The 57,671-nt window shown below is 56.5% G+C and carries 56 protein-coding genes (2 of these 56 running past the window's edge); 25 read left to right on the top strand and 31 right to left on the bottom strand.

The features are described 5' to 3' along the window. From KKW20_RS06940 to KKW20_RS06920, 5 genes are all read left to right on the top strand, one after another. A protein-coding gene (locus tag KKW20_RS06940; RefSeq protein ID WP_214567146.1) for a type II secretion system F family protein crosses the window boundary here: on the top strand, positions 1-688 show its 3' portion. Its footprint begins 281 nt before the window's first position; only the last 688 of its 969 coding nucleotides appear in the window; the start codon falls outside the window, past its left edge; it ends in the stop codon at positions 686-688. Between the two features lie 4 nt (positions 689-692). After that, positions 693-1,673, top strand: a complete 981-nt coding sequence (locus KKW20_RS06935) for a type II secretion system F family protein (RefSeq protein WP_214567145.1) — start codon at positions 693-695, stop codon at positions 1,671-1,673. A 68-nt stretch (positions 1,674-1,741) separates the two neighbouring features. Beyond that, positions 1,742-2,317 carry a tetratricopeptide repeat protein gene (locus KKW20_RS06930; protein WP_246534490.1) on the top strand — a complete coding sequence of 192 codons (576 nt, stop codon included), beginning with the start codon at positions 1,742-1,744 and terminating at the stop codon, positions 2,315-2,317. Positions 2,318-2,365: 48 nt separating this feature from the next. Next, positions 2,366-3,232 (top strand): tetratricopeptide repeat protein, encoded by an 867-nt coding sequence (locus tag KKW20_RS06925; protein WP_214567144.1) that lies wholly within the window; start codon positions 2,366-2,368, stop codon positions 3,230-3,232. Next, positions 3,225-3,740: a prepilin peptidase gene (locus KKW20_RS06920; protein WP_214567143.1), complete on the top strand. Its 516-nt coding sequence runs from the start codon at positions 3,225-3,227 to the stop codon at positions 3,738-3,740. The genes KKW20_RS06925 and KKW20_RS06920 overlap by 8 nt, the downstream gene beginning before the upstream one ends. Positions 3,741-3,860: 120 nt before the next feature. Here the strand turns inward: KKW20_RS06920 and KKW20_RS06915 are convergent, their stop codons facing one another. Then, positions 3,861-5,516 (bottom strand): hypothetical protein, encoded by a 1,656-nt coding sequence (locus KKW20_RS06915; protein WP_214567142.1) that lies wholly within the window; start codon positions 5,514-5,516, stop codon positions 3,861-3,863. A 127-nt stretch (positions 5,517-5,643) separates the two neighbouring features. Here KKW20_RS06915 and KKW20_RS06910 point away from each other — a divergent pair, with 127 nt between their 5' ends. The 5 genes from KKW20_RS06910 to KKW20_RS06890 all read left to right on the top strand — a co-directional run bounded on the left by KKW20_RS06910 (position 5,644) and on the right by KKW20_RS06890 (position 11,476). After that, positions 5,644-6,957, top strand: coding sequence for an ATPase (locus tag KKW20_RS06910; protein WP_214567141.1), 1,314 nt, complete (start codon positions 5,644-5,646; stop codon positions 6,955-6,957). Between the two features lie 77 nt (positions 6,958-7,034). Beyond that, entirely contained in the window at positions 7,035-9,446 is a 2,412-nt protein-coding gene (locus KKW20_RS06905) for a ligase-associated DNA damage response DEXH box helicase (RefSeq protein ID WP_214567140.1), read from the top strand. A 5-nt stretch (positions 9,447-9,451) separates the two neighbouring features. Then, entirely contained in the window at positions 9,452-10,117 is a 666-nt protein-coding gene (gene pdeM, locus KKW20_RS06900) for a ligase-associated DNA damage response endonuclease PdeM (protein WP_214567326.1), read from the top strand. Positions 10,118-10,182: 65 nt separating this feature from the next. After that, positions 10,183-10,617, top strand: coding sequence for a PaaI family thioesterase (locus KKW20_RS06895; RefSeq protein WP_214567139.1), 435 nt, complete (start codon positions 10,183-10,185; stop codon positions 10,615-10,617). Between the two features lie 64 nt (positions 10,618-10,681). Beyond that, a complete protein-coding gene (locus tag KKW20_RS06890; protein WP_214567138.1) occupies positions 10,682-11,476 on the top strand; it encodes a crotonase/enoyl-CoA hydratase family protein in 795 nt (264 codons plus the stop codon). Between the two features lie 16 nt (positions 11,477-11,492). On the opposite strand, the gene KKW20_RS06885 is transcribed toward KKW20_RS06890, so the two are convergent. The 20 genes from KKW20_RS06885 to ruvC all read right to left on the bottom strand — a co-directional run bounded on the left by KKW20_RS06885 (position 11,493) and on the right by ruvC (position 33,381). Further along, on the bottom strand, positions 11,493-13,892 hold the full coding sequence (locus KKW20_RS06885) for a methyl-accepting chemotaxis protein (RefSeq protein WP_214567137.1): 2,400 nt from the start codon (positions 13,890-13,892) through the stop codon (positions 11,493-11,495). 200 nt (positions 13,893-14,092) lie between these two features. Beyond that, the gene (gene folD / locus KKW20_RS06880) at positions 14,093-14,995 is read right to left on the bottom strand and encodes a bifunctional methylenetetrahydrofolate dehydrogenase/methenyltetrahydrofolate cyclohydrolase FolD (protein WP_214567136.1); all 903 of its coding nucleotides are present in this window, start codon (positions 14,993-14,995) and stop codon (positions 14,093-14,095) included. 11 nt (positions 14,996-15,006) lie between these two features. After that, positions 15,007-15,888 (bottom strand): bifunctional 5,10-methylenetetrahydrofolate dehydrogenase/5,10-methenyltetrahydrofolate cyclohydrolase, encoded by an 882-nt coding sequence (locus tag KKW20_RS06875; protein WP_214567135.1) that lies wholly within the window; start codon positions 15,886-15,888, stop codon positions 15,007-15,009. A gap of 92 nt (positions 15,889-15,980) precedes the next feature. Further along, positions 15,981-17,657 carry a formate--tetrahydrofolate ligase gene (locus KKW20_RS06870; RefSeq protein ID WP_214567134.1) on the bottom strand — a complete coding sequence of 559 codons (1,677 nt, stop codon included), beginning with the start codon at positions 17,655-17,657 and terminating at the stop codon, positions 15,981-15,983. Between the two features lie 325 nt (positions 17,658-17,982). Beyond that, positions 17,983-18,684: a glutamine amidotransferase-related protein gene (locus KKW20_RS06865; RefSeq protein WP_214567133.1), complete on the bottom strand. Its 702-nt coding sequence runs from the start codon at positions 18,682-18,684 to the stop codon at positions 17,983-17,985. Between the two features lie 242 nt (positions 18,685-18,926). Then, a complete protein-coding gene (locus tag KKW20_RS06860) occupies positions 18,927-19,658 on the bottom strand; it encodes a hypothetical protein (RefSeq protein ID WP_214567132.1) in 732 nt (243 codons plus the stop codon). Between the two features lie 199 nt (positions 19,659-19,857). Continuing rightward, entirely contained in the window at positions 19,858-21,774 is a 1,917-nt protein-coding gene (gene ftsH / locus KKW20_RS06855; protein ID WP_214567131.1) for an ATP-dependent zinc metalloprotease FtsH, read from the bottom strand. Between the two features lie 76 nt (positions 21,775-21,850). Beyond that, on the bottom strand, positions 21,851-23,119 hold the full coding sequence (tilS, locus tag KKW20_RS06850) for a tRNA lysidine(34) synthetase TilS (protein ID WP_343207559.1): 1,269 nt from the start codon (positions 23,117-23,119) through the stop codon (positions 21,851-21,853). Continuing rightward, the gene (gene ybgF, locus KKW20_RS06845; protein ID WP_214567130.1) at positions 23,110-23,943 is read right to left on the bottom strand and encodes a tol-pal system protein YbgF; all 834 of its coding nucleotides are present in this window, start codon (positions 23,941-23,943) and stop codon (positions 23,110-23,112) included. Before ybgF ends, tilS begins: the two co-directional genes overlap by 10 nt. A gap of 156 nt (positions 23,944-24,099) precedes the next feature. Further along, the gene (pal, locus tag KKW20_RS06840) at positions 24,100-24,612 is read right to left on the bottom strand and encodes a peptidoglycan-associated lipoprotein Pal (protein ID WP_214567129.1); all 513 of its coding nucleotides are present in this window, start codon (positions 24,610-24,612) and stop codon (positions 24,100-24,102) included. Between the two features lie 147 nt (positions 24,613-24,759). Next, positions 24,760-26,097 (bottom strand): Tol-Pal system beta propeller repeat protein TolB, encoded by a 1,338-nt coding sequence (tolB, locus tag KKW20_RS06835; protein ID WP_425514257.1) that lies wholly within the window; start codon positions 26,095-26,097, stop codon positions 24,760-24,762. After that, positions 26,094-27,131: an energy transducer TonB gene (locus KKW20_RS06830; RefSeq protein ID WP_214567128.1), complete on the bottom strand. Its 1,038-nt coding sequence runs from the start codon at positions 27,129-27,131 to the stop codon at positions 26,094-26,096. The genes tolB and KKW20_RS06830 overlap by 4 nt, the downstream gene beginning before the upstream one ends. 6 nt (positions 27,132-27,137) lie before the next feature. Then, on the bottom strand, positions 27,138-27,611 hold the full coding sequence (tolR, locus tag KKW20_RS06825) for a protein TolR (protein WP_214567127.1): 474 nt from the start codon (positions 27,609-27,611) through the stop codon (positions 27,138-27,140). Position 27,612: 1 nt separating this feature from the next. Beyond that, positions 27,613-28,308 carry a protein TolQ gene (tolQ, locus tag KKW20_RS06820; RefSeq protein WP_214567126.1) on the bottom strand — a complete coding sequence of 232 codons (696 nt, stop codon included), beginning with the start codon at positions 28,306-28,308 and terminating at the stop codon, positions 27,613-27,615. Between the two features lie 109 nt (positions 28,309-28,417). After that, complete coding sequence (ybgC, locus tag KKW20_RS06815) at positions 28,418-28,801, bottom strand: tol-pal system-associated acyl-CoA thioesterase (protein ID WP_214567125.1); 384 nt, start codon at positions 28,799-28,801, stop codon at positions 28,418-28,420. A 91-nt stretch (positions 28,802-28,892) separates the two neighbouring features. Next, complete coding sequence (locus KKW20_RS06810) at positions 28,893-29,504, bottom strand: hypothetical protein (protein WP_214567124.1); 612 nt, start codon at positions 29,502-29,504, stop codon at positions 28,893-28,895. A gap of 68 nt (positions 29,505-29,572) precedes the next feature. Beyond that, positions 29,573-30,256: a hypothetical protein gene (locus tag KKW20_RS06805; protein ID WP_214567123.1), complete on the bottom strand. Its 684-nt coding sequence runs from the start codon at positions 30,254-30,256 to the stop codon at positions 29,573-29,575. Positions 30,257-31,115: 859 nt separating this feature from the next. Then, entirely contained in the window at positions 31,116-32,162 is a 1,047-nt protein-coding gene (ruvB, locus tag KKW20_RS06800; RefSeq protein WP_214567122.1) for a Holliday junction branch migration DNA helicase RuvB, read from the bottom strand. Between the two features lie 17 nt (positions 32,163-32,179). Further along, positions 32,180-32,863 carry a Holliday junction branch migration protein RuvA gene (gene ruvA / locus KKW20_RS06795; protein ID WP_214567121.1) on the bottom strand — a complete coding sequence of 228 codons (684 nt, stop codon included), beginning with the start codon at positions 32,861-32,863 and terminating at the stop codon, positions 32,180-32,182. Further along, the gene (gene ruvC / locus KKW20_RS06790; protein ID WP_214567120.1) at positions 32,860-33,381 is read right to left on the bottom strand and encodes a crossover junction endodeoxyribonuclease RuvC; all 522 of its coding nucleotides are present in this window, start codon (positions 33,379-33,381) and stop codon (positions 32,860-32,862) included. Before ruvC ends, ruvA begins: the two co-directional genes overlap by 4 nt. Before the next feature lie 202 nt (positions 33,382-33,583). Between ruvC and KKW20_RS06785 the strand changes: the two genes are divergently transcribed. Both KKW20_RS06785 and KKW20_RS06780 read left to right on the top strand, forming a co-directional pair. Continuing rightward, positions 33,584-34,939, top strand: a complete 1,356-nt coding sequence (locus KKW20_RS06785; RefSeq protein ID WP_214567119.1) for an FAD-dependent oxidoreductase — start codon at positions 33,584-33,586, stop codon at positions 34,937-34,939. A gap of 257 nt (positions 34,940-35,196) precedes the next feature. Continuing rightward, complete coding sequence (locus tag KKW20_RS06780; RefSeq protein ID WP_214567118.1) at positions 35,197-35,385, top strand: DUF1127 domain-containing protein; 189 nt, start codon at positions 35,197-35,199, stop codon at positions 35,383-35,385. 125 nt (positions 35,386-35,510) lie between these two features. Here KKW20_RS06780 and KKW20_RS06775 read toward each other — a convergent pair whose 3' ends face one another. Together KKW20_RS06775 and KKW20_RS06770 are read right to left on the bottom strand one after the other, a co-directional pair. Further along, entirely contained in the window at positions 35,511-36,983 is a 1,473-nt protein-coding gene (locus tag KKW20_RS06775; protein ID WP_214567117.1) for a Do family serine endopeptidase, read from the bottom strand. Positions 36,984-37,014: 31 nt separating this feature from the next. Then, positions 37,015-37,443, bottom strand: coding sequence for a hypothetical protein (locus KKW20_RS06770; protein ID WP_214567116.1), 429 nt, complete (start codon positions 37,441-37,443; stop codon positions 37,015-37,017). Between KKW20_RS06770 and KKW20_RS06765 the strand changes: the two genes are divergently transcribed. Continuing rightward, the gene (locus KKW20_RS06765) at positions 37,435-38,256 is read left to right on the top strand and encodes a hypothetical protein (protein WP_214567115.1); all 822 of its coding nucleotides are present in this window, start codon (positions 37,435-37,437) and stop codon (positions 38,254-38,256) included. The genes KKW20_RS06770 and KKW20_RS06765 overlap by 9 nt on opposite strands. 27 nt (positions 38,257-38,283) lie before the next feature. Here KKW20_RS06765 and KKW20_RS06760 read toward each other — a convergent pair whose 3' ends face one another. From KKW20_RS06760 to rpiA, 5 genes are all read right to left on the bottom strand, one after another. After that, the gene (locus KKW20_RS06760) at positions 38,284-38,469 is read right to left on the bottom strand and encodes a DUF2065 family protein (RefSeq protein WP_214567114.1); all 186 of its coding nucleotides are present in this window, start codon (positions 38,467-38,469) and stop codon (positions 38,284-38,286) included. Next, positions 38,466-39,338 (bottom strand): protease modulator HflC, encoded by an 873-nt coding sequence (gene hflC / locus KKW20_RS06755; protein ID WP_214567113.1) that lies wholly within the window; start codon positions 39,336-39,338, stop codon positions 38,466-38,468. The genes KKW20_RS06760 and hflC overlap by 4 nt, the downstream gene beginning before the upstream one ends. After that, on the bottom strand, positions 39,338-40,471 hold the full coding sequence (gene hflK, locus KKW20_RS06750; protein ID WP_214567112.1) for an FtsH protease activity modulator HflK: 1,134 nt from the start codon (positions 40,469-40,471) through the stop codon (positions 39,338-39,340). The genes hflC and hflK overlap by 1 nt, the downstream gene beginning before the upstream one ends. 318 nt (positions 40,472-40,789) lie before the next feature. Further along, a complete protein-coding gene (gor, locus tag KKW20_RS06745) occupies positions 40,790-42,166 on the bottom strand; it encodes a glutathione-disulfide reductase (RefSeq protein WP_214567111.1) in 1,377 nt (458 codons plus the stop codon). Positions 42,167-42,486: 320 nt separating this feature from the next. Beyond that, on the bottom strand, positions 42,487-43,269 hold the full coding sequence (gene rpiA, locus KKW20_RS06740) for a ribose-5-phosphate isomerase RpiA (RefSeq protein ID WP_214567110.1): 783 nt from the start codon (positions 43,267-43,269) through the stop codon (positions 42,487-42,489). A 232-nt stretch (positions 43,270-43,501) separates the two neighbouring features. Here rpiA and KKW20_RS06735 point away from each other — a divergent pair, with 232 nt between their 5' ends. The 3 genes from KKW20_RS06735 to KKW20_RS06725 all read left to right on the top strand — a co-directional run bounded on the left by KKW20_RS06735 (position 43,502) and on the right by KKW20_RS06725 (position 46,327). After that, complete coding sequence (locus tag KKW20_RS06735) at positions 43,502-43,855, top strand: YbaN family protein (RefSeq protein ID WP_214567109.1); 354 nt, start codon at positions 43,502-43,504, stop codon at positions 43,853-43,855. A 78-nt stretch (positions 43,856-43,933) separates the two neighbouring features. Next, positions 43,934-45,313 (top strand): L-serine ammonia-lyase, encoded by a 1,380-nt coding sequence (locus KKW20_RS06730; protein ID WP_214567108.1) that lies wholly within the window; start codon positions 43,934-43,936, stop codon positions 45,311-45,313. Between the two features lie 84 nt (positions 45,314-45,397). Then, the gene (locus KKW20_RS06725) at positions 45,398-46,327 is read left to right on the top strand and encodes a DMT family transporter (RefSeq protein WP_214567107.1); all 930 of its coding nucleotides are present in this window, start codon (positions 45,398-45,400) and stop codon (positions 46,325-46,327) included. Here the strand turns inward: KKW20_RS06725 and KKW20_RS06720 are convergent. Continuing rightward, positions 46,324-46,986, bottom strand: a complete 663-nt coding sequence (locus KKW20_RS06720) for a thiamine diphosphokinase (RefSeq protein WP_214567106.1) — start codon at positions 46,984-46,986, stop codon at positions 46,324-46,326. The genes KKW20_RS06725 and KKW20_RS06720 overlap by 4 nt on opposite strands. A gap of 224 nt (positions 46,987-47,210) precedes the next feature. Here KKW20_RS06720 and KKW20_RS06715 point away from each other — a divergent pair, with 224 nt between their 5' ends. Further along, positions 47,211-49,616 (top strand): hypothetical protein, encoded by a 2,406-nt coding sequence (locus KKW20_RS06715; protein WP_214567105.1) that lies wholly within the window; start codon positions 47,211-47,213, stop codon positions 49,614-49,616. Positions 49,617-49,683: 67 nt separating this feature from the next. On the opposite strand, the gene KKW20_RS06710 is transcribed toward KKW20_RS06715, so the two are convergent. Together KKW20_RS06710 and KKW20_RS06705 are read right to left on the bottom strand one after the other, a co-directional pair. Further along, on the bottom strand, positions 49,684-49,962 hold the full coding sequence (locus KKW20_RS06710; protein WP_214567104.1) for a DUF2842 domain-containing protein: 279 nt from the start codon (positions 49,960-49,962) through the stop codon (positions 49,684-49,686). Between the two features lie 79 nt (positions 49,963-50,041). After that, a complete protein-coding gene (locus tag KKW20_RS06705; RefSeq protein WP_214567103.1) occupies positions 50,042-51,355 on the bottom strand; it encodes an adenylosuccinate synthase in 1,314 nt (437 codons plus the stop codon). A 385-nt stretch (positions 51,356-51,740) separates the two neighbouring features. On the opposite strand from KKW20_RS06705, the gene secG reads away from it, so the two are divergent. From secG to KKW20_RS06665, 8 genes are all read left to right on the top strand, one after another. Continuing rightward, a complete protein-coding gene (gene secG / locus KKW20_RS06700) occupies positions 51,741-52,106 on the top strand; it encodes a preprotein translocase subunit SecG (protein ID WP_214567102.1) in 366 nt (121 codons plus the stop codon). Between the two features lie 196 nt (positions 52,107-52,302). Beyond that, positions 52,303-53,946 carry a CTP synthase gene (pyrG, locus tag KKW20_RS06695; protein WP_214567101.1) on the top strand — a complete coding sequence of 548 codons (1,644 nt, stop codon included), beginning with the start codon at positions 52,303-52,305 and terminating at the stop codon, positions 53,944-53,946. A gap of 188 nt (positions 53,947-54,134) precedes the next feature. Next, on the top strand, positions 54,135-54,449 hold the full coding sequence (locus KKW20_RS06690; protein ID WP_214567100.1) for a hypothetical protein: 315 nt from the start codon (positions 54,135-54,137) through the stop codon (positions 54,447-54,449). Positions 54,450-54,532: 83 nt separating this feature from the next. After that, a complete protein-coding gene (locus KKW20_RS06685) occupies positions 54,533-54,967 on the top strand; it encodes a tellurite resistance TerB family protein (RefSeq protein ID WP_214567099.1) in 435 nt (144 codons plus the stop codon). A gap of 131 nt (positions 54,968-55,098) precedes the next feature. After that, complete coding sequence (locus KKW20_RS06680; RefSeq protein WP_214567098.1) at positions 55,099-55,404, top strand: DUF1330 domain-containing protein; 306 nt, start codon at positions 55,099-55,101, stop codon at positions 55,402-55,404. Positions 55,405-55,531: 127 nt separating this feature from the next. Further along, on the top strand, positions 55,532-55,969 hold the full coding sequence (locus KKW20_RS06675) for a tellurite resistance TerB family protein (RefSeq protein ID WP_214567097.1): 438 nt from the start codon (positions 55,532-55,534) through the stop codon (positions 55,967-55,969). A gap of 186 nt (positions 55,970-56,155) precedes the next feature. Continuing rightward, entirely contained in the window at positions 56,156-56,974 is an 819-nt protein-coding gene (locus tag KKW20_RS06670) for an ABC transporter ATP-binding protein (RefSeq protein WP_343207558.1), read from the top strand. Positions 56,975-57,014: 40 nt separating this feature from the next. After that, positions 57,015-57,671 carry the 5' portion of a transporter substrate-binding domain-containing protein gene (locus KKW20_RS06665; protein ID WP_214567096.1) on the top strand. 54 nt of this gene lie beyond the right edge of the window, so 657 of the gene's 711 nt are visible here — the first part of the coding sequence; its start codon is at positions 57,015-57,017; the stop codon falls past the right edge of the window.

Raw genomic sequence — 57,671 nt, 5'->3', positions numbered from 1 at the left:
TTTGATGGTGATGGCCGGGCTGTCAGCGATGGCTTATGTGGGCATCACAGTTGGCACCTCGGCTGCGGCACCGGTGCGCATTGCGGTCTCGTTGGCAATGGGGATCGGCGGCGTTTACATGTGGGTCGACAGCAAAGCCAAGAAACGCATGGCGATGATGGAAGAACAACTGCCCGATGCGGTGGAATTGATGGTGCGGTCCCTGCGCGTGGGCCACCCATTCACCTCGGCCATTCACATTGTTTCGAAAGAAGTGCCTGACCCCTTGGGCACAGAAATGGGCATGATCGCCGATGAGGCCGCCTATGGCCGTGACATTGGCGACAGCCTGAAAGCCATGGCCGAACGCCTTGAAATGCAGGATCTGCGCTTTTTGGCGGTCGCCGTGACCATTCAACAGCAATCCGGCGGTAACCTGGCGGAAATCCTTGATGGTTTGGCCAAAGTGATCCGCTCGCGGTTCAAACTTTTCCGCCGCGTAAAAGCGATCACCGCGGAAAGCAAATGGTCCGGCATGTTCCTATCCGGCTTCCCGCTTCTGGCGCTTGTCATGATCAACGTGATCCAACCGCATTATTATGACGACGTAAAAGAAACCGCATATTTCATCCCTGCTTGTCTGGTTGTCGCAGGATTTCTGGTCGCCAACGTCTTTGTCATGAAGATGCTTGTGAACATCAAGGTGTAAGAACATGATTGAAACGCTTAATCAGATGGTGATTGACAAGCTTGGCCCAATGGGGCCGCTGATGGCCGTGGGGGGGCTTGGCTTTTTGCTGATGCTGATCACCCTGCCGGTATTGTTCAAAAAAGAAACCGATCCGTTGGACAAATTGCGCGATGCGCGCAAAAACAACGCCACAAGCGACGAAAAACAAGCGCTGCGTGTGGGGGGTGGCAATGACAAGCTTGAGAAATACGCAGCCTTCCTCGAACCACAAGATGATGAGGAATATTCCGCCATTCAGCTCAAGTTGCTGCAGGCCGGGTATGTGGGCAAAAACGCCGTCCGGACCTTTCACTTTGCGCAATTTGCGCTGGGGATTGGCCTGCTGATCGTGGGCGCCATTCTGGTCTTTATCAAATCGCAAAACCCTGACGTTCCCATGACCGCAACGAACAAGATGATGTGGATCCTTGGGCCGGGCATCGCGGGCTATATGCTGCCAAAATACTGGGTCACACGGCGTGTGGAAGAGCGTAAAGAAGAGATCATCAATGGTTTTCCCGACGCGCTGGATATGATGCTGGTCTGTGTCGAAGCGGGTCAATCGCTTGACCAATCCATCATTCGCGTCGCCGCCGAAATCCGCGCAGGTTTCCCTGCTTTGGCCGATGAGTTCGATATTGTCAGCCAGGAAATGAAAGCCGGGAAAGACCGCGTGCAAGTGTTGCGTGATATGTCTGAACGGGCCGGCGTCATGGATGTGTCCAGTTTTGTCACCGTGCTCATTCAATCGGCGACCTTCGGGACGTCCATTGCCGAAGCCTTGCGTGTCTTCTCTGCCGAAATGCGGGATAAACGTGTGATGCGCGCCGAAGAAAAGGCAAACACCTTGCCCACCAAGATGACACTTGCCACAATGATGCTAACAGTTCCGCCGCTCTTGATCATTTTGCTGGGGCCATCGGTTTACAACATCGCACAAACCCTCTCGCAGGTCAGCTTCTGATCCCTGCACGGGATAAAAAGGAGTGACGGGTGCCGAGAATTTGCACTCTTGCCGTAAAGATCACCCTGATGTCCGCGCTGATGATTTCAGTGGCCGGGTGTCAGGGTCTTGGCAATTCAGGGGGCAGCCGCGGATTGGGCACAGCCCCGACCCAAAAACCAGACAGCCCCTATGCCCCTGCCGGATCAACCCGCGGGGCGGCGTCAGTGGACGGGCTAATTGTTGGCCATCGGTTGATGCAGGCGGGGGAATATGAACTGGCCCTCAAGGCTTATCTGCGATCTGCCGCCGATCATGGCATCACGGTCGATGTGCTTTCGGCGATTGGATCGGCAAACTTGCAACTTGGTCGTTTGGGTCAGGCGGAAAGACAGCTTCGTCAAGCTGTTGAAAAAGACGAGCGTTTTGTCCCAGCGTGGAACAATCTTGGCGTTGTGCTGATGGAAAGAGGCGACATTGGCGAAGCGGCCCGCGTGTTCCGTATTGCCTACGGGTTGGATAGTGGCCAATCTGCCGACATTCGCGAGAATTTGCGCTTGGCCCTCGCCAGACAAGAAAACGCCGATTATGATACCGTGGATGAAAATGAATTCGCGCTGATGCGACGGGGAAGTGGGGATTACCTGCTCCTCTCGACACTCTAGAGCCCACAAGGGCCAAGCGCGGCAAACGAGCAGTAGAGGACGCACCACATGCGCCAGTCAATCCTTGTCACCTTGTGTCTGGGCAGTGCCTTGGCCTTGTCCGCCTGTCAAAAGCCCAACAATGGGCCTGAAGATGTTGAACGCGCCCTGGCAGACCTGAATGTCGTTGATGAAAGCAATCTTAACGACATCATGTTGACCATCGGTGATCCCAATGAGGCGGTCACCTATTTCAATCGCGCCGTGAAAACCCAACCAGACCGCATTGATCTGCAACGTGGCTTGGCCAAATCCTTGGTGCGCGCCAAACAACCCACTCAGGCTGTGACCGTCTGGAAAAAAGTGGTCGCCCTGCCCGGTGCCACCGCCGAAGACCGCGTGGGCCTTGCCGATGCGATGATCCGCGCAGGTGACTGGGGACAAGCCGAGATTGAACTGAACAAAGTTCCCCCCACCCACGAGACCTATAAACGTTACCGTTTGGAAGCGATGGTGGCCGACAGCAAGAAAGAGTGGAAAAAGGCCGACAGTTTTTATGAAACCGCCGTCGGGCTTTCGACCAAACCATCTAGCGTGTTGAACAACTGGGGCTATTCCAAACTGACCCGCGCAGATTACAAAGGGGCTGAACGGCTGTTTTCCGATGCGCTGACCTATGACCCCAACATGTTCACCGCCAAAAACAACCTTGTGTTGGCCCGCGGCGCACAGCGCAAATATGACCTTCCCATCGTGAAAATGACCCAGGTTGAACGGGCGCAGCTTCTGCACACGCTTGCGCTTTCGGCGATCAAACAGGGGGACGTGACCATGGGCAAAGGCCTGTTGCAAGAAGCCATCGACACCCATCCGCAGCATTTCGAGGCCGCCGTGCGCGCCCTCGCCGCCTTAGAGAACAACGTTGCAAATGGCTGATATGTTGACGGTCCAAACCGCCGCTTCCGCCCTGTGGTTTCTTCCCTTTGCCGCCCCGATCGGCGTCTGGGTGGCCCTGAACGATATGGCGCGGATGAAGATCCCGAACAAAGCTGTGGTGGCGCTGTTTGTGGTGTTTGCCGTGATCGGTTTGGTCGCCCTGCCCTTGGCCGATTATCCATGGCGGTTTTTACACCTTGTCGTGGTTTTGGTCATTGGGTTTGTGTTGAACCTCGCCGGGGCGCTTGGGGCGGGGGACGCCAAATTTGCCGCCGTCATGGCCCCCTTTATTGCGCTTCAGGATGTGACAATGTTTTGCATGTTGTTTGCCGCAACGCTGATCGTGGGGTTCGCCCTGCACCGCACCGCACGGGCCATTCCCGCCGTGCAACGCGCCACCCCAAATTGGGAAAGCTGGAAGCGGAAAAAAGATTTTCCGATGGGATTATGCCTTGGGGCCGCATTGATCCTGTATCTGGTGATCGGCGCGCTTTACGGTCAAAGGTAACCCCTTGAAACAAAACGAAAGCCCCACAAAATGCGGGGCTTTTCTTTGTTTGAAACGTCCCGCCAAAGACGCGTGTTTCAAGTTTATGGCGGAACGCTTTAGCATGAATGCAGTCGCCCCTCAGGGTTTCTGATCAAACGTCTTTGGCAGCGCGTAAAGAATGTAGTATTCAGTGCGCCGCAGCTCTTTGATGCCGGATGACCACTCCTGCTCTGTGATCTCATCCAAGATCTGTTTGCGTACATCCACCGACAACGGAAAGAGCGGCACCAGCAACAGATCCGCGTTCTCAATCCCCGTCAGATCGCCGTAATACCACGGCGCCGCGCCCTTGACCGGCTCGCCCGCACCATACATCCAATAGCTTGGCAACAGATCCGCCACAAACATGGATTTTCCATCCACGACGCCAGAGGCCACCAAATCGTCAGCGATCACCCGAAACCACGCAATCATGCCCAGATCCAGGCTGCGCCACGGCAGATCCTCGCCCAGAAATTTCACCTGATCTTTGCGCATCTCTTCGTCATAAAACGCCGAAAAAATCGTGTCCGGCCCGTCGATGGCATATTTCGCATCCAAGCGATTGGCGCGCACATCAAAGGTCAAAAGATCCTCTTGCCCCGCGACACCGACCAGCACCGGCACATACTCCTCTGTGTCTGTCACCAAATGGCGAAACGGGCTTTGCGCGATGTTGATGAACGATGGCATCGCAAGCACAAATCCAACCGTCGCCGCCAACAGGATCCCACGCTGCAAGTCCCAACCAAAGCCGTTGTATACGGGCCGCGCTGGCACCAAAGAGATCAGCAAAATCGCCAAAATCCCGACCCATTGCGGATCATTTCCAAAGTTCTGAAAGGTGACATAAAAGAACCCCGGCAAAAGCAGCATCAGCACCAAACCTTCGCGCATCTGCCCGCTTTGGCGCAGAAACACCACTGCAATCAGCCCCAGCAAGGACCCGGACAAATACGCCGGCGCGCTGACCACATCGCCAAAGGGCAACCCCGGTTGCGGGCGCACACTGCTTCCTGCGACGTTCATCAGATCTGACATATAATAGAGCCAAAACAAGGGTGTGCCGACATAAAGCGTCATCAATCCAACCGCAATTAGGCCAGACAAAAGTGCCCAAAGCACTGTTTTCCCGGCCCCGCGCGTGAACAATGCCACGAGCACCGCAGGCAAAAACGCCGCAAAATAGGTCACTTTGATCATCGCCATGACCGAGAACGCCAAGCCAATAACAATGCCGTCCACCGGCTGTCCCTGACCCGAGCGGTTTTGGTTCGGCAACACCGCCGCCACAATCGCAAGGAAGGCTGCGGCCCAGGCCCACCGGTTGTAATGCATAGAAACAGAGACCGCGGTATTGCTTTCTCCGTGGATCAAGCCAAGGCACAACACCATTAATGCCCCGGAAAACACAAACCGCCACACCCCCTTTAAGCGCGTGTGCGACACCCACCAGATGGCCGGGAAAAACACCGTTGCAACAAGTACTTGCCCCCATAGAAACGCGGTTCCAACGCCCATGCCCAGCTTGGTGAAAATCACAATCGGGCTAAAGGCCAAAATACCGATTGGCGTTACAAAATCCAAATGCGGGATCTGCCCGTCGGTCATCCGCAACAGGATTTGCAACAGATGCAGCGTGTCGCCCTCGTGCTGTTTGATATACAGACCGCCCTTGGCCAACAGTGCGCCCGACAGGATCACCATCACCGCCAATTGCACACTTGCCAAAATGATGCCTTTTTCTTTGCTCATACCTGCCCTCTTCGTTGTGTACGAAACAGAGTAATCGCCCCAAATCGGGGCCGCTTCGTTGCTCTTTTGGTCATTGTTTTGACTGTTAAAGCCGCGATGCGCAAGTTTTGGGTGAGGAGCAGACACCATGAACATGCATACCGCTGATTTGATTGCGCCCCCAGCGCCACGGTCCTTGGCTGATATGAAACTGACCATGGTGATGATGCGGGACATCCTGCTGAAAACGATGTTCCGCACCAATCTGGAACAGGTCAGTGATCTGGAACGCACCCTCGCCCTTCCCGGCCGCGTCGTGCAGGAGTTGATCGATATATGCCGTGACCAAGGCCTGATCGAGGCGATGGGTACCTTGCACGCCGGATCGCAAAGCAATGAAATGGGATATCGCCTGTCGGACACCGGAAAAACCCGCGCGCTTGATGCGCTGGCGCAGTCCGAATATTACGGCGCAATGCCCGTCCCGATGGAGGTCTACGCCGTTCAGGTCAAGCGCCAGTCCATCCGCAACATTCAAATGTCACGCGACCAGCTGACCGGTGCAATGGGGCATCTTATTCTGCCCTCTGATCTGCTTGATCAGCTTGGCCCTGCGGTTGGATCTGGTCGTTCCATCCTGATGTACGGCCCGCCCGGAAACGGCAAAAGCTCGATCTCAAACGGGATCCGAGACGCCCTTGGTGACAAAATCTATGTTCCCCAAGCCATTGTTTATTCTGGACAAGTTATCACGGTTTACGATCCGATCGTACATACCGCTGTGGACGAGATGAAAGAGGATCCAAACTCGCTGCGCAAAGCCTCGGCCAAGTTTGACCGTCGGTATATCCTATGTGATCGCCCCACGGTGATCACCGGTGGTGAATTGACGCTGGACATGTTGGATCTTAAATACAACGCCACCGCGCGCACCTATACGGCGCCGCTTCAGCTGAAATCCTCCGGCGGCGTTTTCATCGTCGATGACCTTGGCCGCCAAGCTGAACCGCCGCAAAAACTGATCAACCGCTGGATTGTCCCGCTCGAAGAAAACAAAGATATCCTCGCGCTGCAATCAGGTGAAAAATTCGAAGTGCCGTTCGACACTCTCGTCATCTTTTCAACCAACTTCCACCCGAATGAGATTTTCGACAAAGCGGCCCTGCGCCGGATCTTTTACAAAATCAAAATCGACGGGCCGGACCAAGAGGGTTTTCTCAAAATCTTTGCCATGATGGCCCGGAAAAAGAAAATGCCCTTGAACGAAGAAGCGCTAATATATCTGTTGCAGAAAAAATACCCAACTATTGCAAACGTTTACGCAAACTATCAACCGATCTTCCTGATCGATCAGATGATCTCCATCTGCGAATTTGAGGGCATCCCCTATCAAATGACCCCTGATCTGATCGACCGTGCCTGGGCAAATATGTTCGTGCGCGACGAGGAAATCATCCACTAAATCACTATTTGCCAGAGGGGCGGCACGCCAGCCGTGCCCCTCTGGTACTTTCTGCGTACGCAGCCTATCGTGGTGGAATGACCCCATTGCCCCCGGCATTCATCACCTGGTTTGCATCGCGCGGATGGGCCCCCCACCCCCACCAAATCGCAATGCTCGACCGGTCAAATGAGGCGGCAACACTGCTAATTGCGCCCACTGGTGGCGGGAAGACGCTCGCAGGTTTCCTACCTTCCATGGTCGATTTGGCGCAAAATCCGCATAAAGGCTTGCACACACTCTACATTTCGCCGCTAAAAGCGCTTGCCGCCGATATGCGCCGGAACCTGCAGCGCCCGGTTGAGGATATGGGCCTGAACATCCGGATCGAGGACCGCTCGGGCGATACCACACAGACGCGGAAAAAGGCACAGCGTGCCGACCCTCCCCATATTTTGCTGACCACACCAGAAAGCCTCGCTTTGCTGTTGTCCTATCCCGACGCCCCGCACATATTTGCCGGTCTCAAACGGGTGGTGGTGGACGAACTTCACGCGCTTGCGGAAAGCAAACGTGGCGATCAGCTGATGCTTTGCCTGACACGCTTGCAGGCGATGCGGCCAAATCTTACCCGCGTCGGATTGTCCGCCACCGTGGATGACCCGGATGCGTTGGCGCGATATCTTGCCCCGCACCCGGCAATTTGTGACGTCCTGACCGCCGATCCCGGCCCCACGCCGGACATCCAAATGCTGCCCACAAATACCGCCCCGCCCTGGTCAGGTGGCGGCGCACGTTACGCCATTCCTGAGGTGTTAGAGGCCGTAAAAGCCCATAAAACCACCCTGATCTTTCACAACACCCGCGCCCAGGCCGAGATCTTTTTCCATGACCTTTGGTTGGCCAACACGGACAATTTGCCCATCGCCATCCACCATGGCTCGCTCGACCGCAACCAGCGCAGCAAGGTCGAGGCCGCGATGGTCGCGGGGCATTTGCGCGCGGTGGTCTGCACCGGATCGCTAGATCTTGGGCTTGATTGGGGCGATGTGGATCTGGTCATCCAGGTTGGGGCACCCAAAAACATCAAACGGCTGGTGCAACGGATCGGCCGCTCTGGACATCACTACAACACCCCCTCTAAAGCGTTGATTTTGCCTGCAAATAGATGGGAAATTCTCGAATGCCAAGCCGCGATTGAGGCGGTTGTCGCCGATGATTTAGACGGGGATCCGCGCGGGCCCGGCCCCCGCGATGTCTTGTGCCAACACCTGTTGATCACCGCTTGCGCCGCGCCGTTTGATGCAGACACAGTTTTTGCTGAGGTCACGCAGGCCGGCAGCTATGCCGCCCTCACGCGTGCCGACTTTGACGCGTGCCTCGATTTTGTCGCCACCGGCGGCTATGCCCTGCGCGCCTATGATCGCTGGCAACGTTTGAGGCAAACAGCGCAAGGGCTTTGGCAATTGCGCGACCCCCGCCAAGCCGCCCTTATCCGCATGAATATCGGCACAATCATTGACACCGACACGTTGAAAGTGCGGATGCGCGGGCGCGGTGGAAAGGCCTTGGGCGAGGTCGAAGAAAGCTTTGCCGCCTCATTGACACCGGGGGACACGTTTCTGATTGGTGGAAAAATTGTCCGCTTTGAGAGCCTGCGCGAAATGGTTGTTCAAGTGTCCAATGATCGGGGGCGCAGGCCGCGGTTGGCGGTGTTTTCCGGCACCAAATTTTCCACTTCGCTCCTGCTGTCAGACCGGATTTTGCACCTTTTACAAAGCGGCCGCTGGGACACGCTACCCGCGCATACGCAAGACTGGGTTTTACAGCAAAAAACCGTTAGCCAGCTGCCTGAGCCGGGGCGTATTCTGGTTGAAAGCTTCCTGCGGGACGATCGCGCGCATACATGCTTATACGGGTTTGCGGGCAAAAATGCGCAGCAGACCCTGGGGCTTTTGGCAACCCGCCAAATGGAGCAATTGGGCCTTGGCCCCTTGGGGTTTGTCGCCACCGATTACGCCACCCTGATCTGGTCCATCCACCCCGTGACGGACCCTGCCCCATTGTTCGATCTGACCCATCTGCACGCGGGGCTGGAAACATGGCTGGGCGAAAATGCCCTGATGAAACGCAGTTTCAAAACCGCAGCCACCATCGCGGGGCTGATCACGCGCAACCATCCCGGCCAACGCACCACCGGGCGGCAAGCGACCTTTAGCACCGATATCCTTTACGACACATTGCGCAAATATGACCCCGACCACCTGTTGCTGGCCCTGACCCGCGAAGAGGCGATGCGCGGCTTGATTGACTTTGGCCGGATCAAGGCCCTGTTGTCGCGCACACAAGGTAAAATTGATCACGTCTGCGCCCCCCATGTCACCCCGTTTAGCGCGCCATTGTTTCTTGAAATTGGCCGCGTCCCGGTGGAGGGTACAGGACAGGATATGTTGTTGGCGACGGAGGCCCAGAGATTGATGGCAGAGGCGGGGCTTGCGCAAAACGAATGAGCGACCTGAACGGATATAGCTTTTTATTTGCAGGCACAGCACTCACATTGTTGCCGTCCGGCGCATTGTGGTGGGCGCAGGAAAACCTGCTTTGCGTTTCGGACCTGCATTTGGGAAAGGCGGAACGGATTGCGCGGCGCGGCGGCCATCTGTTGCCCCCCTATGAAACCAAAGACACGCTGATCCGGTTGGAACGGGACATCGAACGCACGGGCGCGCGAATTATCGTGTGTCTCGGTGATAGTTTTGACGATCTGACCTCGGCCCAAAATCTAGCACAGGACGACGTCATATGGCTGACCCGGCTTATGGCCGGACGGCGCTGGGTTTGGATCGAAGGCAATCATGATCCCGGCCCGGTCGAGTTTGGTGGCACCCATTTGGCCGAACTTTTCCACCCCCCCCTGCACTTTCGCCACATCGCCAAAAAGGGTGCGGCCTGCGAGATTTCCGGGCATTACCACCCCAAAGCGCGACTGAACCTGCGCGGGCGGCGCCTGTCGCGCCCCTGTCTGTTGACGGACAGCGACCGCGTCATCCTGCCCGCCTATGGCACCTACACCGGCGGCTTGCGATCGGATGACGCAGCGCTAAGTCAGCTGATGCGCCCAGAGGCGATCGCCGTCATGCTGGGCACACCGCCGCACCCCATTCCAATGCCGCGAAGCTGATGGTGTAACAGTTTGGAAATATTGACATGATGCGTTGCTAACCGCGTCGCAACAAGGAGAGTGGAATGACCTGTCGCCCGGAAAATGTGGCCCGTATCACCGCAAGTTTTGGTGCCCAATCCATGATGCACAGTTTTGGCGCCTCATTGACAGAACTGACCGAGGGGTGTTGCACGATCTCAGCCCCAATTTTAGATGGGAACAAACAGCAACACGGATTTGGCCATGCGGCATTAACCTTTGGCCTTGGGGACACCGCCGCAGGGTATGCCGCTTTGAGTGTGATGGATCCGCAAGACGAAGTGTTGACCGCGGAAATCAAAATCAACCTGTTGGCCCCTGCCCATGGCGATCGCTTGGAGGCCCAGGGTCATGTGATCCGGGCGGGCAAAAGGCTGATCAGCGTTGAGGCCAAAGTTTGGGCCGTCACCGACGAAGCACGGGTGCAAATCGCCGCCATGCTGGGAACAATGGTGCCGGTACGTAAAGCCCGGCCCTGACGCAACGTGACACTTTCCTCAGTCTCCATTTTGCCCAAAATGACCGAAACTTCAGGAGCATCAAATGTCTGACCGCGTGACCATCACACAAGAAGATCAAGTCGCTATCGTAACATTGTCGCGGCCAGAAAAACGCAACGCGTTGGATTTGGAAATGATCGAAGCGATTGTTGCGGCAGGACAGGAGCTGGCCAAGCGCAAAGATATTCGGGCTGTGGTTCTTACCGGCGATGGAGAAGCATTTTGCGCAGGACTAGACCTTGCTGCGATGCCTTTAATTGCGCAAGCCGCCATGTCCGACGGTGGCTTCACGCAACGAACGCACGGAAATTCAAACCTATTTCAAGCCGTCGCCATGGTTTGGGCCGAGCTTCCGCAACCCGTTATCGCCGCGGTACATGGGTTTTCCTTTGGCGGAGGGTTCCAACTGATGTTGGGCGCCGACATTCGCATCGCCGATCCCAACACCAAGTTTTCGGTGATGGAGGGGCGCTGGGGTCTGGTGCCTGATATGGGGGGAATGGTTCTGATGCGGCGTCTGGCACGCGAAGATGTCATTCGAAAAATCACCTATACCGCACAGGTATTTTCCTCTGACGATGCGCTGGCATGGGGGTTTGTGACTGAGCTTAGCGCGGCGCCGTTAGAAGCGGCAAAAGCATTGGCACAGGAGATTGCTGGAAAATCCCCTGACGCGGTCAGGTCAGCGAAAAAGCTTATATCCGACACCGAACTTACGGGTTGGCACGAGACCTTGGTCGAAGAAAGCAAAGCGCAAGAAGCTTTGGTCGGGCAGAAGAACCAAATGGAAGCGGTCATGGCGGGGATGCAAAAGCGCCCTGCGAAGTATTCCGACTAAGGGTCGAACCGAACTATCATTCGGCAGCAAAGGCTCCTTCTTCGATAGATGGATCCCTCTGTCGCTGTTGATCTTGAACCGCCAACTTACCCAAAGCTGTTTCCAACGCGCGCGCTTGCTCGCGCAAATGCTCACTATCTTCACGCACTTGATCAAATAGCGTTGCGTTTTCTTGGGTCGCGGCATCAAGGTGTGTGATGCTTTCACTTACACTGACCAAGCCTTTGGCTTGTTGGTTCACAGCCTCGGCTGCTTCAGACGTCTGACGCGAAATTGTCCCGATCGCAGTGCTGATCTCGGTGACTTTTTCCATGGCCTGCGCCACCATGGAAACCGAGTTTTCCACAGCATGGGTGCTTTCATCAACAACGGAAGTGATTTCACCCACAGCATCTGATGATCGCTGTGCAAGCGCACGCACCTCTGATGCAACCACAGCAAAGCCCCGGCCACTATCCCCTGCGCGGGCGGCTTCCACACCCGCGTTTAGGGCCAACAGGTTGATCTGAAACGCAATATCTTCGATCACGCTGACTATTTTATTGATGTTGGTGGTTGTTGCCGCGGCGGCGTCCAACGAGTTCACCGCGCGTTCGGCCACCTCAGAGGTGGTTGTTGCGTTCTGCTCCGCCTCCGTTGCGCTTTCGCTTGCGCGTTCGATGTTTTCTGAAACCGATGTAACGGTTGAGCTTATTTCTTCAAGAGCCGCAGCGGCTTCCTCCAATGAGGAGGCCGAACTTTCCGTACGGTGAGCAAGCGCTGTTGCGGCCGAGCGGATATCATCTGATTTTCGCGCCACCGTTGTTCCGCTGCTTGCAATCGCATCCACCATGTCTTCCAGCGTATGCAGCGTGAGGTTCATGTTGTTCTGCAATTCGGCAAACACACCTTCGTAATCTCCATCCATCCGCGCGCGCAGATTGCCGATTGCAAGCTCCTTTAACACCCGCCCAGTTTCGCCCAGGCTGGTTTCTATACCAGTCATCAGGGTGTTAATGGCATCAATCATCGCCGATAAGGTCGCGCTACTAACTTTGGTATTTGCGCGGTGGCCAAAATCGCCCCGCACCGCATGGGCAATTACGTCATTGATCTCTTTTTGAACCAGTTCCATCTCGTGCAGGCGCTCTTTTTCAACCCGTGCAACCTCATCAGCAAATGCCCGCTCTTTCTGTTCTTTTACGATGTTCTCCTGCAGAAGTTCTCGTTCACGCTGGCTGGCATCTTTTTGCTGCTCCTCCAATTCAACGGCATGAAGCAAGTTTTCGCGAAAGGCTTGCGATGCACGAGCGATCGCGCCAATTTCGGTGTCTGACAGCATGTGATCCACATCAATCGAGGTGTCGCCCTTGCTCAGCTTATCAAGCTCTGTTGCAATATGGCGTGCTGGTCGGGCGATTTTCCGCAACAATACATGCGAGGTCACAAACGCCGTGGTGCCAAGGGCAGCCACCACAAACACAGAAACAATCAGCGCAAGGCTTTCCATTTTGCCAAGTGTAAGATCCAAGTGATCCGCGGCCTGATCCGTTTCGGACATCTGCGCATCCACCAAAGCCGCAATTCCGGCAAGCGCGGGCGCATCCGACACTTTGACTGCTTTGTCGATTTCAGCCACCGACTTACCCTGTTTGACCATGGCCACCGCTTGTTCCATCGCCGTTTCATAGGCGTTGATCACCGTGGTGATATCGTCAAGCGCAGTCTGTTCACTTGGGGTCACGTCAAAGGATCGATAGCCTGCAAGACTTGCGCGCACCCCTTCCAACGCCGATGCGACCAGTGCGATACGTTTTTCATCTTTTCGAAGAACATAGTTCTTAAACTGGTGGATCAAACCGCCATACCCAAGTTCCCGTTTTAACGTGACAATATAGAAATGCTTGCTGGGATGCCCCCCCAATTCATCGGCCTCGGTCAATTCAAACAAATACTGCAATGCATTCAGGGCTTCGGCATCTTGAACAACAAGATCCTCATCGACCGCTTCCGGTGTATTGCCAAAAATATACGCCGCTTGGGCCGCTTGCAGGGCAGCCGTATAGTCATTGACCGTTTTACGCAGGGCGTCGATCGCCGCTTGTTCCTGTTCGGACGGGTTCTGCGTCGCGAGGTCATGAAGCGCGTTCAACACATTTTGCGCAGATTGCCCCGCCTGGGCCACTTGCTTTTTGTCATTGCGGATCACGTAGTTCTTGAAATGATGAATAAGCCCACCATATCCAAACGAGGTGACGATATCCGTCAGCGCGCGTGAACGTGCCGCACTTGCGTGTTCATATGAATGCCACGCCTCGCGGCTTTCATTGATTTGCACAAACATGTAAATCGCAGCAGCCGACAGAAAAACGCCAATCGTGCTGATCAAAGCAACGAGATAGCGTGACATCGACATGATGGACCAAGCTCGGGCCATTTCAATCCCCTTCAATCGGTTTCCATTCGGAACCTAAGCAAAGGAGATGAACGGGGCGTTAGGGCGGCAAAAAAATTCATTCAAATTTTACGCATCTACCCGAGAGGGTGTTTATTTTGAGTTGTCTCCATCAAAAAAAGGGATGTTCCGGTCATCCGGCCCACCCCTTTTTAGATTTAGAAACAGTGTATTACCACTGATTAGGCGGTCAGACCCTCTGGTTCCACCAAGCCATTTGCCCGGCAACACGCGGTCAGCGTATTGGCCAGCAAACAGGCGATGGTCATGGGGCCAACGCCGCCCGGAACCGGGGTAATCGCACCGGCAACCTGTGACGCGGATGCGAAGTCAACGTCACCAACCAGCTTCATCTTGCCTTCGCCTTTTTCCGGCGCAGGGATGCGGTTGATACCCACATCAATCACGGTGGCCCCGTCTTTGATCCAGTCGCCCGGCACCATTTCGGGGCGGCCCACAGCGGCGACAACGATGTCGGCGCGGCGCACAACGTCTGGCAGGTCTTTGGTGCGGCTATGCGCGATGGTCACGGTGCAGCTGTCGCCCAGCAAAAGCTGTGCCATTGGCTTGCCTACGATGTTTGAGCGGCCCACCACAACGGCGTTCAGCCCGGACAGGCTACCGTGGTGATCGCGCAGCATCATCAGACAGCCCAAAGGTGTGCAGGGCACCATGGATTTCTGACCCGTTCCCAACAGGCCCACGTTCGAGATGTGAAACCCGTCCACGTCCTTGGCAGGATCAATGGAGTTGATCACCAGATCTTCGTTCAGATGTCCCGGCAACGGCAGCTGCACCAAGATACCATGCACAGCAGGATCCGCATTCAGCGTGTCAATCAGCGCCAGCAAATCTGCTTCAGAGGTCTTTGCATCCAGTTTGTGTTCATAGGAATTCATCCCACATTCCACGGTCTGCTTGCCCTTCGAACGCACATAGACCTGGCTTGCGGGATCTTCGCCCACCAACACCACGGCCAAACCAGGTGTGATGCCGTTTTCGTCCTTCAAACGGGTGACATGGGCAGCAACTTTTTCGCGCACCGTGGCGGCAAACGCCTTTCCGTCAATGATCTCGGCTGTCATCAGACCTCTCCTTAATAATCCGTGTGGGCGTAACTGTCCCGATAGTGGTTCATTTGCATTTCAGTCGCATGTACCGCGTTTGACATGAGGGTGGCAACGGTCACTGGACCAACACCGCCGGGCACCGGGGTGATCCAGCCAGCCACTTCGCGACAGCTGTCCCAATCGGCATCGCCCACGGTTTTGCCGTCCACCCGGTTGATGCCAATGTCAATCACCGCACAGCCGGGTTTCAACATCTCGCCGGTGACCAGACCGGGCACGCCAACAGCGACAAACACCGCGTCCGCTGCGCGTGAATGCATCGCAACCGAGCGGGTCAAGTGGTGACACACCGTCACAGTCGCCCCAAGGCCCATCAACAGGAACGCAATTGGTTTGCCGACGATTTCCGAATGGCCAATCACGGTCACATTCAGACCTTCGATATCAATGGGCAGAGTTTTCAGGATCTCTACGGCGGCCACAGCCGTACATGGCCCAAGCGCCAGATCATTATAGACAATATTGCCGATCGAGGCGGGGTGCATGCCTTCCACATCTTTCAGCGGATGCACAAGTTTTTGAAAGGTTTTCACCGGAATATGATCCGGCAAGGGGCGCTGAATGATGATCCCATTCACGCGCGGATCGGCGTTCAACCCCTGAATAATCCCGGTCAGTTGCTCAAGCGAAGTGTCCGCATCATAGTTGCGCGCCTCAAACTGAACCCCTGCGCTTTCCGCTGATTTTTGCTGGTTGCGCACATAAAGCTCTGCCGCGGCCACGTCCCCCACGGAAAGGGACACCAGTTTGGGCTGCCAGCCTTTATCCGCAAGTTCACCGGCGCGCACGGCCACGTCATCACGGAGTTTTGCGGCAATGGATTTGCCGTCGATAATTGTTGCGCTCATGTGGTTTTGTCCTTTGTCTGAGGGCGTTCGAATCGCTCAGACAGTTCTTAGAAAGTGTAAGGGGGGCGCGTCGCCCCCCTTGGTCAAGTGTCTTAGAAAAGACCCTCAATTTCGCCATCAGAGTTCAGACCAATGGTCATCGCCGCAGGTGTGCGTGGCAGGCCCGGCATGGTCATGATGTCACCACAGACAACCACGATGAAACCAGCACCGGCCGACAGGCGCACTTCGCGAACCGGCACAGAGTGACCGGTTGGTGCGCCGCGCAATGTTGGATCAGTTGAGAAGCTGTATTGGGTTTTCGCCATACAGACCGGCAGGTTGCCGTATCCAGCATCTTCCCATTCTTTCAACTGGTTGCGCACTTTTTGGTCGGCCAAAACTTCGTCCGCACGGTAAATGCGCTTGGCGATGGTTTCGATTTTCTCCATCAAAGGCATCTCGTCAGGATAGATCGGTGCAAAGCTGCCGGTGTCCGCGTCAGCGATTTCAGCAACACGGGTCGCCAGATCAGCAGAGCCTTCAGACCCCAACTCCCAGTGACGCGACAGGATCGCCTCAGAACCGTGGGTCTCCACGTAGTCTTTCACGGCCTGCACTTCGGCATCGGTGTCGGTGACAAAGTGGTTGATCGCAACCACAACCGGCACGCCAAACGATTTCAGGTTTTCAATGTGACGGCCAAGGTTGGCACAACCGCTTTCAACGGCGTCAACATTCTCTGCACCCAGATCGGCTTTCGCAACGCCGCCGTTCATTTTCATCGCCCGCACAGTGGCAACCAAGACCACAACCGACGGGGCCAAGCCCGCTTTGCGGCATTTGATGTTCATGAACTTCTCAGCACCCAAGTCAGCGCCGAAACCAGCCTCGGTGACCACATAGTCGGTCAGCTTCAGCGCGGTTTTGGTGGCAATAACCGAGTTACACCCGTGGGCGATGTTGGCAAATGGGCCGCCGTGCACAAAGGCTGCGTTGTTTTCCAGCGTTTGCACCAGGTTTGGCTGCATCGCGTCTTTCAAAAGCACAGTCATCGCGCCATCCGCACCAATGTCACGGCAATAGATTGGCGTGCGCTTGCGGGTATAGGCCACAATGATGTCGCCCAGACGTTTTTGCAGGTCTTGCAGATCGTCGGACAGGCACAGGATCGCCATAACTTCGGACGCCACAGTGATGTCAAAACCGGTCTGACGTGGGAAGCCGTTTGAAACGCCACCCAGCGACACAACGATGTCACGCAGGGCACGGTCATTCATGTCGACCACACGACGCCACGCCACACGACGCTCGTCAATCTCCAGCTCATTGCCCCAATAGATGTGGTTGTCGATCATGGCCGACAAGAGCGAGTGGGCAGAGGTGATCGCGTGGAAGTCGCCTGTGAAATGCAGGTTCATTTCTTCCATCGGCACAACTTGCGCGTAACCACCGCCAGCGGCCCCGCCCTTCATGCCAAAGTTCGGACCCAAGGACGCTTCGCGAATACACACCATCGCGTTTTTGCCGATGCGGTTCAGACCGTCACCCAGACCAACAGTGGTCGTGGTTTTGCCTTCGCCCGCAGGGGTCGGGTTGATCGCTGTCACAAGGATCAGCTTGCCATCGGTGCGGTCCTGGACCGAGTTGATGAACTCTTGGCTGACTTTGGCCTTGTCGTGGCCGTATGGCATCAGGTGCTCATACGCGATGCCAATCTTTTCGCCGATCTCTTTGATCGGGCGTTTCTTTGCTTCGCGGGCAATTTCGATGTCGGATTTATAGCTCATGCTGGTTCCCTTGAGATGTGGGCTGCGATCTTATATCTGCACCCTCAATATCTGGGCTTTTGATTTCACACAGGATGGAATCCGACATAATCCCCCCCGAATTCGTCGCTTTGACATACAGTGGTATTCCGTTTGGCCCCCGAAAAGCGGCAAAGTTTCGTTTGCGCTACCGCTGTTTCGTGCTGATTGGCGACTGCGAGTCGCCGGACCTTGCCCCAGCAGCTCCGTGATTTCGGGGATACGTCAGAAATTATAAAGGCAAGCCTTGAGGGGTTTCGTCAAGCGCGCCAGACGTGTGTGCCAGCCTTGCGCGCCAGCTCATGCTTTAGCCCGCTAAAAACTGTGCCGCCCATCGGCCAAAAAGGGCTCCGTCATGGCCAGTGTCAATCTCTGCCAAGGCGGCGTCACAGATCGCTTGGCCAACCTTATCCTCAACCAGCGCGACATAGCCCCGCATATACTCGGCCGAAAACTCCGGGTGGTATTGCATGGAAAGGACGTGATTTCCCTTTTCGGTCAATGTGTTGGGGCACTTCACAGATCCAGCCAACACCCGCATCCCATCCGGCAGCTCAACAACCTGTTGGAAATTCCCGGCAAAAAGCGACAGCGTCTCGCGTTCTGGAACCATCCATTCCCGCGCTGCGCCAATGGCAATCTGTGGGGCGCCAAGGTTCACCTCTCGCGGCTCCACCCGTCCCCCCAACGCCGTGGCAATGGCTTGATGCCCAAAACAGATCCCCAAAAGCTTGGTTTTCGCGGCGTCCATTTTACGGATGTGTTCAAAAAGCGTTTCCATCCACGGCAAGTCATCCGACACATTCGCCACGGACCCGGTCACAACCACAGCATCAAACGCGGTTGGATCGTCGGGGAACACACCCGTTGTCACATCAAAATGCTCAAACACCGCTTTGGGCAAATGCGGCGACAACACTGTCTCTAGCATTTGCGCATAGTTTGGGAACTGCGCCTTTAACACGCTGTCATCGGTGCAGGTCAGATAGATGGCGATACGACGGTGCATTTGAATGTCCTTTGGGTGAGGCAACTGACAGTCATCTGGCCCGCCGTTCGGCGCGCCTTATCGTCAGTGCGCGGCGATTAGCACCCCAACGCGCACCGATCAAATCAAATCGAAAGCGGTTCCCGTTTTCATAGGTGCATCTGCTATCGCTTTTCGCGTTTGAGCGGCGCGAAAGACAATGAACAAGCGAGACCTGTGAATGAAAATGCTCTGGCGATCCCCAGCACGCACCCCCGCTCAGATTAGGGCAATGCAATCGTAAATTCTGCGCCAAGCGTGCCCTCGTCCCAATCGAAAATGGCCGAATGCTGCCCCTCGGAGGTGTCAAAGAACAACACCGCTTTTCCTCCCCCCAATGGTTGAACCCTTGGCGCGCGGATCAGCCCAGACAGAATGCGTTTTGCACCCTGCCCGTCTGGGCCAATCGCCAGAACGCTTATCTCATCAGAAGGCGACAGGCGTTTATCCCCCGAGGTGTCCTGATCAATAAAAGACACAAAATGTCCAAGCGCCACGGGCTTTTGCGCCAAAAGGCTGGCGTTTTCATGCCGCGACGTGAAGAGGGTTTCAACATGGGTGATCAACTGATCCTGTGTCGGAAACAGCCATTGAATGGTCCCAGTGTTAAGGTCGTAAAACCCGGTGTTCAACACCGATCCTTTGCTGCCCTTGGATGAAAAACCCAGATCATATTCTTGTTCCGTATTCAGGCTGACGCGAAACAGCTTGGCCCCAGCCACCCGCCCGTCAATCGAAATGGATCGCAGTTCGACAATTGTCTCATCGGCCGGATCCACATTGACCACATCGGTAACATGGCGCGGACCAAAGACGTCTTTTCCCAAAAACTGCCAAAACAGGGTGACAGCCGCCAGCACCAAAATGGCCGCAATCGCGAGCGCATTCACACGCCAAATGAATTTGAAAAATTTATTGTCGTCCAAAAAAATGCCCGCCGCGTCATGAAAATTCATCTGTTCCGGCCAAGTATACCCTCCGTAGATGTGTGGTTCAACTCAGCTTGCAAGAGGTGTTGCCAGGGCATTTTGACCACGAAACTGCGGCCGGGGTGGGTCACTTTGGGGGTATCCCCCGGTCGAAGATCCCCGATAAAAAAAGCCCCCAGTCAAAAGACACGGGGGCTTTCATAATCGATTGTGACACAGGGGGATTTTATGCTGTGGGTTCCGGTTCCATGTCACCATCCCCAGACGGCTTGGCCTTGGGTTTGGTTTTCGGAATTGCCGTTACCGACGACGTGCCTTCATCCGGCGTGTCATCCTCATCGTCGCCTTTTTGGGGCGGTTCACCATCCATCACACGTTGGATTTCAGCGCCCGTCAGGGTTTCATACTCAAGAAGACCCTCCGCCAAACGCTCCCACTCGTTTTGGTTTTCAGACAAGATTTTAAACGCCGTGTCATACCCATTCTGGATAAAGCGCTTCACCTCATCCTCGATCAGCTCTTTGGTGTTGGCTGACACGGAAAACCCGGCGGTATTGCCCGAATACCCTTCGGCGGCTTCGGCGTAATCAATGTTGCCGACCTTGTCCGACATGCCCCAGCGCATCACCATCGCGCGCGCCAAGCCTGACGCCTGCTGGATGTCACCAGCCGGGCCGTTCGAGACATTGTCTTCACCGTATTTGATGATTTCGGCCGCTTTGCCCGCCATCGTCATCGCCAGCTTTTCTTCGCATTCCGACCGGTGCCAGTTCAAACGATCAATCTCTGGCAAAGACACAACCATCCCCAGCGCACCACCGCGCGGAATGATCGTCGCCTTATAGACCGGATCACATTGCGGCAACTTCAGACCAACCACAGCGTGGCCCGCTTCGTGATAAGCCGTCTTTTCCTTTTGATCATCGGTGAGAACCATCGAGCGCCGTTCGGCCCCCATCATCACCTTGTCTTTGGCGTTCTCGAAATCTTCCATCGTCACAAAACGCCGCCCCACACGGGCCGCCATCAACGCCGCTTCGTTCACGAGGTTGGCCAGATCCGCACCGGAAAATCCAGGTGTCCCACGGGCAATGATCCGCATGTCTGCATCAGGGCCAAGCGGCACTTTGCGCGCATGCACGCCCAAAATCTTCTCACGACCTTTGATGTCTGGGTTCGGCACGGTGACCTGACGGTCAAACCGCCCCGGACGCAACAGCGCCGGGTCCAGCACGTCACGACGGTTGGTCGCGGCCAGAATGATCACACCTTCGTTGGCTTCAAAGCCGTCCATCTCAACCAAAAGCTGGTTCAGCGTCTGCTCACGTTCATCGTTGCCACCGCCATACCCGGCCCCGCGCGAGCGGCCCACGGCGTCGATCTCATCAATAAACACGATACAGGGTGCGTTCTTTTTGGCCTGCTCAAACATGTCGCGAACCCGGCTTGCACCGACACCCACAAACATTTCCACAAAATCCGACCCGGAAATGGTGAAGAAGGGCACGCCCGCCTCGCCCGCAATCGCACGCGCCAGCAAGGTTTTACCGGTGCCGGGAGGGCCAACAAGCAAAGCGCCTTTGGGAATGGTGCCGCCAAGACGCGAGAATTTTTGCGGGTTGCGCAAAAACTCGACAATCTCTTCCAACTCTTCCTTGGCTTCATCAATGCCCGCCACATCATCAAAGGTCACACGACCCTCGCGTTCGGTCAGCATCTTGGCTTTGGATTTGCCAAAGCCCATCGCGCCGCCTTTGCCACCGCCTTGCATCCGGTTCATCATAAAGAACCAAAAGCCGATCAGCAAAAGCACCGGCAACAGCAGGGTCAGCAGGCTCATGACGCTTGATTGTTGCTGCGGCTCGGCCTTCACCTCAACACCTTTGTCCAGCAAACGATTGGTAATCGCAGCATCGCCGGGAACAATGGTTTGGTAAAGTTTACCATCGGCCCCCTGATACGACAGCGTCTCGCCATCTAGCGTGGCCGTTTGCACCTGCCCTGCATCCACAGCAGCCACAAATTCAGAATAGCTCACGCTGGACGAAGCCATGCTGCTCTGCCCGTTTGAAAACAGGTTGAACAGGGTCAGGATCAGCAAAAACAGCACAATCCAAAAAGCGAAATTTCTCGCGTTGCCCAAGGGGGATCTCCTTTAATGCCTTTGACGCTGGGTCGAATAAGCGCCAGTCCTTAAAATAGGGATCATGCCGCTATGTTCAATGCGTTAAAAAGGACGCGGCGAAATCATTTTGCTCTGGGCGCGTTTCTAGCCGCCAAATGTCGCTTTCTTGGGCAATTGGGGCCGCAATCACGCAAGATTGATGCCAAACGGCGGGGGTGACCATCAGGGTTTGGCGCGGAATACCGCCCGCGCGCCAGTCTTTCAGCTGTGAAATCCCCTCGCCCAAGGCGCGAATCTCTCGCGTTTTGTCTGTGGTCGGCCCGTCTGTGGTCGGCCCGTCAGCCCCCTTGATGCGCCAACGGCCATCCCACAGCGCATTTGGCGCGGCCACCAAACCCGCAACCGCAGACAATTCCCGCGTGACGCGCAGACCGGTTTTGTGACGCCACAAAAGACAGCCGTGCAACGTGGCCGCCTGCCCGTCCAATGCTTCCTCAATGGCGCGGGTCAACGTGGCCCGGCGCGGGCGATAGGTGGCACCCGACACAAATCCAAGTGCGCCCGCCACAAGGCGGTCGCGTGTTTCCAGCGGCAAATCCATCAAACCCTCGGGGTCGATCACAACATCGCCCGCCTCAATATGACACAAGACTTTGGCCGCCAGATGGGCCGCGCGTTCCAACACGGCGCGCGCCTCTGACATGGCCGTCGCTGTGGTGACCAAACGATCCGCCGTTAGCCCAAGATCCGCCAGATCCCCCATCGCCTGACGCATCTGAACCCGGTCAAATTTGGGATCGAAGTTTGAGGGATCCTCGCACCACGCAACATGTCGCGCCCGCAACAGATCGCGAAGCCCCTCGCGCCGTTGTGTCAAAACCGGCCGCAGCCACCGCATGCCCTGCCCGCGCCAATCCGCGCGCATCGCCGACAGCCCGTCCACGCCAGACCCGCGTGCCAGCCGCAACAAAAACGTCTCGGCCTGATCATCATGGGTGTGCCCAAGCGCAACCGCATCGATCCCCAAGCCGTGCGCCTTTTGCGCCAACAATCCATAGCGCGCCTGACGGGCCGCATCCTGCAAATTGCCCTGCCCGTCCCAATCATCCCATGTAAGAATATGGTGGTCCACGCCCAAACGGGCGCAAAGCTGAGCGACCACTTCTGCCTCAGCTTTCGCACCATCGCGCAACCCGTGATCCACAGTCAGCGCGGTGATTTTTCTGCCGGTATCCTGCGCCCAATCCTGGGCCAGCAGCAACAAGGCCGTGGAATCACTGCCCCCCGACACCGCAATGCCAAGGTGGCCCATGTCACCTTCCGCATCCGCCCGCGTTAAAAACGGCGCAAGCGTCAGTTGCACCCCAACCGTCCGCGCTCGGCTTCGGCGTCTGTCACAGTGGGATTGCCGGGAAAGCGTTTACCAACCTCGGACAGGGTCACGCAGGCCTCGGACGTTTGGCCCAAAGCGCCCAAAGACTGCCCCAAGCGAAACAACGCATCTGGCGCGGAAGGCCCATCCGGCGCACCTGAAAAGGCATTCAGATACGCGCGCGCTGCGGATTTCGTTTCGCCCGCGCCGACAAGGGCCTCGCCACGCTGAAAATGCGCCTGCGCGGTCATTGGACCACCTGGATAAGCGTCGATAAACGCCGCAAACATCCGGTCAGCCTCTGCAAAATCACCGGCCTCAAGGGCCGCTGCTGCCGCCTCAAAATCCGCTTGCTCTCCTATGGCCAACTGACCACCGGTTTCCGGCGCCGGAGCTGGCGTCACAGCGATTGGCGCCTCCGGCATCTCGCCACCAAGGGTGGTGGTTTCGCCTAGGGTCGAGATATCTCCGCCCTCAAGCTCCACCAAACGAAACTCAAGATTGGCAATCCGGTTGGTGCCGTCTTTGACGATTTGGTTCAGCCGGAAATCAAGCTGTTCGGTCAGCCCCGTGAGGCGGGCAAGCTCGCCTTCGATGGCGGACAGGCGTTGGGTCGGGGATCCCGCACCGGTGTTGGTAGACGCCCCGCCAGTTGTCGACAGTTCCGTCTTAAGCTGTTGAATTTCCACATAGAGAAGCGACAGTTCCTGGCGCACATCCGCCAAGGACTGCGCCCGATCTTGCGCAGGCGCGACGCTAGGCACCACCATGGCAATGGCCAATCCCAAAGCCGCCCCAATAAACTTCGCACGCATCACGCTCTCCTTATGCGCAAATTCGGTTTTCGCGAAATACCAGAAAACTAGTTTTCTAGTTTTCTAGTTTTCTAGTTTTCTAGTTTTCTAGTTTTCTAGTTTTCTAGTTTTCTAGTTTTCTAGTTTTCTAGTTTTCACAGAACCCCGTCAATCTAATCAGCTCGTCAACCCGCTTGCCGCCAAAACTGTCACCGCCCGACGGTTGCGCGAATAACAAGTCTCGTCCGAGCAAATCTCAAGCGGGCGTTCTTTGCCATAGCTTACGGTTTTCAAACGGTTTGGTGCCACACCACGTTCAATCAGGAAATTCTGCACGGCCGAGGCGCGGCGTGCGCCAAGAGCGAGGTTGTATTCCCGCGTGCCCTGCTCGTCCGCGTGACCTTCGATCACGGCGGTAAACGCGGGGTTTTCCATCAACCACGCCGATTGTTTGGTCAGCAAATCAATGCCTTCCGGGCTTAAGGACGATTGATCCACCGCAAACAGCACGCGGTCGCCAATGGTTTGTTGGAAATAGGCGGGCGATGTGGGGTCAGATGCGCTACCGGGCACAATCGCGCCCGCACCCGCGTCTGCGCCAAATCCGTTGCCGGCATTCATCGGGCTTTTGGAACACCCCGCAACCGCAAGCACCCCCACAAGAACCGCTGTCAGAGCATATGATTTCATGGTTTTCGTCCTGTATCCTGTCAGACGCAACCGCGCCTTTGTTAAACTATTTTCAAGCTCGTTTTTGCAAGCTTAGCAGATCGCGCAGCCCTTGGGAAATCCCACAAATCACATCACATCATCCCGGCCCAAAGCCGCCCAAACGCCCTATTTCAACAGCGGAGACCACGCCGGATCCGAAGCCGGCCCATCGGTCACAACCCGGCGTAAATTGCGCCCGGAAATATCAACAGAGTAAAGCGCGGGGGCGCCATCCGCCCCTTGGCTTTCGCGGGTGAACATGATCACACGTCCGTTGGGCGACCAGCTTGGCCCTTCGTCCAGGAACGACGCCGTCAGCAGGCGTTCTTCTGATCCATCCGTGCGCATCACGCCAATGTGAAACCGGCCCGCGTTTTGCTTGGTAAACGCAATCAGATCGCCGCGAGGCGACCAAACGGGGGTGCCATAGCGCCCCGGCCCAAAGGAAATCCGCCGCGCCTCGCCGCCATTTGCGGACATGATATAAAGCTGCTGCGTGCCAGAGCGGTCGCTTTCAAACACGATATACTGCCCATCGGGGGAATAGCTTGGCGCGGTTTCAATCGACGGGGCCGAGGTCAAGCGCTGCTCGCCCCCGCCATTCACATTCATGGTGAAAATGTCAGTGTTGCCGCCCGCCGACAATGAATAGACAACCCGCGTGCCATCAGGCGAAAAGCGCGGCGCAAAGGACATTTCGCCTTCTTTTGAGGTCAATGCCCGACGGCCCACGCTGGCCACATCCAAGACATAGACCTGCGGGAAACCGGTCTCATAGCTGGTGTAAAGCACCTTGTCGCCCGTGGGGGAAAAGCGCGGCGCCAGCACCAGCGACGAGCTGTCAGTCAAATACTGAACATTTGCGCCGTCAAAATCCATGATGCCAAGACGCTTGCGGCGCGCGTTTTTCGGCCCACTTTCAGAGACAAACACCACGCGACTGTCGAAATAGCCGGTCTCGCCGGTGATCCGCGAATAGACGATATCAGCCACTTTATGCGCCATGCGACGCCAAGATGACGCCGATCCGCCGAACTGAAGACCTTCGCCCAGTTGCTGGCCGGAAAAGACGTCAAACACCCGAAATTTGACGGTCAGATTGCCACCAGACTGGCTGACCGCCCCGGTGATCAGCGCCTGTGCATTAATCGCCCGCCAATCTTCATAAGCCACCGGGCTTGCGAAACTGGTGATGCTTGAGATGTAAGCAGAGCTGGGAACCTCGCGAAAAAGCCCCGTGCCCGCAAGATCCGCCGCCACAAGACGCGCAATATTGCTGGCATAGTTACCTGCACCCCCCCCATCGTCCTGAAACGCCGGGACCGCAAAGGGCAATGGTTCAATCACCCCATCGGTGATCTCAATCCGCAGCGGCCCTTCGGCCATCGCAGTGGGGGCCATCAGGGGGGACAGGGCGGTCAGCCCCGCAAAAAGCGCGTAACCCAAAAGCTGTTTCAGTCTCATTTGATCCTCATCTTATCCGGGTTGAAGGTCATCTCGATTTGGCGCCACTGGCCGTATTTCTCGGCAGGCAGATCATAGCCTGAACGCCCGCAAATCAAAACCGCACGGCGCGCGGCCTGAAAGGCGGTGTTGGCGGCCCCTTGGCTGGGGCCATCCCAGCTTTGCAGCGCGATATTGGTTGGTTTGCCGTTTCGGTCCATATCCACCAGAACCACAACGGTTGTGCGCAACGCGTCGGACGACGTGCTGCCCAGGTTCCAGCATTGCTTGACCGCAAGGCGCAGCCCCTCTTTTTCGCCGCGCGACATGGGCGGGCCTTCGGGGATGTTTTGATCTGGGACGTCCTGCGTGCCACCAGCCACCGCGTCACTCACCGCGTTTGCCACCGCATTTGCGGCAGAGTTTGCAGGCGGCGTGGGCGTCTCAGGCGTTGCAGGTTCCGCCACAACAGGCGGCGTTGGACGATCGGGGCGCGCGGGTGGGCGCACCGATTTCGTGGGGGCTGCGGTCTCGGTCGCCTCGGTTACAATCTCGGTGGTTGCGGCCTCTGGCGCGGTTGGGGTCACCTCTTCGGGCGCAGCTGTGGTTGCCTCTGGCGAGGGTGTCGGTGTTTCCACCACCTCGGGCGCCACCTCAACCTGTGGCTCAGGTTCTGGCGCGGGCTCCGGGGCCACACGCGGCACGTCCTGCGGGGCAGGTTCGGGTGCTGGCGGTTCAGGTGCTGGCGGTTCTGGGGTCGGCTCGGGTGTGGGTTCAGGGTCCGGTACGGGTTCTGGACGTGCCGGGGGAACAGGCGCAACCTCAGGGGCCGCAGGTGCGGGCTCTGGGATAGGTTCTGGGGCGGGCGCCTCATCTGGCGCGTCCGACTGAGGTTTCGGGGCCGTCAGCGCCGCAAACTCATCTTCTGAAATCATCGACACTTCTGACACGCGCAAAGGCACATCGTCGCGCGACCAGCTTATGAGCCCGCCGATAACAAGCCACAGGAACAACAGCCCGTGACCGATGCCAGAAATGTATAACCCTGTGCGCATAAGGGCTTAGCCCCCATCCAACGCGGGTCCGCCACCATCGGTGACCATACCAATATTATTGAACCCAGCGGCATTCAGCGCGCCCATCACGGTGGCAATTGCCTCCCATGCCACGGTGCCATCCGCGCGCAGGTAAACCTTGTCGTCCGAGCGTTCAGCCGCAATGGCGCGCAATTTGCCAATCAGCTCGTCGCGCGCAATTTCGGTGGTTTGCAACATCACCACACCGTTCGCATCAATGGTCACGGTCAGCGGTTCCTCTTCTGACGCGGGCAAAGCGGCGGCGGCGGTTTTGGGCAATTCAACCGGCACGCCAACCACCATCAACGGGGCGGCAACCATGAAGATAATCAACAGCACCAGCATAACGTCCACGAAGGGCGTGATGTTAATCTCGGCCATGACCTTGCGGTGCTTGCCCCGGCGTCTGCCCCGGCGAGCGCGGCGATCAGCGCCGCCTTGTTGTTGAGCGGCCCCCATATCAGCTGTCCAACTGTCGGCTGAGGATGGTGGCAAATTCGTCGGCAAAAGCCTCGTAACCCGCTAAAATATTGTCGCTGTCCACGGAGAGCTTGTTGTAAAACACCGCCGCCGGGATCGCGGCCAAAAGGCCCAGGCCCGTCGCCATCAGCGCCTCGGCAATGCCCGGTGCCACCACGGCCAGATTGGTGTTCTGGCTCGCGGCAATCTCAATAAATGCATTCATAATGCCCATAACGGTCCCAAAGAGGCCAACAAAGGGCGCGGTAGAGGCGACCGTGGCCAGAAAGGACAGACCCTTGTTCAGCGCCTCGCCCTCTTTGGCGATCGCCACATCCATCGACCGGTCAATCCGCGAACTGGCATTGGCAATCAGCCCGCCGTCCGCCCGGTGACTGCGCCGCCATTCGATCATGCCCGCTGCGAACACCTTTTCGGCGGCCGCTTCCGGGGTTGGGCCCACTTGATCAAACAGTTCATCCAGCGGCTCGCCGGACCAGAACTTGCGATCAAACGCCGCTGCTGCCGCCCGCGTCGTGCGGTACGCGATCAACTTGGTGATGATAATCGCCCACGACCAGAACGATGCGGCAATCAACAAGATCACCACAAGCTTCACTGTCAGGGTTGCGCGAAGAAAAAGGGCCAAAAAGGAGAAATCAATCTCCGCAGCCGCTGCGAGCGTTTCAGTTTCCATATCTCTGCCTCTGTACCGCCACCTCTTTGGGCAGCTGTTTTGAGGCCAAATTACCCGAATGACACGGGGAAAGCTATAAAAACCGCATCATTTCCCGGATTTCGCCGCTTTAGTTCATCAAGCGGCGGAAATTTGCCGGTAGCCGCGCGGGCGCACCGCCCTCGCCAATGCAAACAATGGTGACTTCAGCCTTAAAAAGAACCTCGCTGTCGCGTGTCACCACCTGATCCAGCACCAAACGCGCGCCGGTCACGTGTTTGATAGAGGTTGTAACAGTCAGGTCATCGTCAAACTGCGCAGGCGCCAGATAATCCGCCTCAACCCGGCGCACGGCAAACACCTGCCCGTCGTCGCGCATCGCGTTTTGATCAATGCCAATCTCACGCACCCAATCAGACCGCGCCCGCTCAACATAGCGCAGGTAATTGGCGTAATAAACAATGCCCGCCATATCGGTGTCTTCGTAATAAACGCGGATGGGGAATTGGTGCATGGTGATTTGGTCCTGCGGCCTCAAATATGTTTTGTCTTCGGCAGCTTAGAGTGCAAAGTTGGTTCTGTGAACCGTTATGGAGTCACAAACCTTACGGGCTCTGACAGGACAAGACCGTCTCATTACCTATCTGCTTTATTATTTTTTCAAGGGCATCCGGCGTCAATTCGGATACATTTAGCACAAGCAAACGATCACTATACTCGTTCCACTTTTTGCAAATAACATCCTTTGTCACGACGTGGGCGAGTTCGGATACACCCGGCTCACTGGACGCGGAAAAGCGTGCCCCAACAGGCATAAGGCACTTGGCGAAATCTGTTGCGACTTGGGCTTTTTGCCTTAAGCGCAAATCGGGTTGTTCCTGACGCCCCACTGCCCCCTGCAATTCCGCTTGATACGACAACAGCGTTCCAAGTTGTGCAGCTTGCACCACGGTATAAACCACTATCTGCATCGCTTCAGGGCTAAGAGATTGTGCCTCAGTTTCTGAGCCATCTGCTTGCTTTTGAATAATACGTTGGATGCTGTCAGGAAAGTATTCATCGTACGAATTGGCTTCTCTGGGGCAAACTTGCTGTGCATTCCTCCACATGCCTGCCCCGAGATCATGGGCTGACGACACCTCCGCATCCGCAGCGATATGGGCCGATAAAAATATCAGCGCCGCCAAAAGTGCGGCGTCTCTGAATGCTTTCATCATCGAAAATCTCATTTTGTTGACTAAATTCGCACATGACGGACAGCAATCGACCAACCGCGCTCCAATACCTACTGCGCGCCATCAGCATTCGGCGCGGGCGTTACCTGCATCCGCGCAAACACGCGAAGCGCATGGCTCGCATCTTTTGCATTCACCGGCAACACCGGATCATAAGCGGCCGCAATCAACCCGGCCACATCCGGGCGCAAAATCACGGTCCCCTCGCCCTCATCAGACGGCATCACCGCCAGCGGGCTTTTGTCCGAAAACGCCCCCTGCCCCCACAACAACACAGCCTGCACCGCTTGGGTCAACGCCAATGTATCCGCCGGCAACGCACACATTTCATCCGTCATGCAAATAAAGCTGAAACAGGCCTGAATGCCGCCCGCCTCATCAAAACGAAACGCGCGGTATTGGCTGGCATCTGCCGCTTTCAACCGGCCCACCAGCGGCTCCAAATCCGGGATCATTTCGCCAAGTTTCGGCACATCCAAGAGCTCATCCCACGCGCGGAAAAAGAAGAACATCAGGTTCGCACCCAGCTCAGGATCCGTCTCGGCCATCTTATGCCCGGCCAATGTAACCACCGCCTCAACCGCGCCCTTCACCACCTCAAGCGTGGCGTCATTCACGCCAAACACAATCGGCACAATCGGCCGCCCCCAACGCGCAAAAGCATAGCTGCCGTCATCGCGGGTGAAATACCCCTCCACCTCCTCCGGTGTCATCACAGGTGCCCCATCCGCCATTGCGCTTTTCCTCTTTCCAAAAATATCCCCGCCGGAGGCATAAAATTTCACACCCCGCCCCGCAATGCAATTCCCCACCGGATCGCCGCATTTTGCCCATTTTTCTCACCATATACATACTGAACGCGCCCGTTGACACACCGCAGGGCCCCAAAACCGCCAGTGTGGTACAGCACCAGCAGCATTCCTACGCGCATGTCCCCAGCTATGCTCGCGGTGGCCACGATTGGGATACAACCGGCAAGGCCCTTGTGCTTGATCTGGGGGAGGATCGTTACATTTTCGCATTGATCCCCCACTCCCTCGCCGTACACAGTTTCGATGGCACATGCCAGCTAGTGAGGGATTTGCCTTTCATGGCATGAACGTGGAAATCACCTGGAACCCCATGACCGAAAGTACAATGAAGAAGATGCTGGGTGGTTGGATAATGGCACCTTATCGAGCGTCATCTGAAGCTCCCTCACATCCGCGCAACCAGACCTTTTAAGTCGCGTCAATTGGCGGAAAGGTATTGAAAAAGGACTATTTTCCAAAGATCCGTTTCGCTCTACCATAGCAATGGCCCCTACAGCCCGGAGTATGACGCGGGGATTGAGCTTTCTGATGAAACTCATTCCGAAATTGGGTCCGCGAAGGTTCGCAAGCGCAATCAAGACGTGACCGAAAGCAACAGCGTCGACACCCTCTCCTATGACATCACCGGCGACAGCGCCCCCGAAGGCCTCGCCAGACAATCGCGCACTCCGGTTCAAGCCCGAACTCTCTCGCACCCGCTCCGGCTAAACCACCCAGACTTATGCCCGCTTTTTCTTGTCATAAATATCCCCGCCGGAGGCAAGACAGTCAAAGCGCAGGTTTACTTGCCAAACAGCTCACTCTGCCCTTTTTCAACCGGTTTCGGCGCCTCAAGCCCCAGATGCCGCCACGCCTTCCCAGCCAACATCCGCCCACGCGGGGTGCGTTGGATCAGGCCTTGTTGCAACAAAAACGGCTCAATCACCTCTTCCAGCGCATCACGACTTTCCGACAAAGCGGCCGCGAGGGTTTCAATCCCAACAGGCCCGCCGCCGTAATGTTCCGCCATCAGACCAAGATAGCGCCGGTCCGCACCGTCCAGCCCCAGGTGATCCACCCCAAGTCGGGTCAGCGCATTATCCGCAATTGGCTGCGTGATGGTCCCATCCCCTTCAACCACGGCAAAATCCACAACCCGTCTAAGCAAACGGCCGGCGATGCGCGGCGTCCCCCGCGCGCGTTTGGCAATCTCACGCGCGCCGTCGGCGTCGGCGGGTGCGCCCAGTTTGATCGCATTGCGCGTCACAATCTCATGCAGCTCATCCACGGTGTAAAACTGCAACCGCGTCGGAATGCCAAAGCGATCGCGCAGCGGTGTGGTCAACAGACCCAATCGCGTGGTGGCCCCCACCAATGTAAAGGGCTGCAATTCGATCCGAACCGTGCGCGCGGCAGGGCCTTCGCCGATCACCAGATCCAGCTCAAAATCCTCAAGTGCCGGGTATAACACCTCTTCGACCACCGGGTTCAGACGGTGAATCTCATCAATGAACAAAACATCATTGGCCTCAAGATTGGTCAGGATCGCCGCCAAATCCCCCGCTTTGGCCAGCACCGGCCCGGACGTCATGCGGAAATTCACGCCCAGTTCCCGCGCCATGATCTGCGCCAGCGTGGTTTTACCCAAGCCGGGAGGGCCGTGAAACAGCACATGATCCATCGCTTCATTGCGACGTCGCGCGCTTTCAATAAAAACCCGCAGGTTCGCGCGGGCTTCGGCCTGACCGATGAAATCAGTCAACCGTTCCGGGCGCAGCGCACGGTCTTGCTCCATCGGTTTGTCTTCAGGCCGCGGGTCAGGGCGCAATGTGGGATCAGGTTCGGTCATAAATCTGTCCTAACCGATCAGCTTTTCGGCGCAAGAAGTTTCAGCGCGGACCGGATCAGCGTGGCCGTGTCCGCCCCCGGCTCCTCACTCAACGCGGTGGCCACAGCGGATGCCGCATCGCCGGGACCATAGCCCAGATTGCCCAGCGCAGACAGCGCCTCGCTTTGGGCAGCGGCATTATCAGCGGGGGTTTTCGCGGGGGCCGTGGGTTCAATCACCATATCGGCGTCCGCCTCGCTTGGGCTTGCACCAACCTGAGATGCGCCTTGCGCAGATCCCTGCCCAGCCATCGCCATCACCGACGCGGCCTTGTCTTTTAATTCCAACACAATGCGCTGTGCCGTTTTCGGCCCAACCCCTTTGGCCGCCTTCACCGCGTTCCAATCGCCCAGCGCAATCGCCCGGCTGACCCCATCAGGCCCCAAAGCCCCCAAGACCGCCATCGACGCCTTTGCGCCAATGCCCTGCACAGAGGTAAGCAACCGGTGCCATTCTTTTTCCACCAAAGACGTAAAACCAAACAGCTGAAGATTGTCCTCACGCACCAACAGCTCGGTATAAAGCGCCACCGCCTCACCGGGGCCGGGCAGCGCCTGCAGGGTGCGATCCGAGACATAAACCAAATAGCCCACCCCGCGCACATCAATCAGGACGTGATCATCCGCGCGGTAATCCAACCGCCCTGCAATTTTACCAATCATGCGCTTGCCTTTCTGACATCTGCTTGCCTGAGAGCCTGTTCCAACCGGCCAGAGCTTTGCGCGAAAAATGCGTGGCAAATGCCGATCGCCAAAGCATCCGCCGCATCCGCACCCGCCAGCTTCACACCGGGCAACTGCATCTTGACCATATGTTCCACTTGCTTCTTATCCGCATGCCCCACGCCCACCACGGCCTTTTTCACCGCATTGGGGGCGTATTCGCCGATTTCAACGCCAAACTTTGCCGGCACCAACATCGCAATGCCCCGCGCCTGACCCAGTTTCAGCGTCCCCACGCCATCTTTGTTCACAAAGGTATGTTCGACGGCGGCGGTGTCGGGCTGATACGCCGCAAACACGTCAGACAATTGTTCAAACAGCGACAAAAGCCGCGGCCCCAAATCTGTGCCGGTCGAATGACAGATCCCGTTGGCCACATGGGACATCCGCGTCCCATTGGTGTCGATCACCCCCCAGCCAAGATTTCTCAGCCCCGGGTCAATTCCGATGACGCGCATCTGCCGTCCCTGTTTGTTTGTTCTGCTCTGCCCCTGAATTAGCACGAAACGAGAACACGCACCAGTTCTTTTGACGAAACACCCGATTGGCACAAAAACGACACCCTTGGGGAGGATCATGGCTTTACAGCCCTACGCGGTGGCCTCACATCTTTGGATGGCGCGACATCATCCGAGCAACGCGAACAAAAAGGCCGCCAGTATGACCACAACAACACGGGCTACAACACAGGCCACAACACAGGCTACAACACAGGCCAAAAAACAGGCCACCGACCTTTTGGTCATTGGCGGCGGCACCGCCGGGTTTGGCGCGGCCCTTACCGGCGCGCGCCTTGGGCTTTCGGTGACCTTGCTTGAGGCAAGTGCGAAAATCGGCGGGGTCATGGCCGCCTGCCCCGGCATGCCTTGGGGCGCGGCCTACCCCTGTGACAGGATGATCGGCGGCGTTATGGGCGAACTGGCGGACCGGCTTTTTGCCATGACGCCGCCCGCAGCGGAAAAACGCGCCTGCACGCTGGAAAACTTTGGCGCCGAAATTCAGTACGACCACGACATTGCCACCACCACCATGTTTGAAATGCTGGAAGAGGCCGGTGTTGATCTGCGTCTGGGCGCGGTGGCCACCCAACCCAAGATGCAAGGCCAAAGAATTGCCACCGTCGCGTACTTCGACCGACACGGCGCCCATATCATCCGCCCCAAAATGGTGATTGATTGCTCGGGTGACGGGGACATTTCCGCCAAAGCGGGCGTCCCATATGAGCTGGGCGACACAGGCGGCAATATGATGGGCGTCACGTTGACCTTTATGATGGTCGGCGCAGATGTCGAAAAGGTCTTTGCCGACCCCGATCCCTATTTCACCCGCCAAGCGGCCATTGGCATTGCCGAAGGGCGCCTGCACCCGGATCTTGCCAAGCTTTACCTCATGCGCGGCTTTCATCCCGATACGGTCTTTTGCAACTCTGTTGTGATCCGGGGCGTCGATGGCACCTCCCCCGCGGATGTGACCCGCGCCACCCAAGAAGGGCGACGCAGGTGTTTGCAGATGGCGGCGTTTTTGCGCAGCGACATCCCCGGATTTGAGAACGCGCGGATGATGAACCTTGGCCCAACCGTTGGCGTGCGCGAAACCCGCAAGCTTGAAGGCATCTACCGCGTGAGCGGCGCCGATCTGGCCGCACACCGCAAGTTTCCCGACGGGATTGTCGCCTGTGACAATCCGATTGATGACGTGATGCGCACAGATGCCAGCATGACCCATGACGCGATTGTGTCCGACGGCGGGTATTACACCATTCCGTTCCGCGCGCTGGTGCCCCGCGAGGTGAGCAATCTGATGTTTGCAGGGCGGATTATCTCGGCCGATCCAACCGCCTTTGCCTCGGTGCGGGGGATGCCGCAATGCATCGCGATGGGTCAGGCCACAGCCACGGCGGCGGCATTGGCGTTGCGCGCGGATGTAATGGTGCAAGAGGTGCCCCATTGCGACCTGATCACCGCCCTTCAGGCCCAAGGCGTGAAAGGTTTGGGGCAAGAGCCGCTTGTGTCTTAAGGAAAAACGATCAAAACAGCCGGATCAAAGCGTGTTCCCCACGCAACACCCCATTTTTTGCAAAAATAATTTTACGCGTTTGCGACGATTTTGCGCCAAAAAATGACCGTTTTCGGCACCGCAAATTCCGAAAACGACCCCTTGCACAAATTGCATATGAGCCATGCGATTTGGGCGCTTGCCACATGGGATTTCCCCCCCTAGATGCCCCTGAGCAATAACGCTCCACATCGTTTTCATAAGTAAAGGACCTGAAAATGGCTGCTCTCGAAAACACATTCATGCCGGTTTATGGCCGCACCTTCGGTAGCGACCTTTCGACCTTTACACAGCGCCTTGTTGCGGCTGTGATTTCCTGGAACGACAATCGTGCGTCGCGCAAAGCATTGTCGCAACTGTCCGATCGTCAGCTGGAAGACATCGGCCTGAGCCGGTTTGAGATCTAAGCTTCGGCACCAAGACCACCACTCATGAAAAAGCCCGCGCCGATGCGCGGGCTTTTTTGGTTTTGTCAGGTTGAGCCTGATGAAAGGTGCGCCCGCCATCGCCAACGCACCCATTTCAAGCTTGCTTATTTCAGCGACAGCGCCAAAAAGCGCGGCTCGCCGCCACGGCGCACCAGCAACAGCATGGATTTTCGACCACCCTCACGGGCCTCGTCGATCATCTTTTCAAACCCTGCGATATCCTCAACAGCCAGTTGCCCAGCCTCGGTGATCACATCGCCTTGGCGCATGCCTTTTTCAAAGGCTTCGCTGTCTTCTTCGACCGCCAGAACCGCAAGGCCCTTGTCGCCGGGGTTCAGGCCCAGCTCGCCGCGGATCGCATCATCCAACGCCCCCAAGGTCATGCCCAACACAGATTTCTGCATCGGCGCAGCGTTTTCCATCGGCTTGTCTTCGCCGTTAGAAGCAACCGCCTCTTCGCGGCGCCCCAAGGTCACCTTCAGCGTTTGGGTTTGACCGTCACGCATGACAACAACACGCACCGCTTTGCCCACAGGCGCATTGCCGACAACTTTCACCAACTCGCGCGTGTTGGCCACATCCGAGCCATCAAACGACATGATCACGTCACCGGCCTGAATACCCGCGTCTTTCGATGGGCCTTCGGGCACGTCATTGACCAGCACACCCTCTGTCGAGCTAAGGTTCAGCCCTTCAAGCATGTCCTCGGTGATATCCTGAATGCGCACACCCAACCAACCGCGACGGGTTTCGCCGAATTCCTTCAGCTGGCCCACCACCTTGTTGACCACATTGGACGACATGGAAAAGCCGATCCCAATGGATCCGCCATTCGGGCTGAGGATCGCCGTGTTCACGCCAATCACGCCACCTTCCATATTGAAAAGCGGCCCGCCCGAGTTGCCCCGGTTGATCGCAGCATCCGTCTGGATGTAATCGTCATAGACACCGCCAAGACCCCGGTTGCGCGCGGAAATAATCCCGGCAGAAACCGAAAAGCCCTGCCCCAGCGGGTTGCCCACCGCCATCACCCAATCGCCAACCCGCATCACATCACTGTCGCCGAATTGAACAAAGTCCAGCGGTTCGTCGCTTTCAACTTTCAAAAGCGCGATGTCGGTGTTGGGGTCGGTGCCGATCACCTTGGCGGGCAATTCTTTCTCGCCGCCAAAAAATTCGATCATAATCTCATCCGCGCCTTCGATGACGTGGTTGTTGGTCACGATGAAGCCATCTTCGGAAATCACAAAGCCCGACCCAAGCGCCTGACTGCGGCGCGGTTTGTCGCCGTGGTTGCCTTGCTGATCGCGGTCCAGAAAATCGCGGAAAAACTCTTCAAACGGGCTGCCTTCCGGCACCATGGGTTGTGGCCCACCGGCGCGTGCCTCGATGATGGTTGTTGTTGTGATGTTTACAACTGCGGGGCTGACCTGTTCAGCCAGATCCGCAAAACTATCGGGCGCGCCACGCGCCTCTACCTTCAGCCCGGTTGTTAATAATACAGCCGCGCCCATTAACATGGCGATGAACAAAGTCATGCCTCGTTGCTTGGCCTGACGATCAGTGGGCTGTTGCATAATTGCCTGCGCTCTCACTTTTTGTCTCCTCTCAGTAAAATACCGCCGGGCATATTCGCCCTTTGGCAACAGTTTCTAGATAGGCAACCAAATGTGCAACGCAAACTTGTGCAAGAAACCTCACCGGGTTGTGATAGGAAACACAGCCCATGATGGGCGAAAACTGGCCGATGCGGCGGGCAAACCTTACCGCACCTCCGCCCAACCAGCCTCGGAAAACTCCAATATCTTCAACGATTGTTAGGGTTACCGCGCTATTCACATCCCAATATCTCTGTTGATCAGGCAGCAAACCATGATTGTTGAGCGATATATTTTTTATGGCTTCGCCAAGATGCGCCCCGGCGCCACATTCTTGTTGTTCATTGGTTTCTTTTTCTTCTTCGCACAATCGGCGCGCACCGAAGAACGTTGCGGGGTGCCAGACGAAGTTGACCAACTGATTGATACAATGAGCCAAATCGCCGCCAGCGAAGGCCCATTGTCAAAAAACACCATGGCCACCCTGAACTTTCAACTCAACCGGGCCGAGCGCCTGATGGCACAGGATCCCACAAGCGATTTGGGGCTGGGCGGTTGGAAATCGTCCTTCGACTGGGTGTTTCTGCGCGGCAAAGAAACCCTGTCAGCCAAGCAGATGGCGGAACCCTATAGCACGCACAATCGGATTGGCACGCTGGTTGTCGGGCTGAGGTTTTTATGCGAGGCGCGGGTCTCGCAAAGCAAGACCCTCGCCCAAGACAGCGACACCTCTGCTGCGGCGGAAGAGACAAACACCAAAGGCCAGACAGAACACAGATCCTTTTTTGACGGCTCCGCCCGAAATCTGGCCACCATCGTCACGCTCGTTCTGGCGGCGATCGTTATGTTTTCAGGCGGCATGATGCTGTATAAATGGCTCTATGCGCTGTTGAACAACCGGCGCAGCTGTCACATCAATGGGTCGCTTGAAATCGGACTTGATGTGATTGATGGGGCAATTGTCATTCTCGGGGCAAAAGGCGCACGGTTTCGCCCGGTGAATGACGGCGCTTATGCGCGCATTGAAGCGCTTGTAGATGTCAGCGAACCCATGGTGTTTCCACCAGTTCTCCAGATTTGCGATCAACGATTTGCCGTCGATATTAAAGCGGTATTCGAGGGGCATATCTGTTGCTTTTTCTGCGAACCAATTGATGTAAAACGCCAAAATGAGCTGTTGGAGAACTCGACGGTCAGGCCGCGATTTGCCCGAAAGGATACCCCGGACTGTAACGTGGGATTGTCCGATTAGCGGCAATATAAGCGGCATGCCACTGGGCTAAATTTGTGACAGCCACACCAAGGCAGCACCAAATGCCAGCGCCGCGAGACCGATGGTCCGGCGCTGATCCCGGCTCAGCTCCGCCATTGCCTTGACCAGATCATCCAAACGCGAAGGGGCCAGTGCGAACACCAGCCCCTCGATCACGAGCACAAGGCCCAAGCCTAGTAAAACAAGGCTCATGGGCGTCCTTTGTCCGATTTCAGATAGTCAAAGAACTCGCTATCTGGGGACAGAACAAGGGAGGTATTTCCACCAAGCAAAGACTTTTCATAGGCTTCCAGCGACCGCAGGAAGGAAAAGAACTCTGGGTCACGCCCCAAGGCATCGGCCAAAATCGCGTTACGACGCGCATCGGCTTCACCCCGGATAATATTGGCGTTTTTGCTGGCTTCAGATGTGGTTTCCACCACGGTCCGATCGGCAAAGGCGCGAAGACGCTGGGCGGCCTCGTTCCCGCGGGCAATCTCGTCCGCGGCCAAACGCTGACGTTCGGCGCGCATCCGTTCAAAGGTGGCTTCCAGGTTTTGCTGTGGCAGATCGGCGCTTTTGATGCGCACATCCACAATCTCAATGCCCAGACCTTGGGATTGAATGCGGGCTTGGTCGCGGATCTGGTTCATCAGCCCCACACGATCAGCAGACAGGACAACGCCGCTATCCACTTTCCCAAGCACCCCACGCAGTTCCGCGTTCAGGATACGCTCAAGACGCGGTGCGGCACCGGCAATGGAGCTGACCCCAACCGAACGACGGAACTGTTTGGCATCAGAAATCCGCCAGCGCGCAAACGCGTCAACGCGCAAGCGGCGACCGTCTTTTGGCGTCACTTCCAGAACCCGTGTGTCCAGCGGCAAGATCCGGTCGTCGTATTTCACGATCTCATGCAACAGCGGCACTTTGAAATAAAGGCCAGGATCAGACACTTCTTCTGTGACCTCACCAAACCAAAGCTTCAGCGCGGTTTCACGCTCATCGACAATATACACGGATTGCATCGCCACAACGACGACAGCGACCAGTGCAGCAATGGTCATTTGCGACTTATTCATCACTGTGACCCTCCGCTTTGTTTGGTCAATTCATTCAGCGGAAGATAGGGCACAACGCCGCCTTCGCCACCAATAGAATCGTCCATAATCACCTTATCAACCGAGCCCATGACCTTTTCGATCGTCTCAAGATACAGGCGTTTTCGGGTGATCTCTTCGGCTTTCGCATACTCGTCATAGACCGAAATAAAGCGCGCAGCTTCCCCTTCGGCATCATTCACGACGCGGGCACGATACCCTTCGGCTTCTTCCAGCAATTGCGCCGCCTCACCGCGGGCCGCAGCAACCACTTTGTTGGCATACGCATCCGCTTGTTTTTGCAACGTATCGCGGGTTTGTTCCGCCGCTTGCACTTCGCGGAAGCTGTCGATCACCTCAACGGGTGGATCCGCTTTGTCAAAGTTGACACGCACGATGTTCACACCGGCCTGATAGCCATCCAAAGTCGCCTGGATAAGCCCGGACAATTCTTGCTGAATGTCCTCACGACCAGACGTCAGGATTGGCGTCAGTTTGGACCGCGCAATAATCTCACGCATCGCCGATTCCGACACCGCTTTGATCGTGTCTTCGGGGGCGGCAAGGTTATAGACGAACTCTTCAATGTTCGAAATGTTCCACACCACCTGGAAATCAATGTCCACGATGTTTTCATCACCGGTCAGCATCAGACCAGAGGTGCCTTCGCCGATGTTGATGATGTTTTCGCGGGTCACCGGGTAAATCTCTTTGGTCACAATCGGCCAAGGGGCAAAGTTCAGACCCTCTTGCCCAACGCCGTAACGCGCACCAAACAGCTGCTCCACTGATTGCTCAGAGGTATCAACGCGGTAAAAGCTGGAAAACACCCAAACCCCAGCCGCCGCAAGCGCGCCCAAAAGCAATACGCCACGCCCCATGCCGCCGCCACCAGAACGCTGCCCGCCATTTGGCCTGCGCCCGTCAGAGCGCCCGCCCATCAAAACACGCAGTTGTTCCTGGCCTTTTTTCATCAACTCTTCGATTTCCGGGATCGGGGGCTGTTCACCCGGTCGGTTCGGGGGACGATTGCCGCCCCCTTTGTTCCCCTTGTCGCCGCCTGAACCGCCGGAGTTTCCGCCGCCGCCCCAAGGGCCGCCATTATCGCTGGCCATGTGGTTCTTATCCTTGTTTGATATAAGGTTCGGCACAATAACTGGCCTCTCATGCGGTGTTTTTCAAGTCAAAGCCTCGCTCTGACGTGGTTTTTCCTAGGAAATCTGCCTTTAAGCCGATCCACGACCCCGAAAACTAGAAAACTAGAAAACTAGAAAACTAGAAAACTAGAAAACTAGAAAACTAGAAAACTAGAAAACTAGAAAACTAGAAAACTAGAAAACTAGTATTCCCGTATCCCGCACGGTCAAGCCATCCCCACTACAAAAAACGCGCACCCTTTCAGATGCGCGTCAAAATCTCACTACAAATAACAATCAGTCCTTACGAACAGGCGTCTTCATCAACACAATCTCTTCCGACATGGTCGGATGCACCGCCACCGTGCGGTCAAAATCGGCTTTGGTCGCGCCCATTTTCACAGCAACCGCCGCCAGTTGGATCATCTCACCCGCACCGGGGCCAACAATGTGAACCCCCAGCACTTTTTGCGTCGCTTGGCTGACAATCAACTTAAACAACACCCGCTCGTCCGAGCCAATGAAACTTGACTGCATCGGACGGAATGCGGCCGCATAAACGTCGATTTTCTCAGCGTCACGCGCATCCTCTTCACTCATGCCCACGGTGCCATATTCCGGCTGGGTGAACACGGCGGACGCCACATTTTCATGGTCGGGCGAGGTTGGATTGCCGTTAAACACCGTTTCCACAAAGGCCATCGCCTCGCGGATCGCAACAGGCGTCAGGGTGATCCGGTTGGTCACATCCCCCACCGCGTAAATCGACGGAACCGAGGTTTGCGAATAGGCATCCACCTGAACCGCACCACCGCGACCCAGCGTAACACCCGCCTCTTCCAGCCCCAACCCATCGGTGTTGGGCACGCGACCGGTGGCAAACATCACCTGATCAAACATCTCTTCGCGACCATCCGTGCCTTTGACCCAAATGCCATCCTCACGCCGCTCCATACGCTCGACCTCAAGACCCACATGCAGATCCACGCCGCTGGCCGAAATATGCTCCGCCAAAAATCCGCGCACCTCGCCATCAAAGCCACGCAAAATTTGCGCCCCGCGATACCACTGTGCGACATGGCTGCCTAGGCCATTGAAGATACAGGCAAACTCGGTCGCGATATAACCGCCACCAACAATCAAGATGCGCTTTGGGAATGTCTCAAGATTAAAAATCTCGTTTGACGTAATGCCAAACTCATGCGCGCCCGGCGCGTCCGGCAGGAACGGACGCCCACCTGTGGCCACCAGAATATGCTTGGCCGTAAAGCTCTCACCCGTGGACAGGGCCACCGTGTGCGCATCTTTCACCACAGCCCGCGCATTGAAAATATCAGCACCAGAGTTGCCCAGATTGCGTTGGTAAATCGCCTCAAGCCGATCAAGCTCCGCATGCAGCATCGGTTGGAACTGACCCCAGTCAAATTCGCCCGCCGCATTGCCGCGCCAACCGTATTTCGCCGCGTCCTCAGCGGCCGGCCCGTAATGCGACGCAAACACCATCAGCTTTTTCGGCACGCAACCGCGGATCACACAAGTGCCCCCCATGCGGAATTCTTCCGCCAACGCAACTTTCGCCCCGCCCTCTGCCGCCACCCGGCCCGCGCGCACGCCGCCCGATCCGCCGCCAATGACAAAGAGGTCATAATCAAACTTGCTTGCAGTCCCGCTCATGGCGCATCCCTTCCAAATCTTGTTGATCGCAACCTAGGGCCAAGCCCGCCCGCTTTCCAGTGCAACAAGATTGAAATCTGCAAAACACCCCGCACCCTGCAGTCACAAATTAGCGAGAGATGTTTCGCCCCCCTTATCCCCGCGCGCCTTTTCCTCTTTCCATAAATATCCCCGCCGGAGGCAAAAAACAAAAAACCGCACGACATTCCGCACGGTTTCCGGTCTTTAAACTGTTTACAGTTTCGCGTTTTCACCCTGCCAAAACTTTAAAGTTTGGCCTTTCAAATCTTTAAAGAGTTTACAGTTTCGGATTTCAAAACTTACAAGTCTTTAAAGATATTATCCGTGTCCACAAACTCAATCCGGTCCTCTTCATGGGTGCCTTCGTTGATGTCCGTGACCTCAACCCGACCGTCCCCATGGCCGACAACAACGATATCGCAGATGTCGATGAACAGCCCGTTTTCCACCACACCGGGGATCTGGTTCAGCACCATCGACAGCTTGCGCGCATCACCAATCCGTTTGAGATGCAGGTCCAAAATCAGGTTGCCCTCGTCCGAGGTGAACGGCCTGTCTCCATTCATCCGAAGCGTGGTGGTTTGGCCCAAAACATCCATCGACGTCAGCATTTCCTCGACCAAGGCTTTGGAGGTTTGCCAGCCAAATGGGATCACTTCAAGCGGCAGCGGAAAAGCCCCCAATTGATCCACAGATTTTGACGGGTCGGCAATCACAATCATCCGGTCAGACGCGGTTGCGACAATCTTTTCAAGAAGATGCGCGCCCCCGCCGCCTTTGATCAGACAAAGATCTGCGTCAAATTCATCGGTGCCATCAATCGTCAGATCAAGCCACTTCGCATCATTCAACGACACCACATTGATACCCACCTGACGGGCGAGATCGGCGGTCCGCGCGCTGGTCGGAACCCCCGTGATGGTCAGCCCCTCCTCGCGCACACGCTCCCCCAAACAGCGCACCATCCAGGCGGCGGTGGATCCTGTGCCAAGCCCCACACGCATGCCATCCTCGACGTAATCCACCGCCCGTTTGGCGGCAACAAACTTGGCGGTATCGATGGGTGAAAGTTCCCCGGACATGGCAGCGATTCCCTTAAAGCTATACTCAGCCGCTTATAGAAAAGAAGTGGCCGGGTGGCGAGTGTGAAGTGAAAGAGAGGTTTATGACCAAGGGCTTAGGCCATGCCCCTCTCATTTCTTTTCGCAATAATTTTAAGGGGTTACCACGGCAACCCCCACCCGCTGGACATTCGCCCCCCCATACACCAGCATGCACCGGAACAGTCGTCATCAAGGCGCGGCAAGGTACGTTATGAGCAGGTTTTTCTTTTTTGCACTGGGCTGGGGCGCCGTGGGTCTGGGCCTTTTGGGCGTGGTTTTACCCGTATTGCCCACCACACCCTTTTTGCTTGTGGCCGCCTTTGCCTTTGGAAAATCCAGCCCCCGCGCCCGCGCCTGGCTGATTGATCACGCCCATTTCGGCCCCACCATTCGCGATTGGGAAGAACGGGGGGCCATTTCGCGCCGCGCTAAAATCCTTGCCACCACCATGATGGGCGCGGTGCTTGTCTTCTCGATCTGGAAAGGCCTGCCGCTTTGGGTCTTGCTCACGCAGGGAACATTGATCCTTGCCGGGGCCGCATTTGTGCTGACGCGTCCTGACTAAGCATGATTATGTCGCTTTCGAACGGACATCCCCCTGATATTTTTCGCAAGTTAAGGAAAGACTACGCGCGAGGTTCTCATGTTTCTATCTGTCTTTGATATGTTCAAAGTGGGGGTTGGCCCCAGTTCGTCCCACACGATGGGGCCAATGGTGGCCGGCGGTCGCTTTCTGGACCTTCTGCGCGAACAACCCTTTAAAGTCGCGGGCTTACGCGCGTCCTTACATGGATCTCTCGCCTTTACCGGCGTGGGCCATGCCACCGATCGCGCGACGATTTTGGGCCTCGCCGGGTTCTTGCCAGACAGCTATGATCACGCCGTGGCCGAAGCGGCCCTGGCTGAGATTGACGCCACAAAATCCGTCACGCCTGAGGGCTTGGGCACGCTGAAATTTGACCCGAAAACAGACCTCATTTTCGACTATGACACCGACCTTCCCGGCCACGCCAATGGCATGGTGTTGATGGCCACCGACGCGCAGGGCGACGTTGTTGTCCGCGAGACATATTACTCGATCGGTGGCGGTTTTGTCGTCACCGAAACCGAGCAGAACGAAGAACCCAAGCGGGATCGCGAGGACGCCAAAACGCACCCTTATCCCTTTGAAACCGCTGTTGAAATGCTTGATATGGCGGCGAAATCCGGAAAATCCATTGCGGACATGAAACGCGCAAACGAGCTGGAACACCTCGGCCCCGCCAGCATAGATGCCGGCATCACCCGCCTGTGGGAGGTCATGGAAGGCTGTATTGAACGCGGGCTAGAGCGCGACGGGATTTTGCCCGGTGGGCTGCTGGTCAAACGACGTGCCCGCGCGATCCATGAAAGCCTAAAGGCCGAAGCGGGCCTGAACCTGACAGCCCCCCACACCATCAACGATTGGATGGGCGTTTACGCGATGGCCGTGAACGAGGAAAACGCAGCCGGCGGACAGGTTGTGACCGCCCCCACCAATGGCGCGGCGGGCGTCTTGCCTGCTGTCATGATGTATTGGCTCAACCATGTGCCCGGCGCCAGCCGCGAACGCATTGGCGAATTCCTTTTGACCGCTTCGGCAATCGGCGGCATCGTCAAGCACAACGCATCCATTTCCGGCGCCGAAGCGGGCTGTCAGGCCGAGGTTGGATCGGCCAGCGCCATGGCCGCCGCTGGCCTGTGTGCCGTGATGGGCGGCACCCCGATGCAGATTGAAAACGCTGCAGAAATTGCGCTGGAACATCATCTGGGCCTGACCTGTGACCCGGTGCGCGGGCTGGTTCAGGTGCCCTGTATCGAACGCAACGGATTGGGCGCGATCAAAGCCGTGTCGGCGGCGTCATTGGCGCTGCGGGGGGATGGCACACATTTGGTGCCGCTCGACGCTTGCATCAAAACCATGTTTGAGACCGGCCAAGACATGATGGCAAAGTATAAAGAGACGTCTTTGGGCGGGCTTGCGGTGAATGTGCCCAATTGCTGAGGCCCGTTGGCAAAGCGTATTTGACACCCGCTTAATTGACGCGCGCTTAATTGACACTGGGGACGGGCGCACTAGGGTCGCCCAATGACCACCCCAAACGCGCCCCTTGACCGCCCCCTGTTTGGCATCCTGTTGATGCTGGGCTTTTGCATGGTTGTCCCCCTGTCGGACGCCATGGCGAAACTGTTGGGGGGGACGGTGTCGTTGCTGGCGCTTGTCGTCATCCGTTTTGTGTTTCCCTTACTGATCATCACCCCGCTGATCTGGCACCGGCGCGAGGTGCTGCGCCTGCCCCCCGCCCTGTTCGGATGGATGGGTCTGCGGGCTGGGCTTCATTTGCTGGGGATGATCTTGATGTTCACAGCCTTGCGGTTTCTGCCCCTTGCTGACGCGGTCGCCATTGCTTTTGTGGCCCCGTTTCTCATGCTTTTGATGGGGTGGTTCTTTTTGAACGAACAGGTCGGCCCGCACCGGATCGCCGCCGCAACCGTTGGCTTTCTGGGCGTTTTACTGGTGATCCAACCGAATTTCGCCAAGGTCGGCACCGCAGCCCTTTTGCCCCTGGGGGTCGCCGTCGCCTTTTCCGCCTATGCGTTGGTCACGCGACGGGTCGCCAAGGACGTTGATCCAATGGGCGCGCAGGTCATCAATGGGGCGATTGGCTGTGCGGTTTTGGTGCCGCTGTGGTTTGTGTTCGAAGGTCCCTCGACCCTCGCCTTTCCGCCGCATATCATCTGGTTTGTCGTTGTCTTTGGGATGACCGGCACGGTGACCAAACTGTTGATGACCTGGAGCCTGCGGTTTGCCCCATCCGCCACACTGGCCCCGATGCAATATCTGGAAATCCCCTTTGCCACCTTGATGGGCTGGCTGTTCTTTCGCGAGTTGCCCAATGGGTTGGCAGGCGTGGGGATTGCGATCACGGTGACCGCCGGGCTTTACGTGATCGCGCGCGAACACCGGCAGGCGCGGAAGGATCAGGCACGCAAAAATCAGGCGCAACAGGTGACTTAAGCTGTCAGCGCCAAGACCACCTCGGGCAAATACACGCGCGGCAGGATCACCAACATGCCGGGGCGATCACAGAAAAGCTCGATCCGCCCGCCCGTCGCCTCATTCGAGGTACCGATTTGCGCCCAAGGCGCCATGTCCAAATCTTCAACCGGCCACAACACCCCACGGCAATTGGCAACCAACCTTGCCATGGGAAACAGCGAAAACCGGGTGGCTTTGGGCAGGCTGATGTCAAAACGTGCGGGGACGTGGAAACAAAGGTCTTCTTCACCCACCAAGATACAGGTCCGATTGGGCATGCGCACCAGCGCATTATAACAGGCCAGCTCGTGATCCAGCCGCCCGCCCATGAACCCAACGCCCAGCACCAAGGGGGCGGAAATGACATCCAACGCCTTGTCAAAATCCGTGCGCATCTGATCCGGGGTTTCAATGATCCGGTCCTGTCCAAGGGTTTTGCGCGCGCGGTCACTGACGCTGTCCAGATCGCCAATGACGGCCAAAGGGGTGTGCCCAAGCGCCAAAGCCGTGTCCGCGGCCCCATCTGCGGCGACCAAATTTGGGGCAATTCTCAAGCATTCAGAAAGAATCGTATGGTTAACTACCCCCCCACCGAGGAGGGTTGCGTTGCCTAATTCTTGCAAAATCTGCGGTTTCATGCCGTTATTGTATCCCATATGGAAACTAAACATATTCCTGCCACGAAAAAATACCGTGTTTTTCCCGGTTTTGTTGAATTTCCCGATCTATGGCATGGTAAACAGTCTCTTGCTGGATCGGGGGAGAAAGCGAGTTATTTATGGTGAGTAATAGCAAAATTCTCACTGTATCTTACGGCACATTTTCGTGCACGTTGGAGGGTTTTGACGAACCTTTCAATACGATGACGTCAATTGCGGAATATTTCCGCGATTTGGCCGCAGACGATCGCTACTTTGGTGCGGAACCTCCCACGCCGGATGCCGATATGCTGCACCGTATCGCAGAACGTGAGATACAGAAACGGGTAGAAGCCCGTGTGGAAGACGATGGCGTTGTTTTGCGCCAGGCTGATTCTGAGCCGTCGACGCAGACCGCAGTGGGCGCAACCCTTGTTGCTGCCGACCATCTGCTCGCCTCGGAACATGACCTTCCAGATGCTGAAGAAATGCCGACAGCCCAAGAACTCTCTCAGGATGCTGTGGCACAGGATATCGCCGCAGAAGCCCCAGTGGCCGAAGGCATGCAGATTGTCGACCGTATCGCTGATGCCGGTGACGATCTGTCCCCTGCTGTGCCCCTTGCCGGGGACACGCCGGACGCCCCTCATGCGCCAGAACGCGACAGCATCGCCGATAAGCTACAGCGCATCCGTGCTGTGGTTGACGAAAAGCGTGCCGAAGGCGAAGCGGCGTTTGTGGCTGCGGACCAATATACCGAAGATCAAAATGCGGCTGAGCTTTTTGACGACGGTGATGATCTGGAACCAATCGACACAGATGCCGCACCTGAAGACGCGGCTCTTGAAATCGAAACGGCATCCACTGAAGCATCACAAGAGGACGCTTCATCGAAGGAGCACAGCGCCGTTGACACGTTAGAAGACGTTGACGCGTTTGAAGACGATGCGGCGACTGATCTGAACGCCGGCGACACCCATGCGGACGCCCCGCAAGAAGACACCACCAAAGCCGCCGAAAACGCCGCTCCTGAAGCGCCCACTTTGGGGGTTCCCCCCAGCAAAAGCACAGATGCGCGGTTTGTTTACAGTGAAGCGCCAGTGGTGGATGACACCGCGAAGGACGCTGCCACCTCAACCTCGGATGAGGTGGAACAAGGTGCAGAAGATCTGGTACAAGTGGCGTCGGAGACCGATGAAGACACCCCAGAAAACACCCCTGAAAACGCCGACGTAGAAGATCTGGAAAATGGCGAAGGTGCCGACACAATTTCGGGTATTTTGTCCCGTTTGCAGTCAACCGATGCACCTGCAGAACCTGTAGACCAGGATCTGCCTGCTGAGGATGTGGATCATGCAGATGCCCCCACCTCGGTTGAGACTGCGTCCGATGATCTGAACGCGGAAACCAGCGCATTGGCCTCTTTGGTCAACAGCACATTGGGCGACGAGCAACCCTCTGAAACTTCGGTAGAAAACGCAGAAAACATCTTTACGGATGAGGCTGAAAAAACTGCACCTGAAGCCCCTCAGAACGTCGCTGAACCAGAGACCGAAGAGGCCTCTACGCCCCCGCGCAAACCCCGCGTGATCCGCGTGCGCCACATCAAAGGTGCCCAGCCAGAGACCGCACCCGCGCCACAAGCCGCACCTGCGTCGCAAGACAATGAAAACTCGATGCTGACCCCTGAGGACGAAGCAGAGTTGATGGCCGAGCTTGCCGCGGCCGAAGAACAGGCGCGTATTGAGACCGATGATGCAGCACCCGAAGCTGAAACCGCACAAGTGGATGAGACATCCGAAGCGGTTTCTGAAATCGACGAGCTGGCGTCCGAACTTGCCAAAATCGAAGACACCACAGACGCGCCGCGCCTGACCGCCTTTGATGACAGCGGCGTTGGCAAAAGTGATGCTGCGTTGGACCGGATCCTTGCGGAAACCAACACGCAGATGGAAAGCACCGAAGTCACGCGCCGTCGGACCTCTATTGCACATCTTAAGGCGGCCGTTATGGCCACCCGTGCGGATGAGGAAACGAAAAACGATTTGGCCGAGGGCAAAGATACGGACAGTGTAGATCCTTATCGCAATGACCTGGCCCGAGTGGTGCGCCCACGCCGTCCTGGCAAACCCGACACCCAAGCGCGGCGCATGCCTCCGTTGGTTCTGGTATCTGAGCAACGCATTGACGATGCATCGAAAATTGCAGAGCCAGCGACACAAACCGCCGAGGCCGTTCGACCCCGCCGCGTGGTGCGCAGCGCACAAATCGCTCAGGAAATGGATGACACATCTCAAGACAAAGCGGCGCCTGGCGATCCGGTTTTTGCGGGCTATGTTGAAGAAACGGGCGCCAAAGAGATGGGCGAATTGCTGGAAGCAGCGGCCTGTCACACCGTTTTGATCAAGGGCAATGAAACCTTCACCCGCCCGCAAGTGATGAGCATCGTGCGCAAATATCAGGGATTTGACGTATTTTCACGCGAAGAAGGGTTGCGTGCCTTTGGCAAGCTCCTGCGCGAAGGTCGGATCAAGCGTCTGAAGCGGGGTCAGTTTGAATTGACCGATACCACCCGTTTCCGTCCGGATGATACATCGGGCGATCGTCCTGATGATCGTCGGATGGCCTAAACGGCTCTGAATACGAAAAGGCCCCCAAGTTGGGGGCCTTTTTTACGTCTCGTGTTTTTCTTTACGTCTAGTGTTTTTTATCATCTTTCAGCGCGTATTTTCCCGCTGGGTCATGGGGGTAATTGGCAGGATCCTCATCCGGATCCGCCTGCCCCACACCGGTGAAGACCTTCTTCAAAGGCATCATCCAAAGAAACCCGAGAAAGACATAGATCAACAGCTCCAGCCAAAACGGTGGCCGGTCAAACAACGAAACCGTGAAAACCGCCAGGATGATATAGACCGGCAACCCCACCACCAAGATGAGCAGCGACAGGCGCTTGCGGGCTTTATAGGACAGGGCCATCAGGCAGCACTCCGGGTTAGAAACAAGTTGGACGCCCCCCATTTTTTGGGGCGCGTCCCGTCATGTCACAGGCTGAGGATCAATCCGCAAAGGGGTCCGTCACGAGGATGGTGTCTTCGCGTTCGGGGCTGGTCGACAACAGGGCAACCGGGCAATCGATCAGCTCTTCGACGCGTTTCACGTATTTGATCGCGTTGGCCGGAAGGTCGTTCCAGCTGCGTGCGCCTTCGGTCGTTTCTGCCCAACCGGGCATCTCTTCATAGACCGGTTTGCAACGCGCCTGTTGATCCGCCGCAGTGGGCAAATAATCGAGCGTTTTGCCGTCCAATTCATAGCCCACACAGATTTTCAGCGTCTCAAACCCGTCCAGAACATCCAGTTTGGTCAGGGAAATGCCGGTCACACCCGAGGTGGCGCAGGTCTGGCGCACAAGCGCTGCGTCAAACCAACCACAACGGCGTTGCCGCCCGGTGGTGGTGCCAAATTCATGGCCGCGTGTGCCAAGGCGTTCGCCATCCACATCTGGGGTGCCGTCCGCGTTCAAAAGCTCGGTCGGGAACGGACCTTCGCCGACACGGGTTGTATAGGCTTTGACGATGCCCAACACATAATCGATCGCACCTGGGCCAACGCCCACGCCTGTGGCGGCTTGGCCAGCGATCACGTTTGACGAGGTCACAAAGGGATAGGTGCCGAAATCAATATCCAAAAGCGCGCCTTGTGCCCCTTCAAACAGGATCCGTTTGCCCGCTTTGCGTTTTTCGCTCATCACTTTCCAGACGGGTGCGGCAAAACGGAGAATCTTTGGTGCCACCTCCAAGAGCAATTCAACCAGTGCGTCGCGGTCAATCGCCTCAATGCCCAGACCTTTGCGTAAAGGATCGTGGTGCTGCAGCGCGCGATCAACACGCGCTTCCAACGTTGCAGGATCCGCCAAATCCGCCACGCGGATGGCGCGACGACCGACTTTATCTTCATAACACGGGCCGATACCGCGCCCGGTTGTGCCGATTTTCGTGCCCTTGCTGGCGGCCTCTTCGCGGGCGCGATCAAGCTCTCCGTGGAACGGAAGGATCAGCGGTGCATTTTCCGCAATCATCAAGGTTTCTGGCGAAATATCAACGCCTTGGGCGGTAATTGTTTCGATTTCTCTGAGCAAGCTCCAAGGATCCAAAACCACCCCATTGCCGATCACCGACAGCTTGCCACCGCGCACCACACCTGACGGCAGCGCATGCAATTTATAAACCGCGCCGTCGATCACAAGAGTGTGGCCCGCATTGTGCCCCCCTTGGAAGCGCGCGATCACATCGGCACGTTCGCTGAGCCAATCAACGATCTTACCTTTTCCTTCGTCACCCCATTGGGCGCCTACAACGACGACATTTGCCATGGTCTGTTCCTATCTCAAAGAAAACCCGGCCCGTCATAGCGGGCCTTGGCGCACGGGGAAACACCTAATTCGCCGCAGGTGCAAAATGAGGGGATTTTTCTGAATACGGGAAAACTAGTTTTCTAGTTTTCTAGTTTTCTAGTTTTCTAGTTTTCTAGTTTTCTAGTTTTCTAGTTTTCTAGTTTTCTAGTTTTCTAGTTTTCTAGTTTTCTAGTGAAACCAGCCCCAAGGACATCACAATCACAACAACCAACACCGCGAATACCGCGAAAAGCCAATCTTTCCTGCGCCTGCCCCCAGATCATCACGAAAGGCGACTTGCACCGGGGCAACCTTTCCCCTACATACCCGCTAGATCAAACCAAGCTAACCATAGGCCTGCCGCATGGAAAATGTTGTCCTCGTAATTCACCTGATTTTGGCGCTGTCGCTGATCGGTGTTGTGCTTCTTCAGCGTTCTGAGGGCGGCGGATTGGGCATTGGCGGTGGTGGCGGTGGGGGCATTATGTCCTCTCGCGGTGCTGCCACAGCCCTGTCTAAAATGACATGGGGCTTGGCCATCGCCTTTTTGATCACGTCGATCTCTTTGACAGTTATCGCCGCGAAAAACGCTGCGGACAGCTCGGTTGTGGACGCCCTTGGGTTGCCCGCCGCAAACGAAGAGACAGCGGCCCCAGTGGTGCCCGACGTCACCGACATGTTGCCGCCAGTTTCAACCGACGACAGCCTGGCCCCGCCACGCGCGGAATAATCCCCTACATCTGGTGAATGGGCAATTAAATTGCCCTTCCTCTTGCGGTTTGGTTGCGCGGGCAGCTGGAATCATGTAAGCCTTAAATCCCGTGGAATGTGGTTACGTGCGGGCCCGTTGGGGACGGGCTTTTGCCGAAATCACAGCAAGCAAGAACCGGATCTTTTGATCTCATCTCACGGGGGCAGCCAACCATATGGCACGTTATATTTTCATCACTGGCGGTGTTGTATCTTCGCTTGGCAAAGGTTTGACCTCAGCCGCTTTGGGCGCGCTTTTACAGGCGCGCGGCTACACCGTGCGTTTGCGCAAGCTTGATCCTTACCTGAACGTCGACCCAGGCACGATGAGCCCGTTTGAACACGGCGAGGTGTTTGTCACCGACGATGGCGCCGAGACCGATTTGGACCTGGGACACTATGAACGCTTCACCGGTGTGGCCGCGCGCAACACCGATTCCATTTCGTCTGGTCGCGTGTACACCAACGTGCTTGAGAAAGAGCGTCGCGGTGATTATCTGGGTAAAACCATTCAGGTGATCCCGCATGTCACCAATGAAATCAAAGACTTCATTGCCATTGGCGATGATGAAGTGGATTTCCAGCTTTGTGAAATTGGCGGCACCGTCGGCGATATCGAGGCGCTGCCCTTTTTTGAGGCCATTCGCCAATTCAGCCAGGATCGGCCCCGCGGCGAGTGCATTTTTGTGCATCTGACCTTGCTGCCGTATCTCGCCGCGTCAGGTGAGTTGAAAACCAAGCCGACCCAACACTCGGTCAAGGAATTGCGGTCCATCGGCATCGCACCAGACGTGTTGGTGTGCCGGTCCGAACATCCAATCCCGGACAAAGAGCGCGCCAAAATTGGGCTTTTCTGTAACGTCCGGCAGGATTCGGTGATCCCCGCCTACGACCTGAAGTCTATCTATGAAGCCCCGATGGCCTATCACAAGGTTGGTCTGGATCAGGCGGTATTGGATGCGTTCCGCATCGCGCCCGCCCCCAAACCTGACCTGCGCCGCTGGAAAGACGTCGAGGACCGCATTCACAATGCCGAAGGCGAAGTGAAAGTGGCAGTTGTGGGCAAATACACCCAGCTGGAAGACGCTTATAAGTCGATCAAAGAGGCCCTCACCCACGGCGGTATGGCCAACCGGACCAAAGTGAAATTGCAATGGGTCGATGCCGAATTGTTCGATAAGGGTGATCCCGCACCGTATCTTGAAGGGTTCCATGCGATCCTCGTCCCCGGCGGCTTTGGCGAACGCGGCACCGAAGGCAAGATCAAGGCGGCGCAATATGCCCGCGAACACAAGATCCCCTATCTGGGTATCTGTCTGGGCATGCAAATGGCCGTTGTCGAAGCCGCCCGAAATGTGGCTGGCATCAAGGATGCGGGATCGGAAGAATTTGACCATGAAAGTGGTGAAACCCGTTTTACCCCAGTGATTTACCACCTCAAAGAATGGGTGCAGGGCAATTATACCGTCAAGCGCAAGTTGGGTGATGACAAAGGCGGCACCATGCGCTTGGGCGCCTATGATGCGACGCTGAGCGAAGGGTCGAATGTGGCGCGAATCTATGGCGACAGCACGCTGGAGGAACGTCACCGTCATCGCTTCGAGGTGGACACCAAATACCGTGATCAGCTGGAAGCCGTGGGACTGAAATTCTCGGGCATGTCCCCTGACGGACGCCTGCCGGAAATCGTGGAATGGGAAGATCACCCGTGGTTCATTGGCGTTCAGTTCCATCCCGAGCTGAAGTCCAAACCGTTTGAACCAGCCCCTCTGTTCGCCGACTTTGTTCGGGCCGCAAAAGAGATCGAGCGTCTGGTCTAACCCATCGCAATAAATGAGATTTCGAAAAGGGCGGGGCAACCCGCCTTTTTTATTGCGAACGACAGCGGGCACGCATATCGGCGCCAACCAGAGACACGCCCGGGATCAGGATTTGGGAACCGCAGGCAGACCATGTATGGTGGCTGACATCACACCCGAAAAGGATGTGCAACTGGGGGAAAGAACAGATGACAAAAACCACGGCCTGGCGCAGGCTCGCCAGCAAAGAGGCGTTTATTGCGGCGTTTGCTGACCGTCCTTTGGTGGGGGATGGGCTGCTGTTTACCATCCATGCCGACGGCCAGATATCCGGCATGGCTGGGCCAGATCGGTTGTTGGGCAGTTGGTATTGGCAAGATGGCATGTTCTGCCGCACGGCCACGTTGAACGACGAAGACCTGGGCCTTGACTGCGAAATTATTGAACAATGCGGAAACCAGATGCGCTACACGCGCGACAGTGGCAAAGGGGCTGCGTCCATTGTCACGATAAAACCGCTTTAGCATAGCGCACCGCCGCCCTGCAGCCCCTTGTCGTCACGGCCTCCTCTGGGTAACGTCGCCATCACGATTGAGGGGGGAATTGCATGCTGTCAGACTTTTTTCAGAAATTCAAAAAACAGCCAAGGGGCGTGGCTTTGCCGGAGCTGGACGCGGAGTTGGCGATGGGCGTGCTTTTGGTGCGCCTGGCAAAAGCAGACCAGCATTACGCCGTTGAAGAGATCGCGCGGATCGACCGGCTTTTTGTAAAACATCGGGCCATGAATGTCGTCGAAGCCGCCAAAACACGCGCGACCTGTGAAAAACTAGAAGCCGAGGCCCCTGACACCGACACCTTAACCCAATTGGTCACAGATCATCTGACCCATGATCACCGAATGGCCATGCTGAGCGCCCTTTGGCAAGTGTCCGTCGCTGATGGGGTCGTGCGCGAAGAAGAGGCATGCTTTGTCGCCCATGTGGCCAAGGCCATTGGCCTTTCTGCCGAAGAGGTGAAACGCACGCGCCCCGCAGAGACCTAGGCCACACAAAACCTGATGCCGTCATTCCGGCGCCAAGGTCCAGGTTGTGATTTGTGATTTGTGATTGACGCCAGCCTGCCGCCGTTTGACAACACGCCTGCGAAACACGGTTCCATGAAGGAGTGCAAAATATGGCAGATGAAACCGCCAAAGGGTATTGGATCGGGCGGATCGAGGTCAGCGATCTTGACGCGTACAAGAAATACATCGCCGCCAATGGCCCGGCTTTTGCGCAGTATAATGCCAAATTTCTGGTCCGCGGCGGGGAATACGAAAGCGTCGAGGGCACAGCCCGTTCGCGCAATGTGGTGATCGAATTCCCCAGCTTTGCCGATGCCAAAGCCTGCTATCACAGCGAGATCTATCAAGCGGCCAAAGCATTTCGTGACCCGGTCAGCACCGGCGACTTGATCATTATTGAAGGTTATCTTGGTTAATTCCGGGGCAATCCACATGGTTTTCGCCCAATAACCACACGACCTTCACGATAAAATGACGGGATTTGGCGGCGAAAAATGGGTGCCGCCCTTTTCCCTTCCTCTCATAAGGCCTTATATCTTCCCCATGCTTAGCTCTCTTTTCGACCGCCTTTTTGCCCCCGCCCCTGCCCCGTTGAACGCTGAGGATGCACGCCTTGCGCTGTCGGCCCTATTGGTGCGTTTGGCACGGTCTGATGGTGAATATGCCGCCGTAGAGATTGCCGCGATTGATACCGCCCTTGCCCGGCGATACGGGCTGGACGAGGCCGCAACAAAAGCCCTGCGTCAAGAGGCAGAAGTGTTCGAGAGCCAAGCCCCTGACACGGTCCGCTTTACCCGCGCCATCAAAGATGCTGTTCCTCATGAGGATCGCATTACAGTGATCGAGGCCGCGTGGTCTGTGGTGCTGGCAGATGGCACACGGGCCGAAGAAGAAGACGCGTTGATGCGGTTGATTGCGGGGCTGCTGGGCGTGAATGATCGCGATTCGAACCTGGCACGTCTGCGCGGCAATGCGGGTTGAACAGTTTTCCCAAACGGCACGTTTGACGCGTCTGGGTCAGGGCCGCGACGCATCCCCCTGACAAATCGTCGGATTTTTCGCCACTCTGCCCAAGCTTACCCTAGGACCACGTCTTTTCGCCGTTGCAATTGCAAAAAAATTGCGCCCTACTCCTTTGCCAATGACACATAATCCCGGACCCATTCTGTGACCCCAGACACGCCACTTGCTGCCGACACTTCCGCCAACGCTGCGGTCGACACCCCTGTGATCGAGATTCGTGACCTGCATAAAAGCTATGGTGCGCTTGAGGTCCTGAAAGGCGTCGATATGGTCGCGCCACGCGGGCATGTGATTTCACTGATCGGATCGTCCGGCTCTGGCAAATCCACGCTGCTGCGCTGTGCCAATCTTTTGGAAGACAGCCAACAAGGCGACATCTTTTTCGAAGGCGAGCCGATCACCTGGCACGGCCATGGGCTGGATCGCCACCCATCGGACCGCCATCAGATCACCCGCATCCGCACCAATCTTTCGATGGTGTTTCAACAGTTTAATCTATGGTCGCATCTGTCCATTCTACAAAATGTAATGGAAGCGCCCGTAACGGTTCTGGGCCGGGACAAAGCAGACGTTGAAGAAAAGGCCCGGTTTTACCTGGACAAAGTGGGCATTGGCGACAAATGCGAGATGTGGCCGTCGCAATTGTCCGGCGGTCAACAGCAACGCGCCGCGATTGCACGGGCGTTGTGCATGGAGCCGCGCGCGCTGTTGTTTGACGAACCCACTTCTGCGCTCGATCCTGAGCTTGAACAAGAGGTGGTGAAGGTCATCAAAGATCTTGCCGCTGAAGGGCGGACAATGATGATTGTGACCCATGATATGCGCATGGCGGCGGATGTATCGGACCACGTTGTGTTCCTGCATCAAGGCCTGATCGAAGAAGAAGGTGCCCCGGATGAGCTTTTTGGCAATCCGAAAAGCGAGCGGCTGAAGCAATTCCTGTCGCATTCGCAACCGAACTAACCAACACGAATGAAACAGTATTCTTAAGGGAGAGACGAGAATGAAAAAACTGATCCTGACCACAACGGCACTGGCCATGACCGCCAGCTTTGCCATGGCAGACACCGTACGTATGGGCACCGAAGGCGCCTATGCACCGTGGAACTTTGTGAACGACGCCGGTGAGATTGACGGTTTTGAGCGCGAGCTGGGCGATGAGCTGTGCAAACGCGCAGAGCTGGAGTGTACTTGGGTGAAAAACGAGTGGGACAGCATTATCCCGAACCTCGTATCCTCAAACTACGACACCATCATTGCGGGCATGTCGATCACACCAGAGCGCGACGAAGTCATTGATTTCACACAAGCTTATACCCCAGCTGACCCATCGGCTTATGCGGCCATGTCAGCTGACGTGAACTTGGAAAGCGGCGTTATTGCGGCCCAAGCCACCACCATTCAGGCAGGCTTTGTCGCCGCCCAGGGTTGGACATTGGTTGAATTTGCGACCCCGGAAGAAACTGTTGCCGCTGTGAAAAACGGCGAAGCTGACGCGGTTCTGGCCGACAAAAGCTTTCTCGACACCATGGTTGGCCAAGACGGCCTGGTGATGCTTGAGCGTATGGAAGCCATTGGCGGCGGCGTTGGCATGGGCCTGCGCGAAAGCGATCCTGAGCTGCGCGCCAAGTTTGATGCTGCCATCCAGTCGATGAAAGAC

The organism is Aliiroseovarius lamellibrachiae (genome assembly GCF_018599245.1).
Classification (GTDB): Bacteria; Pseudomonadota; Alphaproteobacteria; order Rhodobacterales; family Rhodobacteraceae; genus Aliiroseovarius; species Aliiroseovarius lamellibrachiae.
The sequence above is the reverse complement of the archived record's forward strand: the minus strand, read 5'-3'. Positions and strand labels throughout refer to the sequence as shown.

Bases quoted from the DNA above. Each gene is read 5' to 3' on its own strand.
- KKW20_RS06910 (WP_214567141.1), top strand. From the start codon at position 5,644: ATGAACATGCATACCGCTGATTTGATTGCGCCCCCAGCGCCACGGTCC.
- KKW20_RS06865 (WP_214567133.1), bottom strand. From the start codon at position 18,684: ATGCACCGTCGTATCGCCATCTATCTGACCTGCACCGATGACAGCGTG.
- KKW20_RS06710 (WP_214567104.1), bottom strand. From the start codon at position 49,962: ATGGCCCTGTCCTATAAAGCCCGCAAGCGCCTGTCGCTGCTCATCTTG.
- KKW20_RS06890 (WP_214567138.1), top strand. From the start codon at position 10,682: ATGTCTGACCGCGTGACCATCACACAAGAAGATCAAGTCGCTATCGTA.
- ruvA (WP_214567121.1), bottom strand. From the start codon at position 32,863: ATGATTGGTAAAATTGCAGGGCGGTTGGATTACCGCGCGGATGATCAC.
- gor (WP_214567111.1), bottom strand. From the start codon at position 42,166: ATGAGCGGGACTGCAAGCAAGTTTGATTATGACCTCTTTGTCATTGGC.
- KKW20_RS06860 (WP_214567132.1), bottom strand. From the start codon at position 19,658: ATGAATTTTCATGACGCGGCGGGCATTTTTTTGGACGACAATAAATTT.
- KKW20_RS06875 (WP_214567135.1), bottom strand. From the start codon at position 15,888: ATGAGCGCAACAATTATCGACGGCAAATCCATTGCCGCAAAACTCCGT.
- rpiA (WP_214567110.1), bottom strand. From the start codon at position 43,269: ATGTCCGGGGAACTTTCACCCATCGATACCGCCAAGTTTGTTGCCGCC.
- secG (WP_214567102.1), top strand. From the start codon at position 51,741: ATGGAAAATGTTGTCCTCGTAATTCACCTGATTTTGGCGCTGTCGCTG.
- KKW20_RS06680 (WP_214567098.1), top strand. From the start codon at position 55,099: ATGGCAGATGAAACCGCCAAAGGGTATTGGATCGGGCGGATCGAGGTC.
- pal (WP_214567129.1), bottom strand. From the start codon at position 24,612: ATGAAATCATATGCTCTGACAGCGGTTCTTGTGGGGGTGCTTGCGGTT.
- KKW20_RS06830 (WP_214567128.1), bottom strand. From the start codon at position 27,131: ATGCGCACAGGGTTATACATTTCTGGCATCGGTCACGGGCTGTTGTTC.
- KKW20_RS06870 (WP_214567134.1), bottom strand. From the start codon at position 17,657: ATGAGCTATAAATCCGACATCGAAATTGCCCGCGAAGCAAAGAAACGC.
- KKW20_RS06920 (WP_214567143.1), top strand. From the start codon at position 3,225: ATGGCTGATATGTTGACGGTCCAAACCGCCGCTTCCGCCCTGTGGTTT.
- KKW20_RS06725 (WP_214567107.1), top strand. From the start codon at position 45,398: ATGACCACCCCAAACGCGCCCCTTGACCGCCCCCTGTTTGGCATCCTG.
- KKW20_RS06760 (WP_214567114.1), bottom strand. From the start codon at position 38,469: ATGAGCCTTGTTTTACTAGGCTTGGGCCTTGTGCTCGTGATCGAGGGG.
- KKW20_RS06905 (WP_214567140.1), top strand. From the start codon at position 7,035: ATGACCCCATTGCCCCCGGCATTCATCACCTGGTTTGCATCGCGCGGA.
- tolR (WP_214567127.1), bottom strand. From the start codon at position 27,611: ATGGGGGCCGCTCAACAACAAGGCGGCGCTGATCGCCGCGCTCGCCGG.
- tolB (WP_425514257.1), bottom strand. From the start codon at position 26,097: ATGAGACTGAAACAGCTTTTGGGTTACGCGCTTTTTGCGGGGCTGACC.
- folD (WP_214567136.1), bottom strand. From the start codon at position 14,995: ATGACAGCCGAGATCATTGACGGAAAGGCGTTTGCCGCCACGGTGCGC.
- KKW20_RS06930 (WP_246534490.1), top strand. From the start codon at position 1,742: ATGTCCGCGCTGATGATTTCAGTGGCCGGGTGTCAGGGTCTTGGCAAT.
- hflK (WP_214567112.1), bottom strand. From the start codon at position 40,471: ATGGCCAGCGATAATGGCGGCCCTTGGGGCGGCGGCGGAAACTCCGGC.
- KKW20_RS06765 (WP_214567115.1), top strand. From the start codon at position 37,435: ATGAGCCAAATCGCCGCCAGCGAAGGCCCATTGTCAAAAAACACCATG.
- hflC (WP_214567113.1), bottom strand. From the start codon at position 39,338: ATGAATAAGTCGCAAATGACCATTGCTGCACTGGTCGCTGTCGTCGTT.
- KKW20_RS06690 (WP_214567100.1), top strand. From the start codon at position 54,135: ATGACAAAAACCACGGCCTGGCGCAGGCTCGCCAGCAAAGAGGCGTTT.
- KKW20_RS06705 (WP_214567103.1), bottom strand. From the start codon at position 51,355: ATGGCAAATGTCGTCGTTGTAGGCGCCCAATGGGGTGACGAAGGAAAA.
- KKW20_RS06885 (WP_214567137.1), bottom strand. From the start codon at position 13,892: ATGGCCCGAGCTTGGTCCATCATGTCGATGTCACGCTATCTCGTTGCT.
- ruvB (WP_214567122.1), bottom strand. From the start codon at position 32,162: ATGACCGAACCTGATCCCACATTGCGCCCTGACCCGCGGCCTGAAGAC.
- KKW20_RS06715 (WP_214567105.1), top strand. From the start codon at position 47,211: ATGACGTCAATTGCGGAATATTTCCGCGATTTGGCCGCAGACGATCGC.
- KKW20_RS06805 (WP_214567123.1), bottom strand. From the start codon at position 30,256: ATGGCGGATGGGGCACCTGTGATGACACCGGAGGAGGTGGAGGGGTAT.
- KKW20_RS06730 (WP_214567108.1), top strand. From the start codon at position 43,934: ATGTTTCTATCTGTCTTTGATATGTTCAAAGTGGGGGTTGGCCCCAGT.
- KKW20_RS06785 (WP_214567119.1), top strand. From the start codon at position 33,584: ATGACCACAACAACACGGGCTACAACACAGGCCACAACACAGGCTACA.
- ybgC (WP_214567125.1), bottom strand. From the start codon at position 28,801: ATGCACCAATTCCCCATCCGCGTTTATTACGAAGACACCGATATGGCG.
- KKW20_RS06780 (WP_214567118.1), top strand. From the start codon at position 35,197: ATGGCTGCTCTCGAAAACACATTCATGCCGGTTTATGGCCGCACCTTC.
- KKW20_RS06935 (WP_214567145.1), top strand. From the start codon at position 693: ATGATTGAAACGCTTAATCAGATGGTGATTGACAAGCTTGGCCCAATG.
- KKW20_RS06810 (WP_214567124.1), bottom strand. From the start codon at position 29,504: ATGATGAAAGCATTCAGAGACGCCGCACTTTTGGCGGCGCTGATATTT.
- KKW20_RS06895 (WP_214567139.1), top strand. From the start codon at position 10,183: ATGACCTGTCGCCCGGAAAATGTGGCCCGTATCACCGCAAGTTTTGGT.
- KKW20_RS06675 (WP_214567097.1), top strand. From the start codon at position 55,532: ATGCTTAGCTCTCTTTTCGACCGCCTTTTTGCCCCCGCCCCTGCCCCG.
- KKW20_RS06685 (WP_214567099.1), top strand. From the start codon at position 54,533: ATGCTGTCAGACTTTTTTCAGAAATTCAAAAAACAGCCAAGGGGCGTG.
- KKW20_RS06915 (WP_214567142.1), bottom strand. From the start codon at position 5,516: ATGAGCAAAGAAAAAGGCATCATTTTGGCAAGTGTGCAATTGGCGGTG.
- pyrG (WP_214567101.1), top strand. From the start codon at position 52,303: ATGGCACGTTATATTTTCATCACTGGCGGTGTTGTATCTTCGCTTGGC.
- KKW20_RS06775 (WP_214567117.1), bottom strand. From the start codon at position 36,983: ATGCAACAGCCCACTGATCGTCAGGCCAAGCAACGAGGCATGACTTTG.
- KKW20_RS06735 (WP_214567109.1), top strand. From the start codon at position 43,502: ATGAGCAGGTTTTTCTTTTTTGCACTGGGCTGGGGCGCCGTGGGTCTG.
- KKW20_RS06925 (WP_214567144.1), top strand. From the start codon at position 2,366: ATGCGCCAGTCAATCCTTGTCACCTTGTGTCTGGGCAGTGCCTTGGCC.
- tolQ (WP_214567126.1), bottom strand. From the start codon at position 28,308: ATGGAAACTGAAACGCTCGCAGCGGCTGCGGAGATTGATTTCTCCTTT.
- ybgF (WP_214567130.1), bottom strand. From the start codon at position 23,943: ATGCGTGCGAAGTTTATTGGGGCGGCTTTGGGATTGGCCATTGCCATG.
- ruvC (WP_214567120.1), bottom strand. From the start codon at position 33,381: ATGCGCGTCATCGGAATTGACCCGGGGCTGAGAAATCTTGGCTGGGGG.
- KKW20_RS06720 (WP_214567106.1), bottom strand. From the start codon at position 46,986: ATGAAACCGCAGATTTTGCAAGAATTAGGCAACGCAACCCTCCTCGGT.